The sequence below is a fragment of the Frigoribacterium endophyticum genome (genome assembly GCF_011759585.1).
In the GTDB taxonomy this organism is placed as follows: domain Bacteria; phylum Actinomycetota; class Actinomycetes; order Actinomycetales; family Microbacteriaceae; genus Frigoribacterium; species Frigoribacterium endophyticum.
In genome coordinates, this window is the sequence record NZ_JAAOYV010000001.1 from 740413 (window position 1) to 797405 (window position 56993).

A 56993-nucleotide genomic window follows, 5' to 3' on the forward strand; every position below is an offset into this window, starting at 1 on the left:
AGACCCTCGACGCCTTCGAGCCCTTCCACCCCGACCGCATGGCGAGCCGCATCCTCGACCTCGGCGACATCCTCTCGCTCATCGAGCAGGCGCAGGGCGCGTTCGACGAGGCCGAGGCCCGTGCCGTCGCGGAGAAGATCGCGACCGACAACTTCACGCTCGACGACTTCCTCAAGCAGATGCAGCAGCTGCGCAAGATGGGGTCGATCAAGGGCATGCTCGGCATGCTGCCGGGCGCCAAGGGCATGCGCGAGCAGCTCGAGAACTTCGACGAGCGCGAGATCGTCCGCACCGAGGCGATCATCCAGTCGATGACGCCGCAGGAGCGGGCCCTGCCCAAGCTCCTCAACGGGTCGCGCCGACTCCGCATCGCGCGGGGCTCGGGCATGACGGTCACCGACGTGAACCAGCTCGTCCAGCGCTTCGAGCAGGCCTCCAAGATGATGAAGACCGTGGCCAAGGGCGGCGTGCCCCAGGTGCCCGGCATGGGCCCGATCCCCGGGGCCTCCTACGGAGGCAAGCGCCCGGCCGCCAAGAAGAAGGGCTCGAAGGCCGGCAACCCCGCCAAGCGCGCGGCCCAGAACGCGGCCCTCGCCACCGGCGCCAAGCCGGGAGGCGCGGCGCCGGCCAGCGGGTCCGGCTTCGGTCTCGGCGGTGCCCCCGCCGGTGACGGCGCCCCCTCGGCAGAGGAGATGGCCTCGCTGCAGAAGTTCCTCGGCCGGGGCTGACCCGGTCGGGCCGTCCGTGACGGGTGACGACTCGGGGCCCGCGGTGCGACCGCGGGCCCCGAGCCGTCACCGGGCGCTCACCAGGTGCCCGGGTAGTGCAGCTCGAAGCGCGACACCTTGCCGGCCAGGCCGTTGCGGTAGCTCTGTTCCTGCACCGTGACGCCGGCGGGGCGCTCCCGGGCGTCCGTCCGGAGCAGGCCGGACGACGGCACGGTCGTCTCCCAGATGAAGAAGTCGTCGTCGCGAGAACCGTCTGGTGAGTCGAAGACGCTGATCTCCGTCCCGATCGGCATGTTCGTGAACGACACGTAGTAGGCGTCGTCGTTCTTGCACGAGTGGCCGTTCGACCTGAAGTCGACCGACTCGGCCACCTCTCCCCGGAACCCGGGTGTCTCGAGAGCACGGAAGCGGACGGTGCACATGTGCTTCGAGGCGCCCTCCCGGTAGTGGAAGTCCACCGTCGCGGGCTTCGAGGCCCCGACGTCGACGGTGAGGGACGCGATCGGCTCGAGGCAGTAGTCGCACGCGGCCGTCGACCCCTGCCGGGGGGAGTAGACCGTGACGGTCGAGGTGCCCTGCGCCACGACCGGGAGGTTGACGTGCCCCCGTTCCCTGTACGTCGGGCCCGTGCTCCAGGCGCCCAGAGCGGGGCCCGTGACCTCCACGACGGACGTCGAGAGGTCGATCGCACGCCCGGAGCGCCCGATGACCAGGTCCAGCGCCTGGGCGCCGCCTCGGCTGAGGACGTCGACCTGTGTCGTGAGGGGCGTCGTCGTGTCCGGGATCGCCAGGTCGTCCCCCATCCGGCTCACCCAGCTGATGTCCGCTCGACGGCTCGCGCCGAGGCTGAAGAAGGACAGGTCGTCGATCTCGGCGCGTCCGTGCAGCCTCACCGTCGTCGTGGCTGCCGTGAACTCCACGAACGTCGGCCGGCTCGTCCAGCCAGGGGGAGTCGGGGCTCGGTCCAGGGGCACCTGGTGCGTGGGGTCGTCGAGCCACATGGTCGAGCTCGAGCCCGAGGGCGCGTTCTTCGAGCGGAACGAGACACGGTAGCGGTGGCCCGGGGTGAGGCCCTCCTTCGTCCACGAGATCTCGCCGGCGCCGGCCGGGCGCACCGTCCCCGGTGTCGACGAGTGGCCCGTCCACCCCGAGAAGTCGCCGTCGTCGAAGTCGGAGTGCTGATCCGCCGGCTTCACGCCGATCTGCATGCCACGGCGCAGCTCGACGTCGTAGACCGACCTCCCGTCGCGCTGCTGGTCGCGGACGGCCGCGCTCGTGGCCTCGTCCATGGTGAGGAGGACCGCCCGCTCGTCGAGCAGGAGCGGAGCCCGGTTCGTCGGGGAGGTGAGGTCGGGGCTGCGGTACCAGCGATGCCCGTCGATCCGCTCGACGGCGAAGGCCCGGTCGATGGCCTCCCCGATCGTCAGCCGCGGGGTCGAGTCGTCCGCGTCGCGGAGGTCCGGTGCCACGACGTGGCGCTGGGCCGTGTCGATCCCGGCGTCCAGCACCAGGGTCGCCGTGGACTCGCGGATGCCGGTGAGCACGGGGCCCCACTGGCCGGCTGCCGGATCGAGCCGCCCCGAGACCACGCGGCCGAAGGTGCCGGACGTCTGGGGCGTGTCGAGCGACACCTCGCCGCTCCGACCCAGCTGCTCCAGCTCGTCCGCGGTCGCGGTGAGGTCGACGGTGCCGGCGTCGTTGATGGTCTCGACCGAGAGCGCCGCCGAGCCCCGGGCCGGGTAGCTCTCTCCGGCGCCCAGGGCGTCCGCCCGGAAGTTCGGGCCGGCTCGGAAGCTGGCCATGGTCTGCTGCCCCTCCAGCACCCAGCTGGTCGTCGGGTGCGCGTCGAAGACGGGTGCGCTGCCGGCGTTGTGGTAGCGGACGTTGCCGTTCAGCGAAGCGGCCTTCGACGCGCTCCGGGTGACGAGCTCCTGCCACGACGTCGAGGTGCCCTCCGTCACGCTGTGTGACCGGGTCTACGAGAAGTTGAACTCCTGTGACACCTTCGTCTCGCCGCTCAGGCCCTCCGGCCCGGCCGAGGCTCCGCTCTCGACGCCGACCTTGCCGCCGAGGGTCCTGCTCCACGAGTTCGTCGTCGAGAGGCTGCGCGTCCGGGTCGTCGAGTCGCTGGTCGTGTCGTTCAGCGTCACGACGAGCTTCTCGAGGTCGACGCCGACGGCGGGCGCGGCGGCCACGAGCGGGTCGCGGGCCTCGGTGCGAGTGCCGCCCGGCATCATGGCCGTCACCTTCTCGAGATCGGTGTAGGGGTCGCGGGCGGAGCGGCAGTGGTTCGGGTCGGAGAGGTACTTCGTGTGACCGCGAGCGGCGAGGTCGTCCCGCCAGGGGACGAGGGAGGAGTCGACGAGGGCGTAGCCGCCGCGCTCGAGGTCGTCGGGGACGAGGTCGTGGTCACGGTCGCCGGGCAGGGCGACGCCGCACGCCAGCCCCGCACGGGCACCGGGGCTCGAGACGACCGGGGTCGAGAGGTCGGCCTCGGCGACGGGCTGCCACAGCGATCCGGCGTCGCTCGACCAGCCCAGCGTGATCGCGGTCCCCTCGGGAGGAGCCTCGACCGAGAGGCGCACGGTCGTCGGACGGTCCGGGGTCGTCTCGACGGTCACGATCTCGTCGGCGGTCCGGTCGGGGGAGGCGACGTCGGGGCCCACGCCGTCGCGGAGGACCGCGAACGAGCGGGGGCCGGCCAGCTCGGTCGTGACCGCCGCGTCGAGGGTGATCGTCGTGGCGCCGGCGGAGACGCGGGCCGGCGACCGCCACGAGACGGAGACCGTCTCGGGGGAGTCGCCGCCCCCGAGCGCCGTGACGAGCGGCGCCGTCCCCGCGAACGGCTCGTCGGCGGGGACGCCGCTGTCACCGGCCGGCGGCGGCGGACCGTCGAGCGTCGAGGCCGACGCGGCCTGCGGGGGCGGGGTCAGGGCGTCGGCGACGAGCGCGACGCCCAGGACCGCCGCCACGAGCGGTGGGATGGACCGGAGGAATATCGGATGTCTCATCGGTGCATCGAATGTCAGCAGCGCCGGTCGTGCCCGACTGTTACTCCGTGTTACGTCGAGCCGCTGGCCCCTCCGTGCCGTCCTCGGCCCCTCGGGGCGACGTCACAGGTCCGCGGAGAGCCCCTCGTCGAACTCGCGGACCAGCGACGCGACGACCGGACGCAGGTCGCCGCCGTGGGCCGCGGCCACGGCCAGCTGGCGCTGGTAGCTGGCGCCCCGGTCCGTGATCGACGCGAGCGAGTGCAGCTCGTCGAGGCAGCCCAGGCGATCGGCCGCAGGCTCGAGGGTCGTGACCAGGTCTCGCAGGTCGTCGGTCACGAGGCGCTCGTCGCCCGCGGCGTTCTGGATCACGATCGCGTCCATGCCGTAGCGGGCCGCTCGCCACTTGTTCTCGCGGACGAACCAGGGCTGCATCGACGGCAGCGTCTCGCCGTGGTCCAGGCGGTCGGACATGTCGTCCACCAGGCACTGCACGAGCGCCGTCACGGCGGCGACCTCGTCGGTCGTCGCGATGCCGTCGAAGACCCGGCTCTCGAGCGTCCCCCACCTGGGCGAGGGGCGCAGGTCCCAGCGCAGTTCGCTGTGGTCGTCGATCACGCCCGTGTGGGTCAGGTCCGCGACCATGGCCTCGTACTCCGACCAGGTCTCGAACTGGGGCGGCAGGCCGGCCGTGGGCAGCTGCTGGAACATCAGGGCGCGGTTCGAGGCGTAGCCCGTCTCCTCGCCCACCCAGAACGGGCTGGAGGCGGTCAGGGCCTGGAAGTGCGGCAGGTAGGTGAGCATGCCGTTCATGATCGGCAGCACCTTGTCGCGCGAGTCGATCCCGACGTGGACGTGGACGCCCCAGATCATCATCTGGCGGCCCCACCAGCGGGTGCGGTCGATCAGGGTGGCGTACCGCTCCTTGTCGGGCGTGACCTCCTGGTCGACGTACCGGCTGTACGGGTGCGTGCCGGCGCAGATCAGGTCGGCGCCGAGTGCGGCCGCCGGGCCACGGACCTGGTCGATGGTGGCCCGGAGGTCGTCCACGGCCCCGGCGACCCGGTGGTGGACCCCGGTGACGACCTCGACGGTGTTGGTCAGGAGCTCGTTCGTCAGGCGGTCGCCGTCCTCGTTGAGGTGGGCCAGGTCGGCGAGGATCTGCGGAGCGCGAGGGGCCAGTTCGCCGCTCTCGTGGTCGACGAGGGCCAGCTCCCACTCGACGCCGAGGGTCGACCGCTCTGAGCTGGTGAAGTCGATCTGCATGGGTGCTGCCTCCCGCTCGGCGCGTGCGCGCCGACCCATCCTGACAGCCGGGGGAGTCGCGTGACCGTCCGTGTCGCCGCCCCCGCCCGACGACACGACGGCGGGTTCGCGAGAGATTGGTGGAACCGGTCGTTCGTCTGCAACAATGGTGGGTCGAGTCTCCGGTCGCCCGACCCTCTAATCAGGTGGCCGCCGAGACCTCATAGAGCTTCCGAGCCGAGTGTGCCCCCACGCTCACGGCTAGCAACTCGCCCACATCACATCAACAGGAGAATTGTGGCTGTCAAGATCCGTCTCAAGCGCATGGGCAAGATCCGTGCACCGTACTACCGCATCGTCGTCGCCGACGCGCGCACCAAGCGCGACGGTCGTGTCATCGAGGAGATCGGCAAGTACCACCCCACCGAGGAGCCCTCGTTCATCGAGGTCGAGTCGGAGCGTGCGCAGTACTGGCTCAGCGTCGGCGCGCAGCCGACCGAGCAGGTCGCCGCGCTGCTGAAGCTCACGGGCGACTGGGGCAAGTTCAAGGGCGACGCCGACGCCGTCAGCACCGTCAAGACCAAGGCCCCCAAGGAGGCCTTCGTCGCCGACGAGAAGAAGAAGCCGGTCCTCGTCCCCAAGTCGGAGAAGCCCGCCAAGGCCGAGCCCGCCGAGGCCCCCGCCGCCGACGACGCCGAGACCACCGAGGCGTAGTCAGTGCTCGCACCTGCACTCGAGCACCTCGTCCGGGGGATCGTCGATCACCCGGACGAGGTGCAGGTCGTGGAGAAGACCTCTCCTCGGGGCGACGTCCTCGAGGTGCACGTCCACGCTGACGACCTGGGCCGCGTCATCGGTCGCGCCGGTCGGACGGCGAAGGCACTCCGCACCCTGGTCACGGCCCTGGCCGACGGCAAGCGCGTGCGGGTCGACGTCGTCGACGGCGACCTCTAGGCCGTGAGCACGAACGACAAGACCCAGCTCCGGGTCGGGCGCCTGACCAAGGCGCACGGCCTGAAGGGCGCGCTCAAGCTCGAGCTCTTCACCGACACCCCCGAGCAGCGCTTCACCCCGGGCTCCTCCTTCACCCTGCAGGTGCCCGAGACCAGCGAGTGGCACGGCCGGAGCGTCACGCTCACCGAGCTCCGCTGGTACAACGGCCACCCCGTCGGCTTCTTCGAGGGCGTCGACGACCGCTCCGCCGCCGAGTCCCTGGTCAAGGCGATCCTCTGGGTCGACCAAGACCTGGACGAGCTCCCCGACGAAGACGACGCCTGGTACCACCACCAGCTCGTCGGCCTCCGGGTCGAGCGTGACGGCGTCGAGGTCGGCACCGTCTCCCGTGTCGACCACCTCCCCGCCCAGGACTTGCTCGCCGTCGCGACGCCGGCGGGCGAGGTGCTGGTGCCGTTCGTCACGGCGATCGTGCCGAGCGTCGACATCGAGGCGGGCGTGATCACCGTCACCCCGCCGGCGGGCCTCTTCGAGGAGCTCGTCGACGACAGCTCCGACGACGAGTCCGCCGCGACCGTCGACACCGGCGACGTCGAGGGTGAGAGCCCTGACGACGCCGTGGGCGAGGCCCCCGAGGCCGACCGCGCCGACGACGGCAGCTGACGATGCGCATCGACATCGTGTCGATCTTCCCGGAGTTCTTCGGGGTGCTCGACATCTCCCTGCTCGGCAAGGCCCGTCAGCAGGGCCTGCTCGACGTGGCCGTGCACGACCTGCGCGACTTCACCCACGACCGGCACCGCACCGTCGACGACACCCCGTACGGCGGCGGTGCCGGCATGGTGATGCGGCCCGAGCCCTGGGGCGAGGCCCTCGACCACGTGCTGGGCGACGAGGCGAGCCCCGAGACCACGACGCTGATCGTCCCCTCGCCGGCGGGCACGCCCTTCACGCAGGCCCTCGCCCGCGAGCTGGCCGTCGCCCCGCACCTCGTGTTCGCCTGCGGGCGCTACGAGGGCATCGACCAGCGCGTCGTCGAGCACGCCGCCGAGCGCGTGACCGTCCGCGAGATCAGCCTCGGCGACTACGTGCTCAACGGCGGCGAGGTCGCCGTGACGGCGATGGTCGAGGCGATCGGTCGCCTCGTGCCGGGCGTCGTGGGCAACCCCGAGAGCCTGACGGAGGAGAGCCACGAGGGCGGCCTCCTCGAGTACCCCAGCTACACGAAGCCCGCGAGTTGGCGGGGCCACGACGTGCCCCCGGTGCTCCTCAGCGGCAACCACGGCGCCATCGCGACCTGGCGCCACGAGCAGCAGGTCGCCCGCACCCGGCGCGTCCGCCCCGACCTGCTCGGCGAGTAGCGCTTCCCGCTGCGCCCCGGAGCAGCCTGCTCAGCCGCGGGCGGTCAGGACGAGCGGACCGTCGGCCGTCACGGCGACCGTGTGCTCCGCGTGCGCGGCCCGCGAGCCGTCAGCGCTCCGCAGCGTCCAGCCGTCGGCGTCGGTGACGATCTCGTCCGTGCCGAGCATCAGCCACGGCTCGATCGCGATCACGAGGCCCGGCCGGAGGGGCCAGCCCCGCCCGGCGCGGCCGTCGTTCGGCACGTGCGGGTCGCCGTGCATGGTGGTGCCGACGCCGTGGCCGCCGAACTGCAGGTTGACGGAGAACCCGGCACCGCGGGCGACGTCGCCGATCGCGGCCGAGACGTCGCCGAGCTTGCCGCCCGGCTGCGCGGCCGCGATCCCGGCCTCGAGCGCTCGCTCGCAGGTCTCGATGAGGCGGCGGTCGTCCGGGGTCGGCTCGGCGCCGACGACGAACGAGACCGCGGAGTCGGCGACCCAGCCGTCGACGGCGCAGGCGAAGTCGAGGCTGAGCAGGTCGCCCTCCCGCAGGCGGTACCGGTGGGGCAGGCCGTGCAGCGCGGCGTCGTTGACGGAGGTGCAGATCACCTTGCCGAAGGGGCTGGCGCCGAACGACGGGTGGTAGTCGAGGTAGCTGCTCTCGGCGCCGCGCTCGCGGATCATGTCGTGGGCGAGGGCGTCGAGGTCGAGCAGGTCGACGCCGGGCGCCGCGGCCGCACGGGTCGCCTCGAGGACGGACGCGACGAATGCTCCCGCCGGTCGCATGCGGTCGATCTCGTCGGGGGTGCGCAGCTCGATCATGCAGCCATTCTCCACCGTCGTTCCCTAGCCTCGACCGCATGGTGCTGCGTCGAGTCCTCTACCGCCTCCTCTGGCCCGCCGTCGTGGTGCTGCCCCTGTGGGTCCTGCTCGGCCGTGCGGCCTTCGGGGTGCCCCTCGGGGCGCAGGTGCTCGGCCAGATCGTCCTCGTGCCCCTCCTGTTCGTCGCGCAGGCGGCCGCCGTCGGCGTCGTGGTGGCGCGACGGAGCGTGCGCCGGGCGCGCGCGGTCTCCTGGCTCGACGCCGGCCTCCTGCTCCTGACCTGGCTGGCCCAGCTGGCCCTCGGCTTCTTCCTCGTCGACTCCGTGGCCGGGTCCCGGCCGGCCTCGGCGTTCACGCAGCTCGTCGGCGACGGCCGGGTCGACCTGTCGACGGCGCTGTTCGCCGTCTCCGCCGTCCTGACGATCCTGGGCGGGCTGGGCCTCGCGGTCGCCGCGGTGCGGCAGTTCGTGCGGGAGGCGCGGGGCCGGGTTTCCGCGTCGCTGGCCGACCTCGACCGTCTGGCGTCCGGCGCTGCGGGGCCGACGCCTCCTCGTGGGGGCCCGGCCTCCGACGACGCCCCGGTGATCACCATCACGCCGCGCTCCTGACGCGGTGGCGGCCCGGAGTCGACCTGTGGCACACTTGACGCTTGTGCCTGCGCACGACTCTGCCACAGGGGAGTCTGCTCTCGTCAGCGCACGACCTCTTTCATCACCTCGGGTGCCCCGCACCCACGAGCAGCAGTCGACCTGTGGCGGTTGCAGAGAGCGAACCACCATGCACATCCTCGACGCCGTCGACGCAGCCACGCTGCGCACCGACATCCCCGACTTCCGCGCCGGCGACACCGTCAAGGTGCACGTGAACATCATCGAAGGCACGCGCTCGCGCGTCCAGGTCTTCCAGGGTGTCGTCATCGGCAAGCAGAACGAGGGCGTCCGCGAGACGTTCACCGTCCGCAAGGTCAGCTTCCAGGTCGGCGTCGAGCGCACGTTCCCCGTGCACTCGCCCGTCATCGACCACATCGAGGTCGTCAGCCGCGGCGCCGTGCGTCGCGCGAAGCTCTACTACCTGCGCGAGCTGCGCGGCAAGAAGGCCAAGATCAAGGAGAAGCGCGACCACTGACCCGGTCCGCACGTCCTTCCCTGAGCTCCCCGCCCTATACGATGGCGGGGAGCTCAGGCGGTTAAATGACAGACGACACATCCTCGCGGCGCCTCCTGCGCCGCCCCGGTCGCGGTGACGACCAGAAGAAGCGCGGCACCCTGACGTTCCTCCGTGACGTCCTGGTCATCTTCCTGGCGGCGCTGCTGATCTCCTTCTTGATCAAGACGTTCCTGATCCGCTCGTTCTACATCCCCTCGGGGTCGATGGAGAACACGCTGCAGATCAACGACCGCATCATCGTTAACGAGCTCGTGCCCGACGTCGTCGACGTCAAGCGCGGCGACGTCGTGGTCTTCACCGACCCCGGCGGATGGCTGGAGGGCACGGCCCCCGTCACCACCGCCTCCGGCAACCCCCTCGGCGACGGTGTCTCGTGGTTCCTCACGCTGGTCGGGCTCGGTACGCAAGACAGCAACGACCACCTCATCAAGCGCGTCATCGGGCTGCCCGGCGACACGGTGTCGTGCTGCAACGACTTCGGCCAGATGTCCGTCAACGGCGTCCCGCTCGACGAGCCCTACGTCACCCTGCCCCCGGGCGTCGACCGCGTCTCGGGCGACGACTTCTCCGTCACGGTGCCCGCCGACTCGCTCTGGGTGATGGGCGACAACCGCTACAACTCGAAGGACAGCCGCTACAACGGCGACACCCCCAGCCAGGGCTTCGTGCCGATGAGCGACGTCGTCGGCCGCGCCTTCGTCATCAGCTGGCCCGCCGCCCGCTGGACGTGGCTCGACGACTACCCGGCCGTCTTCCGCGGCACGGAGCGCGAGGGCGAGTGATGGCGGTCGTCGACCCCACGCTCGACCTCGAGCGTGAGCTGCACGCGGCCGGCGCCACCTGGGTGATCGGCTGCGACGAGGTCGGTCGGGGCGCCATCGCCGGGCCCGTCGCCGTGGGCCTCGGCGCGGTGCACCTCGAGTGCGGCGAGATGCCCGTGGGGCTCCGCGACTCGAAGCTGCTGAGCGAGAAGCGCCGTGAGGCCCTCTACCCGACGGCGACGTCGTGGGTCCAGGCGCACGCCGTCGGCCTGGCCGATGCTCGTGAGGTCGACGAGATCGGCATCGTCGCGGCTCTCGGCCTCGCCGGCCGGCGGGCGCTCACGGCCCTGCACGAGGCCGGCGTCGGCATCATGAGCTCCGTCGTCGTGCTCGACGGCAACCACGACTACCTGACGCCGGCGCTCTCCACGCCGCCGCGCATCACCACCCGGATCAAGGCCGACCGCGACTGCGCCTCCGTCGCCGCGGCCTCGGTGATCGCCAAGGTGCACCGCGACCGGATGATGATCGCCGCCGACGACGAGCACCCCGGCTACGGCTGGGCGGGCAACAAGGGCTACGGGTCGACCGCGCACTACGCGGCGCTGACCGAACTCGGTCCGTCGCCGCTGCACCGCCTCACCTGGCTGCACTGAGCCGGCCGGTCGGCGTGCCCGGGCGCCAGCGGCGCCGTCACCGCGGCGTCGCCCGTCGGCGACGCCCCTCGCGCCGTCCGGGGCGTGCGGGAGGCGCGGGCGCGGCCGCGTAGGATGGTCCCTCGATGGACGAGGACGAGTTCGAAGACTACGACCGAGAGGTCGAGCTCGCGTTGTACCGCGAGTACCGCGACGTGGTGTCGCAGTTCCGCTACGTGGTCGAGACGGAGCGGCGCTTCTACCTCGCGAACGAGGTGGAGCTCGTCCGGCGCGACACGGAGCACGACTTCTACTTCGAGCTGACGATGAGCGACGTGTGGGTGTGGGACGTCTACCGCTCCGACCGTTTCGTGAAGTCCGTCCGTGTGCTCACCTTCAAGGACGTCAACGTCGAGGAGCTCACCACCCGCGACCTCGAGCTCCCGAAGGAACTCGCGCTCGACGAGTAGCGCGTCCCTCCCCAGCCCGGGCTGGGTGCTCGTCGTCCCCACGACGTGACCGGGCTCCGTGGGCTCGCCCCGCGCCTCCGCCAGTCTCCTCGCAGGAGGTCGACATGGCGGAGAAGGACGAACTGGGGCGGCGCGGCGAAGACGTGGCCGCCGAGTGGTGCGAGGCACAGGGGCTGCGGGTGGTCGACCGCAACTGGCGGTGCCGTGAGGGCGAGATCGACCTGGTCGCGCTCGACGGCGACGAGGTGGTCGTCGTGGAGGTCAAGACCCGCTCGGGCACGGGCTGGGGCACGGCCCTGGAGGCGGTGACGCCGCAGAAGCTCGCCCGGCTTCGACGTCTGGCGGGGGCGTGGTGCCAGGAGCACCCGGGGGTGGGCCACGGCGTCCGCATCGACGTCGTCGGCATCACGGTCGAGCGGTGCCGCGGGCACGAGCGCATCGAGCACGTGCGCGGGGCCGGCTCGTGAGCATGGGGCGCACCCGGGCGGTCTCCCTGCTCGGGCTCGACGGCGCGGTGGTCGAGGTCGAGGCCGACCTCGGCCAGGGGCTGCCGGCCTTCATGATCATCGGGCTGCCCGACGCGTCGCTGGGGGAGGCCCGCGACCGCGTGCGGGCGGCGGCCTCGAACGCCGGGTGCCCGCTGCCCTCCCGCAAGCTCACGGTCAACCTGTCGCCGGCTTCGCTGCCGAAGCACGGGTCGTCGTTCGACCTGGCGATCGCGGTGGCGGCCCTCGCGGCGGCCGACCTCGTCGAGGCCGAGTCGGTCGCCCGGGTCGTGCACGTCGGCGAGCTGGGGCTCGACGGCAGGCTGCGGCCCGTCGACGGGGTCCTGCCGGCCGTCGTCGCGGCACGCCGGGCGGGCGCCGAGATCGTCATGGTGCCGGCCGACAACGCCGACGAAGCGTCGCTCGTGCCCGACGTCCGCGTCGTCGCCGTCGTCGGGCTCCGCGACGCGGCGATCTGGCACGGCGCCGACCTCGCACCCGAGCCGGCCGAGCCGCTCCGCCGGTCGACGGTGGCGGCCCCCGCGGGGGCAGTCCCCGAGCTCGCCGACGTCATCGGCAACTCCGACGCCGTCCAGGCGCTGGTGACGGCGGCCGCCGGCGGGCACCACCTGCTGATGGTCGGCCCGCCGGGGGCCGGCAAGAGCATGCTCGCCGCGCGCCTGCCCGGCCTGCTGCCCGACCTCGACCTCGAAGCGGCCCTCGAGGTCAGCTCGATCCGGTCGCTCTCGGGGCTGCCGGTCGGCAGCGAGCTCGAGCGACGACCGCCGTTCGAGAGCCCGCACCACACCTGCAGCGCGGCCGCGCTCGTCGGCGGCGGCAGCGGGGTCCTGCGCCCCGGGGCGGCGTCGCGGGCCAGCCGCGGCGTGCTCTTCCTCGACGAGGCGCCCGAGTTCGCGCAGACCGTGCTCGACTGCCTCCGCCAGCCGCTGGAGTCGGGCGAGACCGTCGTGCACCGGTCACGGGCGGTCGCGCGCTTCCCGGCCCGGTTCCAGCTCGTGGCCGCCGCGAACCCCTGCCCGTGCGGCCAGTGGGGCTCGCGCGAGGGGGAGTGCACCTGCTCGCCCCACCAGCGCCGGCGCTACCTCGCCAAGCTCTCCGGCCCGCTGGTCGACCGCATCGACGTGCAGCTGCGCGTGGCACGGATCAGCTCGGCGCAGTTCCGCCTCGCCGAGACCACGGACGTGCTCACCACGGCCCAGGCGAAGGAGGTGGTCGAGGAGGCGCGGGCGAGGGCCCGGCACCGGCTGGCCGGCACGCCGTGGCGCCTGAGCTCGGAGGTGCCGGGCGCCTGGCTCCGGGGCGCCGGCCGCCGGCTGGCCGTCGCCGACTCGGCACCGATCGACCGGGCGCTCGAGACCGGGGCCCTGACCATGCGGGGCTACGACCGGGTGCTCCGCCTGGCCTGGACCCTCGCCGACCTCGACGGGGTCGGCCGGCCCGGCCGGGGCCAGGTCGCCCGGGCGCTCGGGCTGCGGCGGTCGCTGTGAGGGCGCTGCTCGACGCCTCCCGCGACGACCTCGCGCGGCTGGTCCGGCCCGCCCGGGCCTGGGTGCCCGGGGGCGACTCCGACGAGGCGGGCCTCGACGTCTTCGCCCGCGCCGCCTGGTCGGGCATCGCGGAGCCGGGCGACGTCGTCGCGGGCCTCGCCCGCCGGGGCCTCGGGCCCGCCGTCGCCCTGAGGCTCGCCGTCGAGTCCGTCGTGGAGCGGAGCGGCGGCGGGGCCGGGCGCGGTCTCGAGACCGCGCTCCGCGACTCCCCGGCGGGCGACGACCTCGGTCGGTTCTCGGTCGACGCGGCCCTGCGACGCTGGGCCCCGCGGCTCCAGCGGTGGCGCGCCGAGGCGTCGCTGCGCGCCGCGGAGGCCCTCGACATCCGCCTGCTCGTGCCGGGCGATCCCGGGTGGCCCGCCGAGCTCGACGAGCTTGGCGACCACGCCCCCGCGGTGCTGTGGCTGCGCGGCGCGGGAGACCTGCCCGCCCCGGCCGCGTCGGTCGCCGTGGTGGGGGCGCGGGCGGCGACGTCGTACGGCGAGACGGTCGCCGCCGACCTCGGCAGCGGCCTCTCCGACCGGGGGCTGACCGTCGTCTCCGGCGGGGCCTACGGCATCGACGGCTCGGCCCACCGTGCGGCCCTCGCGGCCGAGGCCCCGACCGTGGCGGTGATGGCCGGCGGGGCCGACCGCTTCTACCCCGCCGGGCACGACGAGCTCCTCCGCCGGGTCGTGCGGACGGGCCTCCTCGTCGCGGAGGCGCCCTGCGGCACGACGCCGTCCCGCTGGAGGTTCCTGCAGCGCAACAGGCTCATCGCCTGCCTCACGGCGGCGACCGTGGTCGTCGAGGCCGGCCGGCGCTCGGGCTCGCTCAACACCGCCGGCCACGCGCAGGTGCTCGGGCGCCCGGTCGGCGCCGTGCCCGGCCCCGTCTCGTCGCCGTCGTCGGCGGGCTGCCACGCGTTGATCCGCTCGGGGCTCGCCGCCTGCGTCACGGGCGTCGACGACGTCCTCGAGCTCGTGGGCCCGATCGGGCGTGGCGTGTCGACAGGTCACGGCGCGGGAGGCGCGGGTCCGGCCCCGCAGGTCGTCGACCCCCGCGTCGTCCGCGTCCAGGACGCCCTCAGCCCCCGCGTCGAGCGCACGACCGACGAGGTCGCGGCGGCCTCGGGGCTCGGCGCCGACACGGTACGGGGCCTCCTCGCCGAGATGGAGGTCGACGGCCTGGTCGTCGCCGGGCCCGCGGGGTGGCGGAGGAGGGGCCGCGCGCGTGGGTAGCCTGGCGCCGTGACGACGACGAGACGCGCGGCGGGCCCTGGCGGGGCGGGGCGCCCGTGACGGCCCTGCGCGTCGACGTCGACGCCTTCGTCGAGCACCTGCGGCACGCGCGGGGGCTGAGCGAGAACACCCTCCGCTCGTACCTCTCCGACCTCGCCGACCTGCTCGCGGTCGCCGGACAGCGGCTGGGCCGCGAACCTCAGACCGCCGACGTCGACCTCGAGCTGCTCCGCGACTGGCTCTGGCGCGGCACCGAGGCCGGCCTCGCGCGCACCACCCTCGCCCGTCGGTCGGCCAGCGCCCGGGCCCTGACGCGGTGGCTGGAGGAGACCGGGCGCACCGGGGTCGACGTCGGACTCCGGCTCCGCGCCCCCAAGGCGGAGAGCCACCTGCCCCGCGTGCTGACGACCGCGCAGACCGAGTCCGTGCTGACGTCGCTCGCCGTCCGGGCCGAGGCCGACGACGCCGTGGCGGGGCGCGACCTCGCGGTCGTCGAACTGCTCTACGGCTCGGCGCTGCGCGTCTCCGAGCTCGTCGGGGCCGACGTCGGCGACGTCGACCTGGACCGCCTCACCGTCCGCGTCACCGGCAAGGGCTCGCGTCAGAGGGTCGTCCCCTTCGGGGTCCCCGCGGCGGAGGCGCTGCACCGGTACCTCACGCGGTCCCGGCCCGTCCTCGCGGCCCGCGCCGTCGCCCGCGCCGGGGCCGGAGCAGGAGCGGGAGCCGGACCAGCCGCCAGCGCCGGGCCCGCGCGCGACGCCTTCTTCCTCGGCGCGACCGGTGGCCGGCTCGGCACCCGCGCGGTGCACCGCCTGGTGTCCGGCCTGCTGGCCGACCTGCCGGGCAGCGGCCCGTCGGGCCCCCACGCCCTCCGGCACACGGCGGCGACCCACCTGCTCGACGGGGGCGCCGACCTCCGTGCCGTGCAGGAGATGCTCGGCCACGCCAGCCTGGGCACCACGCAGATCTACACGCACGTCTCGACCGAGCGACTCCGCGAGAGCTACCGGACGGCCCACCCCCGCGCCTGACCGACCCGGCGGCCTCAGCCCGTCACCTCGTCGTGGCGGGTCGGCAGCAGGACGCTGGCCCGGCCGAGGCCCAGCATCATCAGCGGTGAGACGTACTCGCCGTCGATCCGCGCGCCCAGGTGGACGCACGAGGCGGCGCAGCCGTGGCCGGGCTCGAGCACCCCGACGGCCTGGCCCCGCTGCACGACGTCGCCGGCGCGCAGCTCCGTGCTCACGGGCTCCATGCTGCTCAGGGTGCCGTCTCCGTGCCGGAGCGACAGCACGGGGCGGTCGACGACCGTCCCGGCGAAGTGCACCACCCCGTCGTCCGGGGCCGACACCGCGCCTCCCTCGGGCATCGCGAGGTCGACGCCCCGGTGCCCGGGCGACCACCGGTGCTCGGGGGCGACGAACGGGCGGAGCACGAGGTGCGGCTCGGGCACCGGCCACGACCACGGGACGGCCGGGCCGGGCCGTGCCTCGGCTGCGACCGGCCCGACGGGACCGCCGTCGAGGAGGAGGACCGCCAGGACAGCGGCCGTGACGGCGACGCCCCGGCCGACTCGTGCCGCCCCCGGGTCAGGCGACAGGTGTCGGACGACGGAGGGACGAGGGGTGGCTGCGCCGGTCTGCATGCACAGATCGTGCACGACGTGCGCGGATTCACAGCGAGGCGTAGGGTCCCTCTGTGCACGAACACCCGGTGCACGACGATGTCGGGGGAGTGTGGTCACGAGCCCGCCCTCCGTGGATTTAAGGAGAACCGTGTCGAACTCGGCGCAATCGTCAGCAACAGAGAAGAAGCTGAACAGGCGGGTGACGGCTCTCGCGATCGCCGCGGCCGTGGGTGGCTTCCTCTTCGGATTCGACTCGTCCGTCATCAACGGCGCGGTCTCCAGCATCACCGACGAGTTCGGCCTGACGGAGTTCGCCTCCGGCTTCGCCGTCGCCTCGGCGCTGATCGGCTGTGCGATCGGCGCGTACGTCGCCGGCCGCCTCGCCGACAAGATGGGCCGCATCAAGGTGATGCTCATCGGCGCCGCGCTCTTCCTGATCAGCTCGCTCGGCGCCGCCTTCGCGTTCGCCGTCTGGGACCTCGTGCTCTGGCGCGTCATCGGCGGCCTCGGCATCGGCATCGCCTCCGTGATCGCCCCGGCCTACATCTCCGAGGTGTCGCCGAAGGCCATCCGCGGTCGTCTCGCCTCGTTCCAGCAGCTCGCCATCACGCTCGGCATCTTCGTCGCCCTGCTCTCCGACCAGCTCTTCGCGGTCACCGCGGGCGGCGCCTCCGAGCCCTCCCTCTTCGGCCTCGCCGCCTGGCGCTGGATGTTCCTCGTCGGCATCGTGCCCTCGGTCGTCTACGGCGTGCTCGCCCTCCGCTTGCCGGAGTCGCCCCGCTACCTGGCCGGTGAGGGCCGCGAGGACGAGGCCAAGACCGTCCTGAAGGGCATCGTCCCCGCGGAGACCGTCGACACGAGCCTCAAGGAGATCACCGACTCGATCAAGACCGAGGCGGAGCTGGAGAAGAAGTCGAGCATCCGCGGCGACCGCTTCGGCCTGCAGCCCATCGTCTGGGTCGGCATCATCCTCGCCGTGCTGCAGCAGTTCGTCGGCATCAACGTGATCTTCTACTACTCGACCACCCTGTGGCAGGCCGTCGGCTTCCAGGAGAGCGACTCCTTCACGATCTCGACGATCACCTCGATCGTCAACGTGGTCGTCACGTTCGTCGCCATCGGCCTCGTCGACAAGGTCGGCCGTCGACCGCTGCTGCTCATCGGCTCCGTGGGCATGTTCCTCAGCCTCGCCGTCACCGCCCTCGCCTTCAGCCAGTCCGTGCCCGGCGACGGCGGCGACCCGCAGCTGCCCGGCGCCTGGGGCCCCGTCGCGCTCGTGGCCGCCAACCTCTTCGTGGTCTCGTTCGGCGCCACCTGGGGCCCGCTCATGTGGGTCCTGCTCGGCGAGATGTTCCCCAACAGCATCCGCGCCACCGCGCTCGGCGTCGGCAGCGCCGCCAACTGGATCGCGAACTTCATCGTCACGGTCTCGTTCCCGTCGCTCGCCGCGGTCAGCCTCACGCTGTCGTACGGCATCTTCGCCGCCTTCGCCCTCATCTCGTTCTTCTTCGTGCTCGCGAAGATCCCCGAGACGAAGGGCCGCAGCCTGGAGGAGATGGGCATCTCCGCCGTCGAGGGCGGCACCGCGAAGGGCGCCTCGGGCGCTCGCCGCTGACGTCGCCGCACCCTCGTCGAGAACGCCCCGTCCGCTCGTCGGACGGGGCGTTCTCGCTCGGCGGGAGGGGGAGCGCCGGCGCTGGCCCGCGCCTCCGTCGGCACCTCCTGCCCGTCCTCCGTCGGTGCTACGATGAGCACGCAGTCTGCCTCGCAGACTGACTTCGCGTGCCCGTGCGTCCATGACGCACCGTCCCCGAGCAGCCTCCCTCACGGTCGGCCGCTCACGGACGACACCGGCCTCCACCCCCACTCGGTCCGTCACGCACCACCGGCACGTCAGTGCCACGGTGCCGACGGCGGGGGCGTGCCCGGGCACCAGGCAGGGGCGACCGACCGGTCGCCCGGACGAACCGACACCGGCACGCCTCCGCGCGTGCCACGAAAGAGGAGAACGACCATGGCCGTCGTCACCATCCGCCAGCTGCTCGACAGCGGCGTCCACTTCGGACACCAGACCCGCCGCTGGAACCCGAAGGTGAAGCGATTCATCCTCGCCGAGCGCTCCGGCATCCACATCATCGACCTCCAGCAGTCGCTCGGCTACATCGACAAGGCGTACGACTTCGTCAAGGAGACGGTCGCCCACGGCGGCACCATCCTCTTCGTCGGCACGAAGAAGCAGGCTCAGGGCTCCATCGCCGAGCAGGCGAACCGCGTCGGCCAGCCCTTCGTGAACCAGCGCTGGCTCGGTGGCCTCCTGACCAACTTCCAGACGGTCTCGAAGCGCCTCGCCCGCATGAAGGAGCTCGAGGACATCGACTTCGACGACACCACGCAGGGCTTCACCAAGAAGGAACTGCTGATCAAGAAGCGCGAGCTCGACAAGCTGCACAAGACGCTCGGCGGGATCCGCAACCTGACGAAGACGCCGTCGGCCCTCTGGGTCGTCGACACCAAGAAGGAGCACCTCGCGATCGACGAGGCCAAGAAGCTGGGCATCCCGGTCATCGGCATCCTCGACACGAACTGCGACCCCGACGAGATCAACTTCCCGATCCCCGGCAACGACGACGCCATCCGCTCCGTCGGCCTGCTGACCCGCATCGTCGCCGACGCCGCCGCCGAGGGCCTGGTGCAGCGTCACCAGAAGCCCGAGGACGCCGACGCTCCCGTCGAGCCCCTCGCCGAGTGGGAGGCCGAGCTGCTCGCGCAGGGCGAGGCCAAGGCCGCCGACGCCGCCGCCGAGGCCCCCGCGGCCGAGTCGCTCCCCGTCGCGGAGAACGACGCCGACGCTCAGGTCGCCGAGAAGCCCCTGGGCGAGCCGGTCGTCGAGCCCGTCGCCGAGGCCACCGAGGCCACGGCTGCCGAGCCGGCCGACGCCGACGCCAAGTAGTCCTCCCCCCTTCCGACTCCACGAAAGGAAGCCAGCCAATGGCCAACTTCACCGCAGCTGACGTCAAGACCCTCCGTGACCGCCTGGGCGCGGGCATGATGGACAGCAAGAACGCCCTCGTCGAGGCGGACGGCGACCTCGAGAAGGCCGTCGAGATCCTCCGCGTCAAGGGGCTCAAGGGCGTCGCCAAGCGCGAGGGTCGCCAGACCACCGCCGGGCTCGTCGCCGCCAAGGCCTCCTCGGGCTACGCCACGATCATCGAGCTCGCCAGCGAGACCGACTTCGTCGCGAAGAACGAGAAGTTCATCGCCCTCGCCGACTCCGTGCTCGAGGCCGTCTCGGCCGCCGGCGCGAAGGACGCCGCCGAGGGCAACGCCGCGGCGATCGGCGGCCAGACCGTCGAGGCCTTCGTCAACGACGAGGCCGCGCTGATGGGCGAGAAGGTCGAACTGCGCACCGTCTCGCACATCGAGGGCGACGAGTTCGCGATCTACCTGCACAAGACCTCGAAGGACCTGCCCCCGCAGGTCGGCGTGGTCGTGGGCTACACGGGCTCCGACGCCGAGACGGCCCGCTCGGTCGCCCAGCACATCGCCTTCGCCGCGCCGACGTACCTGTCGCGCGACGAGGTCCCCGCCGACCAGGTCGCCAAGGAGCGCGCCATCGTCGAGGAGACCGCGAAGAACGAGGGCAAGCCCGAGGCCGCCCTGCCGAAGATCATCGAGGGTCGCCTCACCGGCTTCTTCAAGGAGATCGCCCTACTCGACCAGGCCTACGCGAAGGACAACAAGCTGTCCGTCGCCAAGGTCGTGGAGCAGGCCGGCATCGAGATCAAGGGCTTCGCCCGGGTCAAGGTCGGCGCCTAGCAACACCCTGACGGGGCCTGAGACGAACGCGTCTCAGGCCCCGTCGCCGTGTCCGCGGCCCCTCACGGCGGGGGAGGCGCGGCCGGCCGACGCGGTCCGGCACGCCCGCCGCGACTCGCTACCCTGGCTACGGCCACGACACGAGGGAGAACTCGCATGACGACAGGAACAACCAGACGACGCCGCGTCCTCCTCAAGCTCTCGGGCGAGGCGTTCGGCGGGGGCCAGCTCGGCGTGAACCCCGACGTGGTCGGCGGCATCGCCCGCGAGATCGCCGAGGCGGCGGCCGACGTCGAGATCGCCGTCGTGGTCGGCGGCGGCAACTTCTTCCGCGGCGCGGAGCTCAGCCAGCGGGGCATGGACCGCGGCCGTGCCGACTACATGGGCATGCTCGGCACGGTCATGAACGCGCTCGCCCTGCAGGACTTCATCGAGAAGGCCGGGGCCGCCACGCGCGTCCAGTCGGCCATCGCCATGACCCAGGTCGCGGAGCCCTACATCCCGCGCCGTGCGGAGCGGCACCTCGAGAAGGGCCGCGTCGTCATCTTCGGCGCCGGCGCCGGCCTGCCCTACTTCTCCACCGACACCGTGTCGGCCCAGCGTGCGCTCGAGATCGGCGCCGACGAGGTCCTCGTCGCGAAGAACGGCGTCGACGGCGTCTACTCCGCCGACCCGCGCACCGACCCCGACGCCGTGAAGCTCGAGACGCTGACCTACCAGGAGGCCCTCGTCCAGGGCCTCAAGGTGGTCGACTCGACCGCCTTCAGCCTCTGCATGGACAACGGCATGCCGATGCACGTCTTCGGCATGGAGGGCTCCGGCAACATCGCCCGGGCCATCCGGGGCGAGCGCATCGGAACTCTCGTCAGCAACTGACGACTAAGCTCGACGACGAACCAAGGGAGCATTGTGGCGATCACTGACGTACTGACCGAGACGCGCGAGAAGATGGAGCGGGCCCTGGAGTCCGCCAAGACCGACTTCGGTCAGGTCCGCACCGGGCGCATCAACCCGGCGCTCTTCCAGAAGATCCCCGTCGACTACTACGGCACCCCGACGCCGCTGGCCCAGCTGGCCTCGCTGCAGGTGCCCGAGGCGCGCACGATGATCGTGACGCCCTACGACAAGTCGGCCCTGAAGGAGATCGAGAAGGCCATCGCGACCTTCCCGAACCTCGGTGCCAGCCCCACCAACGACGGCACGCTCGTCCGCGTCACCATCCCCGAGCTGACGCAGGAGCGCCGCAAGGAGTTCGTGAAGATCGTCCGCGGCAAGGGCGAGGACGCCAAGGTGCAGATCCGCAACATCCGTCGCACCTCGAAGACCGACCTCGACGCGCTGAAGACCGAGGTCGGCGACGACGAGGTCGCGCGGGCCGAGAAGGAGCTCGAGTCCGTCACCAAGGGCTACATCGACTCGATCGACGACGCGCTGAAGAAGAAGGAAGCCGAGCTGCTCGAGGTCTAGATGAGCGACGCTCCCGACGGCCCCCGCCCCGACGAGTCGGCGCCGAACCCCAAGACCACCCTCGGCAGCCGTCGCGCCGACTTCGACGCCCGGGCCCAGGCCGCTCGTCACGACATCGAGAACCAGCTCCGTGCGCGACGCGCGCAGCTCGGTGCCCGCAACGAGGTCCTGACCGCGAAGACGGGGCGCAACCTGCCGGCGGCGATCGGGGTCGGGGTCGGTCTCGGCGGGGCCGTCCTGGTGAGCCTGATCTTCCAGCCCGCGTTCTTCATGATCGTGGCGGGGGCGCTCATCGCGTCGCTCTGCTTCGAGCTGACCAGTGCGCTGAGGTTCGCGGGGCGCGACGTCCCGCGTCTGCCGAGCGTGCTGTCGGGCCTCGCCATCGTCCCTGCCGCCTTCTACGGCGGCGCCTCCGGGCAGTGGCTGGCGCTCCTCGCGGGCGTCGCGGTCATCTCGCTCTGGCGGCTCGTCGAGCTCGCGCGGCCCTCGCACCGGAAGCCCGCCTCCGTCGTCCTCCGCGACATCGGGGCCGGGGCGTTCGTGCAGATCTACTGCGCCTTCCTCGGCAGCTTCATGGTCCTGCTCGCTGCCCAGCCGAACGGGGCGAACTGGACCCTCTCGGCCCTGATCATCGTGATCGCGGTCGACACGGGCGCCTACGCCACGGGGCTCAACTTCGGCAAGCACCCGATGGCGCCGCGCATCAGCCCGAAGAAGACCTGGGAGGGCTTCGCTGGCTCGGTGGCGGCCAGCCTGATCGCCGCCGTGCTGACCTCGTGGCTCCTGCTCGACATGCCCTGGTACTTCGGCTTCCTCCTCGGCGGCCTCATCATCGCCACGGCCACGGTCGGCGACCTCTCCGAGTCGCTCATCAAGCGCGACCTCGGCATCAAGGACATCTCGACCTGGCTGCCGGGCCACGGCGGCTTCCTCGACCGGCTCGACAGCACGCTGCCGTCGGCCGTGGTCGCCTACGCGCTGTACCTGATCTTCGTCTGACGCCGTGCCGTCGCCCGGCCCGGCCTTCCCGGGTCGAGCGGGGGCGATGCGGCATGATGGGGCGCGTGAGCACAACCTTCCCCCTCGCGCCCAAGGGCCAGCGGGGCTACGACGAGTCCGAGGTCGACGCCTTCCTGGCGGAGGCACGTGCCGCGTACGCTGCGGCGCCGGGGGAGGGCGACGTCGACTCGGCACGCATCCGGCGCACCGCGTTCGCGATGACCAAGGGCGGCTACTCGACCGCTCACGTCGACGCTGCCCTGGAGCGGCTCGAGGACGCCTTCGCCTCGCGGGAGCGCGAGCGGGCCAGGACGACGCGCGGCGACGACTCCTGGCTCGGTGACGCCCGGTCGACGGCGGAGGAGATCGTCGCCCGCCTCGACCGACCGCAGGGGCACCGCTTCGACCGGGTCAGCATCTTCACCCCCGGATACCACCGCGGCGACGTCGACCGGCTCGCGCGCCGACTGCAGGGGTACTTCAGCGACGGGCGGGCGCTGAGCATCGACGACGTGCGCGGGGCGGTGTTCCGGCCGCAGCGGGGCGGGTACCGCGAGGCGCAGGTCGACCTCGTGCTCGACGCGGTGGTCGACGTCATGCTGGCCGTCCGCTGACGCACTGACGGCCTGACGGTCGCGAGCTCCGACGCCGTGGCGTCGCCGCGAGCCGGCGACACGCGCCGAGGCCCTAGCCGTGCCGTGATCGATCCGTTACCCTGGACGGACTCATGGGCAGGCACTCAGCGACTCCGACCCCCGGCACGACTCCTCGAGATCACCCGGTCGTGGTCTTCCGACCCCGCACGGTGCACCGCAGGCTCCCCGCCTCGGTCGTCCCGGCCTCGATCGCCCGGGCCCAGGCCGGGGCCTCGACGTCCGTGGCCGCCCGTCCGGCGCCCCGCCGCCACGTGGTCCTGCCGATGATCGGCTTCTGCGCGACGGCCGCCTTCATCGGCGCCTCGCTCGTGAACCCGCTCGCCGGGGCCGAGGCCGCGACGACGACCCCCGCGGCCGCCGCGGCGCTGACCGCGCCTGGGCAGACCGTCACGGTGGCCAGCGGCGTCGTCACGACCGCCGACCGCGACTCCTACGGGGTCACCGTCCCGCCGCCGCCCCCGCCGCCCGAGCCGGAGCCCGTCGCCGAGGCGACGGCCGACGCGTCGGCCGCGTCGTCCGGCACGGGTGCCGCCGCCGCGGCGAAGAAGCCCAGCACCGGTTCGGCCCCCGTCGCCGGCACTCCCGACCCGGGCAGCGCCAAGGCGGTCGCCGCCGACCTCGTGGCCTCCCGCGGGTGGGGCAGCGACCAGTACGACTGCCTCGTCTCCCTCTGGAACAAGGAGTCCGGCTGGAACGTCTACGCGGCCAACCGCTCCAGCGGCGCCTACGGCATCCCCCAGGCTCTCCCCGGCAGCAAGATGGCCTCGGTCGGCGCCGACTGGCAGACCAACCCCGCCACCCAGATCACATGGGGCCTGAACTACATCCAGGGGCGCTACGGCAACCCCTGCGGTGCCTGGGGCCACTCGCAGTCGGTCAACTGGTATTGAGCCCGGGCACGACGGCAGCCTGACGCCACGACGGCGCTCCCGCGACAGCGGGGGCGCCGTCGTCGTCGTGGGGCGCCGGACCGAGCAGGCCGCGACCCGGACGCGGGCAGGCCGCTGCGCCGCCGGTACGCTGGTCGACATGCCCCGCAGCAACCGACCGCGCCGTCCCCGCGACCGGACCCCGGGCACCGACAGCGACTCCCACGACATCAGCCGCGCCCTCTTCGGTGGGCCGCGGGTCGAGACCCGGCACGGTCGCGACTACACGGTGCAGGCCATCTCGGCCGCCGCTGCGGTCAAGGAGTACACCTGCCCCGGCTGCTCGCTGGTCATCGCCCCCGCCACCCCGCACGTCGTCGCCTGGCGGGCCGACGGCATCTTCGGCGAGGCGAACGACCTCGCCGGCCGCCGACACTGGCACACGCACTGCTGGAGGATCTCGTGAGCACCCCCGACCCCGCCCCCGTCGAGATCCGCGGAGGCGTCGAGCTCCCCGCGCGTCGCCACGACGTCGAGCTCACGACCGACGACGGGCTGACCCTCGTCGGCGAGCTGGCCCTGCCGCTCGACCGTGAGCCGGTGGCCACGATCGTCGCCCTGCACCCGCTGCCGACGGCGGGGGGCTTCATGGACTCGCACGTGCTCCGCAAGGCCGCGGGGCGCCTCCCCGCCCTCGCCGACGTGGCCGTGCTCCGCTTCAACTTCCGAGGCGTCTCGTCGCCGCGGGGCCGCTCCGAGGGCGAGTTCGGCGAGGGCGTCGCCGAGGCGGCCGACCTCCGCGCCGCCGTCCGCTTCGTCGCCGAGCAGGGCCTGCCCACCCCGTGGCTGGTCGGCTGGTCGTTCGGCACGGAGGTGGCGCTCATGCACGGCACCGAGGTCGACGTGGCGGGCCTGCTGCTGCTGTCACCGCCCCTCCACCGGGCCACGGTCGACCACCTGCGCGCCTGGAACGCGTCCGAGGTGCCGATCGTCGCGGTCGTGCCCGAGCTCGACGACTACCTCCGCCCCGAGGAGGCGCGGAGCCGGTTCGCGGTCGTGCCGCGCCTCGAGGTGGTCGCGGTCGAGGGGGGCAAGCACCTCTGGGTCGGCGAGAAGCAGACCACCCGCGTGCTGACCGAGATCGTCGCGCGCGTGGCGCCCGCGGCCCTGCCGCTGCCGACGACCTGGCCCGCGGGCTGACCCGCGGGCGACCCGGTCGCTAGAGGGCGTCCTGGCGGGGCACGACGACCTCGCGGATGATGAGCAGGACGGACGCGGCGACCGGGATGGCGATGAGCGCGCCGAGCACGCCGAGGAGCGTGCCGCCGGTCAGGGCCGCGATGACCACGATGACGCCGGGCACGTGCACGGCGCGCCGCATGATGCGGGGGCTGAGCACATAGGCCTCGACCTGCATGTAGACGATGTACCAGATCGCCGCGGTGATCCAGGTCGAGGGCGACTGCGGGAGCAGGGCGATCTGCGCGAGCACGATGATCGCCGAGCCGCTGATCGTGCCGACCAGCGGGATGATCGAGCCGAGGAAGGCGATGAAGGCGAAGACCGCCGGCTGCTGGGCCCCGATGACGCTGAGGAAGACGAAGCTCACGATGCCGTTGATGGCGGCGAGCGTGAACTGCCCGATGACGTAGCGCCCCACGGAGGTGCTGATCTGCTCCGCGATGTCGGCGAACTTCGGACGCTTCGACGCGGGCACGAGCCTGTAGAGGCCCCGCTTGAAGGTGTTGATCGACGACGTGAAGTAGAGCGTCAGGATGAGCACGACGACGGTGGCGAACACTCCGTTGCCGATCGCCACCCCGACGGCGAGCACGCCGCCGCCGATGGTCAGGACGTTGTCGGGGTTGGTGAGGAAGTCGACGAGGGCGTCGAGGCCGTCCTGCACGTCGATGACGTTCTGCGGCACGAGCGACTGGAGGTTGTCGACGAACTGCTGGGTCGTGACGCTCTGCAGGTACGTGACCAGGCTCGTTATCAGGGCGGTCGCCTGGCTGACGATGACCGGCACGATGGCGAACACGACGCCGACGAAGGCGCCGAGCACGGCCAGGAAGACGATGACGATCGCCAGCGACCGCGGCACGCGGCGGTTCTCGAGCCAGGAGACGATGGGGTCGAGCCCCAGCGCGATGAAGATGGCCGCGCCGACGTAGGTCAGCACCGTCGACAGCTCGCTGACCGCCCCGCCGATCACGAGCGCGACCAGGACGCCCAGGCCCGCCAGGAGTCCGAGGCGGAACGGGTTGTGGATCTTCACGGGGGTGCTCCTGTCGACGACGGTGGCACCGCTCACCGCGGTGCCGCCGACTGCCTACTCTGTCGTACCGGAGTCGTCACCGCCCGACGCCGTCCCGGCGAGGGCGCGGCGCAGGCCCTCGAGGTAGCTGGCCACCTCGTCGCGCTCGTCGCGCAGGGCCTCGAGCCGCGACTCCGCGTCGGTGACGAGGCCGCGCGACCGCTCCTCGGCGTCGGCGACGAGCCGCTCGGCCCGGGCCTCGGCCTCGCTGAGCGTCTCGTGGGCGGCGGCGTCGGCCTCGGAGCGCACGGTGCGCGAGTGCTCGGCGCTCGTGCGCTCGAGCTCGTCGGCCTCGCGGCGCGCCTCGACGGCTCGCTGCCGGGCCTCCTCGAGCTGCGCACCGGCCTCGTCGAGGTAGCCCTGGGTCTCGGCGACGGCGGCGTGGTGACGCTGCACGAGCTCTCGGTCGGTCTCGTCGCGCCGGGTGCGGAGCTCGACCTCGGCCGCGCTGCGCCGGGCCTCGAGCTCGCGCTCCAGCTCCGCCACGGCGTCGTCGCGCTCGGCCTCGAGCCGGGCGCGCACGGTCCGGGCCTCGTGGGCGAGGCGGACGCGCTGCGACTCCTCGTCGTCGACGAGACGGGCCTGGCTCTCGGCGACCTCGGCGTCGAGGTCGGCACGCGCGTTGGCGACCTCGACCTCGACCTGGGCGCGCAGCTCGGCCTCCTCCCGCTCGAGGCGCTCGCGCTGCTGCTCGACGTCGCGGGCCAGGCGGTCGCGCGTCTCGGTCGTGGTCCGCTCGATCTCCTCCCGGGCGGTGGCCGTGGCCAGGTCGACCTCGGCGGTGCGGGCGGCGAGCTCGACCGCGAGGGCCTCGCGCGCCTCCGCCACCTCGCGCTCGAGGCGCGCCCGGTCGGCGGCGACGTCGGCGAGGGCCTGCGCCCTGGCCGTCGCCACCTCGTGGGCGACGTCGGCGCGCGCGGCCTCGACCTCGCGCTCGAGCTCGGCGCGGCCGGTCGTCAGCTCGAGCTCGAGCTCGGCGCGGACGCGCGCGACGTCGGCGGCCAGGGCCGCCCGGGTCTCGGCCACGTCGCGGGCGAGGTCGGTGCGCGTGTTCTCGACGTCGTCGTCGAGCTCGGCACGGGCCGCGTCGATCTCTCGGGCGAGGTCGTCGCGCCGGGTCGTCACCTCGAGCTCGAGGTCGGCCCGGGTGGTCTCGTCGAGCCGGGCGAGCTCGGCCCGGACGGCTGCGCCCTCCCGGTCGAGGTCCGCCCGCTGGCGCTCGCTGTCGGCGACGAACTGCTCCCGGGCCTGCGCGGTGGTCCGGGCGAGCTCGGCGGCGCCGTCGCGGGCCGCGGCGACCTCCTGCTCGACGAGGGCCCGCAGCTCGGCGGCCTCGCGCTCGGCGGCGGAGAGCACGGCGGCGGCCTCGTGGCGCGCGGTCGAGACGTTCTCGGCGGCCTCGGTCGCCGCGGCGCCGCGCATGGCCGAGGAGTCGCGCTGGGCCTCCTGCAGGAGGGAGCGGGCCTCGCCCCGGGCGCGTGACACGAGGCGATCGCCCTCGGCCGTCGACTCGGCGACCTGCGCGGCGGCGCGGCCGCGGGCGTCGTCGAGGAGGGCCGTGCTGCGCTCCCGCGCGTCGTCGAGCACCCGGCGAGCCTCGTCGGAGGACGAGCGGCGCAGCTCCTCCGCGTCGATGTCGGCCTGGCTGACGAGGGCCGTGGCCTGCTCCTCGGCGAGGCGCAGCGTGCGCTCGAGCTTGCTGCCGAGGCCCGAGTAGGTGGGCGTGCCCGCCTCCTCCAGCTCGCGCTGCATCTCGTCGAGGCGCCCCTGCAGCTCCTTGAGGCGCCCGGCGGTGTCGGCGCGGTCGGTGTTCGCCTTGATCAGCTCGCGGCGGAGCTCGCCGAGCGCCTTGTCGACGTCGTCCTTCCGGTACCCCCGGAGCTCGGTGCCGAAGTCGGCGTCGTCAGCGGCCACTGTGTCTCCTCGCGTCGGTGCCGAGCACGACCCGTCGCGTCTCGGCGGGACGATTTTAGGGCACGCCGCCTGCACGGAGCCGCGTCGGCGCGGCGCCCCGGTGCGGGCGGGGGAGTCGCGGCGCGGGCCCCCGAGACGGCTGCCGGGCCCCGGGCGTGCGGCTCACAGGCTGGTCGGATACGCTGAGCCGTCTTAAATTCTGCTGCCGCGCCCGGCCTCCTCGGCCAGGCCCGCACGAGGCCGCGTCGTACTGGCGCGTGCTCGGACCCGACCGGGATGGTGGCACGGAGGGAGAGGTAACGTGCGCTTCATCATCGCAGTCGTGGTCGTCGTGCTCGCGGCGGTCATGGTCGGCCTGGGCTTCGCCCAGAGGACGGTCTTCGCGCCGCCGGAGAGCGTGTCGTCCACGGTCTCGACCGAGTCCTCCGACGCCGTCGTGACGGTGGTGCCCGCCGAGGCGCTGCACGGCCACGACGGTCGCCAGACGATCTCGGTGGCCGGCGGCGGCACGGTCTTCGCCGCCTACGGCCGTACCTCCGACGTGCTCGGCTGGGTCGGCGACACGACCTACAACAGCGTCTCGTGGGACGACGCGACCGGCGAGCTCGAGACCCAGGTCGTGCAGGGCTCCGAGCCCACGGCGCCCGCCCCGGCCGACAGCGACCTCTGGTACGAGCAGTACGAGGGCACCTCGCTGACCTTCTCGCTCGACGCCCCCGACGACATCTCGCTCGTCGTCCTCTCCGACGGCACCGAGCCCGCCCCGTCGCAGCTGCGCGTCACGTGGCCGCTGTCGGCCTCGACGCCGATGGCCGGCCCCCTGATCGTCGGCGGGCTGGTCGTGCTCGTCATCGGCGTGCTCCTCTACGTGTGGGCCATCGCCCACCACCGCCGCACCCGCGGCCCGCGCCGCACGTCGAGCGACGGCAAGCGCCCCAAGCTGCCGCGCCCGCCGCGACGCTCGGCGATCCGCGCCGGCGCGACGCCCGCGATCGGCGCCTCGAAGCGCGGCGCCCGACGACGGCTGGTCGCGGTCGTGCCGGTCGTGCTGGTGTCGTCGCTGGCCCTCGCCGGCTGCACGGCCGACTACTGGCCGAGCGCCGTGGGCGGCGCCGGCGACGGCAGCACGCCCACCCCGACCGCCACGGCGACGCCGGGCGCCGAGGGCGACGACGAGGGCACCGAGCTCCAGCCTCCCGTGGTCACCGAGGCCCAGGCCGAGCGCATCGTCGCTCGCGTGGCCGCGACGGCCTCCGCCGCCGACGCCGCGCTCGACGCGACCGCGGCGGCCGAGCGCTTCGTCGGCCCGGCCCTCGAGCAGCGCGAGGCCAACTACCAGATCCGCGCGAAGGACGCCGCGGCCGCCGGGCCGATCGGCGTCCCCTCCGGCGAGCTGACGCTCACCCTGCCGCAGCAGGCCGACACCTGGCCGCGCACGCTCTTCACCGTCGTGCAGGACGCCGACGCCTCGAAGGCGCCGATCGCCCTGACCCTGGTGCAGGAGTCCGCGCGCGACCCCTACAAGGTCGAGTACCTGCAGGCGCTGGAGGCGCAGGCGACGCTCCCGACGGTGGCGCCGGCCTCGCTCGGCGCGGCGCGTCTCGCGCCCGACGTCAAGCTGTTGACGCTGCGCCCCGACCAGCTCGCCGAGGCCTACGGCGACATCCTCCGGAACGGCGACGAGAGCCAGTACGCGCCGCAGTTCCAGGCCGAGGGCGACACGCTCCGCGACAAGATCGGCAAGGCCTACAAGGACGCCAAGCGGGCGAGCCTGCCCACGACGGCGTCGATCGACTACACCTCGACGCCCGACGCCGAGACCCCGGTGGCGTTCGCCTCGAACGACGCCGGCGCGATCGTGTCGGTCGGCCTCGACGAGGTCGAGACCGTCAAGCCGACCGCCGCCGGCGCCGAGGTCAACCCCGCGGGCGTCGTCAAGACGCTCGTCGGCCTCGACAAGTCGACGAAGGGCATCGAGGCGACCTACGGCGTCCAGCTGCTCTTCTCCGTCCCTCCCGTGGGCAGCGACGACAAGATCGTCCTGCTCGGATTCAGCCAGGCCCTCACGGCCGCGAAGGAGTTGCCATGACCACCCTGCCCCCCGTGCCCTCCGGGCTCCGCGGAGCCGTCGACCTCTCGTCGCTCGTCAACCGGCCGCCGGCTCCGGCGCCCGGGGCGCCTGCCGCCGGGTCGCCCGGCGCCCCGACGCCGCCCGACGGGGGAGCGCCCGCCGCCTCCGTCGCGGTGCCGGCGCTCGTGCTCGACGCGACGGACGAGACGTTCACGCAGTTCCTCGAGCTGAGCAACACCGTGCCCGTGATCGTCGACCTCTGGGCCGAGTGGTGCGGCCCGTGCAAGCAGCTCTCGCCGGTGCTCGACAAGCTCGTCGCCGAGTACGGCGGCCGCTTCGTGCTCGCCAAGGTCGACGTCGACGCGAACCCGCAGCTGACGCAGGCCTTCCAGGCGCAGTCCATCCCGGCCGTGGCGGCCGTGATCGGCGGGCGCCCGGTGCAGCTCTTCGTCGGTGCCCTGCCCGAGGCGCAGGTGCGCGACGTGTTCGAGCAGGTGCTCGAGCTCGCCGCGCAGAACGGGGTCACCGGCACCGCGGTCGTCGACGGCGCCCCGGCGGGGGCGGGCGAGACGCCCGAGCCCGAGCCCGAGCCGCTGCCCCCGCACCACCAGGACGCCTACGACGCCATCGACCGCGGCGACTACGACGCCGCCATCGCGGCGTACACGACGGCCATCGCGCAGGATCCTCGCGACCAGCTGGCCGTCGCGGGGCTCGCCCAGGTCTCGCTGATCTCGCGACTGCAGGGCGCCTCCCTGGCCGACGTCCGCGCCGAGGCCGCCGCGGCGCCCACCGACGTCGACGCCCAGCTGGCGGTGGCCGACCTCGACGTGAGCGGAGGCCACGTCGACGACGCGTTCGACCGGGTGCTGACGGTCTTCCCCTCCCTCGACCAGGAGGGGAAGGACGCGGCCCGCAAGCGCCTCCTCGAGTACTTCGAGATCGTCGGCCTCGACGACCCGCGCGTCGCGGCCGCCCGTCGACGCCTCACGATGCTGCTCTACTGAGCCGCCCCGCCCCGCCCCGCCCCGAGCACGACGGAGCCCCCCTCGACCAGGTCGAGGGGGGCTCCGTCGTGTGGGGCGTGCGCTCAGCGGCGCAGCTTCAGCCAGACCACGCCGAGCGGCGGCAGGACGACGTCGGCCGAGGCCGGGCGGCCCGCCCAGGGGGCGTCCGTGGCCGTGACGGCCCCGAAGTTGCCGACGCCCGAGCCGCCGTAGACCGTCGCGTCGGTGTTGAGGATCTCGTCCCAGGTGCCGGCCTCCGGCAGGCCCAGGCGCATCGTCTGCGGCACGCCCGAGAAGTTCGCGAGCACCGCGACCGACTCGCCCTGCCCCGACTTGCGGAGGAAGGCCACGACGCTCTGCTGCGCCGCGCCGCCGTCGATCCACTCGAAGCCCTCGACGTCGAAGTCGTGGGCCCAGAGGGCGCTCTCGCGGCGGTAGACGGCGTTGAGCTCGCTGACGAGGTCGAACACCTGCTGGTGCTCGGGGCGCTCGAGCACCGACCAGTCGAGGCCGTTCTCCTGGCTCCACTCGGTGGGCTGCCCGTACTCGGAGCCCATGAAGAGCAGCTGCTTGCCGGGGTGGCCCCACATGTAGGCGAGGTAGGCGCGGAGGTTCGCGCGCTTCTGCCACTCGTCGCCGGGCATCTTCTCGAAGAGCGAGCCCTTGCCGTAGACGACCTCGTCGTGCGAGATCGGCAGCATGAAGTTCTCGCTCCACGCGTAGTGGAACGAGAAGGTGATCTCGCCGTGGTGGTACGAGCGGTAGGCCGGGTCCTTCTCGACGTAGTCGAGGGTGTCGTGCATCCAGCCCATGTTCCACTTCAGGCCGAAGCCGAGGCCGCCCTCGCTCGTCGGGCGCGAGACGCCGGGCCAGCTGGTCGACTCCTCCGCGATCATGACGATGCCGGGGTGGCGCTTGTAGGCCGTCGCGTTCGCCTCCTGGAGGAAGGAGATGGCCTCGGTGGCCTCGCGGCCGCCGTGCTCGTTCGGCAGCCACTCGCCGTCGTTGCGGCTGTAGTCGAGGTAGAGCATCGAGGCGACCGCGTCGACGCGGAGGCCGTCGATGTGGAACTCCTCGAGCCAGTAGAGGGCGTTCGCGACCAGGAAGTTGCGCACCTGCGAGTCGCCGAAGTTGAAGACCAGCGTGCCCCAGTCGGGCTGCTCGCCGCGCCGCGGGTCGGAGTGCTCGTAGACGCTGCGGCCGTCGAAGTTGCCGAGCGCCCACTCGTCCTTCGGGAAGTGCCCGGGCACCCAGTCCATGATCACGCCGACGCCCGCCTGGTGCAGGCGGTCGATCAGGTAGCGCAGGTCGTCGGGGGAGCCGTAGGTGCTCTGCGGGGCGTAGTAGCCGGTGACCTGGTAGCCCCACGAGCCGCCGAACGGGTGCTGCGCGAGCGGCATGAACTCGACGTGCGTGAAGCCGAGCGCGGTGACGTAGTCGACCAGCGGGTCGGCCAGCTCGCGGTAGCTCAGGCCGGGGCGCCACGAGCCGACGTGCAGCTCGTAGACGCTCATCGGGCCCTGGTGCTGGTCGGTCGCGGCGCGCTGCGTCATCCAGTCGTCGTCGGACCAGGCGTGCGCGGCCTTCGTGATGACGGAGGCGGTGGCCGGGGGCACCTCGGAGCGGCGGGCCATCGGGTCGGCACGGTCGACCCAGGCGCCGTCGGGCGTGAGGATCTCGTACTTGTAGGCACCGTCGACCACGCCGGGCACGAAGAGCTCCCAGATGCCGTTGCCGTCGAGCTTGCGCATCGCGTGGCGGGCGGCGTCCCAGCCGTTCAGGTCGCCCTTGACGCGGACGGCGTTCGCGTGCGGCGCCCAGACCGCGAAGGAGGTGCCGCGCACGCCCTCGTGCTCGCGCACGTGGCTGCCCAGCATCTTCCAGAGCTGCTCGTGGCGGCCCTCGCCGAAGAGGTAGAGGTCGAACTCGGTGACCGTGGGGGAGAAGCGGTAGGGGTCGTCGGCGACCCAGGGAGAGCCGCCCTCGTAGGTGGCGGTGACCTCGTAGCCCCCGAGCGGCGCGCGGGCGGCGCCCTGCCAGAGACCGTGCACGAGGTGCTCGAGGGCGACGACCTCGCCGGAGGCGCCGGTGACGGTGACGGTCTCGGCGAGGGGCCGCACGACGCGGACGACGGTGACCCCGTCGCGCACGTGCTCGCCGAGGATGGCGTGCGGGTGGCCGTGGCGGCCCTCGACGGCGGCGAGGACCTCGTTCTCGTCGAGGACGGGGAGGGCGGCGGCCGGGGCCGGGGCCGGGGCCGACTCGTCGACGCGGACGTCGGGCGGGGTCGGGTCCTCGGGGGCGGCGGTGGCGGGCTCGGGCTCCGGCTCCGGCTCGACCGCGAGGGCGGGCTCGGGATCGGCCGCCAGGGCGGGCTCGGGCTCGGGTGCGACGACGATCGGCTCGGGCTCGACGACCGGCTCGGGCTCGGGCTCGGGCGCGACGACGACCGGCTCAGGCTCGACGACGGACTCCGGCTCGGGCTCGACGGCGGCGGGCTCGGCCGCGGCGGGCTCGGCCGCCGGGGCCGTCCCCGGCGCGATGATCTCGTCGAACGACGGGCGGGCCGTCTCGGGCTCCGGGGCGGCGGGCTGCGCGGCGGCGCCGCGCCCGGGCTCCTCGGGCTGGGGCTTCGGGTGGCGGAAGATGCTCATCGGGGTGCTCCTCAGGGGGCGCGGTTCAGGTCGACCGACAGCACGTGCACGGGCTCCGTGAAGGCGTCGAGTCGGACGTAGTTGTCGTCGGACCAGGTCCACTGCTGGCCGGTGATCAGGTCGCGCACCGTGTACGTGCCGCCCGGGCGCAGCCCGAACTTCGTCACGTCGAGGTGCACGGTCGTCTCGCGGGCCGAGTGGGGGTCGACGTTGGCGACGACGATGACGGCGTCGGCGCGGCCGCTGCGGGTGTGCGCGCGGCTGAGGTACTTCGAGTACACGAGGATCGCGTCGTCGTCGCTCGAGTGGACGTCGAGGTTGCGGAGTTGACGCAGGGCCGGGTGCGACGACCGGATCCGGTTCAGCTGCGTGAGGTACGGAGCGAGGCTGGCCCCCGCCTCCTCGGCAGCCTGCCAGTCACGCGGCTTGTACTCGTACTTCTCGTTGTCGATGTTCTCCTCGCTGCCCGGGCGGGCGACGTCCTCGAACAGCTCGTAGCCCGAGTAGACGCCCCAGGTCGGCGACGCCGTGGCGGCGATCGCGGCGCGCACCTTGTAGGCCGCGCGGCCGCCGTACTGGAGGTACGGCGTGAGGATGTCGTGGGTGTTCACGAAGAGGTTCGGGCGCAGCCAGCCGCTCGTCTCCTTCGACAGCTCGGTGAGGTACTCCTCGAGCTCCCACTTCTCGTTGCGCCAGGTGAAGTACGTGTACGACTGGTGGAAGCCGACCTGGGCGAGGGCCTGCATCATGGCGGGCTTGGTGAACGCCTCCGACAGGAAGACGACCTCGGGGTTCGTCTCGCGGATCTCGTGCAGCAGCCACTCCCAGAAGCGCACCGGCTTCGTGTGGGGGTTGTCGACGCGGAAGATCGTGACGCCGAGCTCGATCCACCACCGCACGATTCGGAGGATCTCGCGGCTGATGCCCTCGTAGTCGTCGTCGAAGTTCAGGGGGTAGATGTCCTGGTACTTCTTCGGCGGGTTCTCGGCGTAGGCGATGGTGCCGTCGGGCAGCTGCGTGAACCACTCCGGGTGCTCGGTGACCCAGGGGTGGTCGGGCGAGCACTGCAGCGCCAGGTCGAGCGCGAGCTCGAGGCCGGTGTTGCGCGCGGTCTCGACGAACCAGCGGAAGTCGGCGACGGTGCCGAGGTCGGGGTGGATCGCGTCGTGCCCGCCGTCGGCCGAGCCGATGGCGTAGGGCGACCCGGGGTCGTTCGGGCCCGCGGTCAGGGTGTTGTTCGGGCCCTTGCGGAAGGTCGTGCCGATCGGGTGCACCGGCGGGATGTAGACGACGTCGAAGCCCATCCGCGAGATCGCGGGGAGGCGCCGGGCCGCGGTGCGGAAGGTGCCGCTCTTCCAGGTGCCGTCGGCCTGCTTCTTCGCGCCCTCGCTGCGGGGGAAGAACTCGTACCAGCTGCCCAGGCCGGCGCGGCTGCGCTCGACGCGGAGGGCCTCGGGCTCGCTGCGGGTGCGCAGGCTGCCGAGCGGGCGGGCCGCGAAGACGGCGGCGAGCCTCGGGTCGGTGGCCACGCGGAGGCGCGCGCCGGGGGTGAGGGACGTGTTGCCGAGCGCCTTGGCCGCGTCGGCGACGAGCGGGGTGTCGGGGTAGTCGCCCGCGGCGGCGGCCAGGAGGCGGCTGCCGAGTGTGAAGGTCACCTCGACGTCCAGCTCGGCCGGCACCTTGATCTCGGCGGTGTGCAGCCAGGTGGCCCAGTCGTCGGTGTAGCCCTCGACCTGCCAGGTCCAGTCGCCCTCGACCTCGAGCTGCACCTCCGTCGTCCACCGGTCGGTGCCGGGGAGGCCCGCGACCATCGGGTGCCGGGTCTCGACGCCCTCCGGGTCGGTGAGCACGAGGTCGGCGCCGACGACGTCGTGCCCCTCGCGGAAGACGGTCGCGCCGAAGGGCACGACCTCGCCGCTGAAGGCCTTGGTCGGGAAGACCCGGTCGGGGGTGGTCGGGGAGAGCGCCGTGACGGGGATCCGCCCGACTCTGGGTTCGTAAGCAGCCACGGAGGCGACGCTACCCGGTATCGGGGGCAGCCGCTCCGGTGCGTCCCGCCGCGTGCGCGCCGCGGACGACGAGGAGGCGCGGTCGGCGCCCCGGAGCGGGCACGGGCGCCGAGGTGCACCGGTCCGTCCCCCGAACTGGGTCCATGCGCGTGCATCGGAAATGCTTGTCCGCACTTAGGGGGACCAGTAGTGTCGGGTCCGTCGAGAAGGCCAGCCCGCCTCGGAGCCTGAACCCTCCTGAGAGCCCGGCGCCCTCGACGCCTCGCACCACGAGGTGAACCGCACACGCGTCGTCCACCCGGCCCCCGGTCAGCAGTGCCCGGGGCGGGCGGCGCCGTGCCGACGCGCGACGGAGCGTGCCCGGACCTAGCCCGAGCTGGTCCGGTCCGCACCGTCGACCGCCGGAGGGGAGCCCGATCCCTTCCGGCGGGACGCGTGCGTCGGCCTCAGCGTGCGTCGGCCTCAGCGTGCGGCGGGCTCGGCGTGCGGCGGCGTCAGCCGCCCGGTGTCAGCACCAGGGCCACCACGACGCCCACGACGGCCACGTTCAGCACGACGGTCAGCACGAACGAGCGGCGGAACGACGCCTTGCGCGTCTTGTGCCGCAGCGTGCGCTGCGCGACGAGCGCCCCGGGCCAGCCGCCGACGAGGCCGAGGGCCAGCAGCGTCTGCTCCGGCACCCGCCGGGTGCGTCGCCGGGCCGCGCGCTTGTCGAGCGCGTAGACGACGACGGTCACCGCGTTCAGCACGAGCAGCGCCGCCCCGAGGGCGAGCAGCACGGCGGTGCCGATCGACGCGTCGGCGAGCAGCGGGGCCACGCTCAGTCCCGCGCGACGGGCAGCAGCTGGGCGCCGGTGGCGCGCACGAGGTCGGCGGGGGCGATCTCGATGTCGAACCCGCGCCTCCCCCCGCTGACGAAGACGGTCTCGAAGGAGGCGGCGCTCGCGTCGACGACGGTCGCCAGCGCCGTGCGCTGGCCCACCGGGCTGATGCCGCCCACCACGTAGCCCGTGCGCCGCTCGGCGACGGCGGGGTCGGCCAGCGACGCCTTCCGGGCGCCGACGGCGGCCGCGAGGGCCTTGAGGTCGAGGCGCCGGGAGACGGGCACGACGGCGACGACGAGGGTGCCCTGCGCGTCGGCGACGAGCGTCTTGAAGACGCGCTCCTCCGAGAGGCCGAGCTCGGCCGCGGCCTCCTCGCCGAAGTTCGTCGCCGTGTCGTGGTGCTCGTAGGTGTGGGCCGTGAACGGCACTCCCGCGGCCAGGAGCGCGACGGTGGCGGGCGTGCCCGGCCCGCCCGCGCCTCCGGTGGGCTTCCTGGTCACGCGCCCGCCTCCGCCGTCGCAGGGCGGGCGCGGTAGATGATCACGGTCGGGCCGGAGACGAGCACCTCGTCGCCGGGCGCGACCGGGTGGAGGTCGGCGGAGTCGTCGCTCGTCCAGAGCGGGTCGTAGCCCTCGACGCCCTCGTGCCGGGCCACCGTCACCGCGGTGCTCGTCTCGGCGCCGTGCACGAGCACCAGCACCGCGTTGGGCGCCTCGTGCTCGGGCGTGGAGCGCGCGAAGTACTGCAGCGTGCGGACGTGCGGGTCGTTCCACTCGTCGGGGTGCATCTCGGCGCCCGAGGCCGAGAACCAGTCGATCTCGTTGGCGCTGAGGGTGCAGGCGCCCTCGAGGCCGAAGCGGGTCGGTCGCAGCGCCGGGTTCTCGGCACGGATGCGGGTGAGGGCCACCACGTCGTCGGTGATGCCCTGCTGCCAGGGCTGCGTCGCCCAGTCGACCCAGGTCAGCTCGCTGTCGGTGCAGTAGCCGTTGTTGTTGCCGCGCTGCGTGCGGCCGCGCTCGTCGCCGGCGGTGAGCATCGGCACGCCCGACGAGACGAAGAGGGTCGCGAGCAGGTTGCGCATCGAGCGGCGCCTCGCGTCGCTGATCCACGGGTTGTCGCTGTGGCCCTCGACGCCGTGGTTGAACGAGCGGTTGTCGTCGGTGCCGTCGCGGTTCTGCTCGCCGTTGCTGAGGTTGTGCTTGGCGTCGTACGAGACGAGGTCGAGCAGCGTGAAGCCGTCGTGCGCCGTGACGAAGTTGAGCCCGGCCAGTGGGCCGCGGTCGTGCGCGAACACGTTGCTCGACCCGCTCAGCTTCGAGGCGACGCTGCCGAGGCCGGTGGGCGGGGTGCCCTGGGCGCGGGCGGCGGCGACGTCGGTCAGCCAGAAGTCGCGGGCGCGGTTGCGGAATCGGTCGTTCCACTCGATCCAGCCCGCGGGGAAGGCCCCCGTCTGCCAGCCGCCGAGGCCGACGTCCCAGGGCTCGGCGACCATCTTGACGCCGGCGAGGGCAGGGTCGGTGACGATCTCGTGCAGCAGGGGGTGCTCGGGGTCGAAGGCGTGGTCGGAGCCGCGCCCGAGGGTGGCGGCGAGGTCGAAGCGGAAGCCGTCGATCTGCATCTCGGTGGCCCAGTAGCGCAGGCTGTCCATCACGAGCCGGTGCGCGGCCGGGTGGCTGGTGTCGAGCGAGTTGCCGCAGCCGGTCACGTCGACCGGGCGGCCCTCGGCGTCGTGCCGGTAGTAGGCGGAGCCGTCGAGCCCGCGGAGGCTCGTCACCGGGCCGCCCTCCTCGCCCTCCTCGGCCGTGTGGTTGTAGACGACGTCGAGCCAGACCTCGATGCCCGCCTCGTGCAGCAGGCGGACCATGCCCTTGAACTCGCGGACCACGGCGGAGGCGCCCGCCAGCTGGGCGTCGCGGCTCGCGTACGCCGCGTGGGGCGCGAAGAACGAGAGCGTGTTGTAGCCCCAGTAGTTCTCGATGCCCTGCGCCACGAGGCGCTGCTCGTCGACGTGCTGGTGCACGGGCAGCAGCTGCACGGCCGTCACGCCGAGCTGCTTGAGGTGCGCGATCGTGGTGTCGGCCGCGAGGCCGGCGTAGGTGCCGCGCAGCTCGTCGGGCACGAAGGGAGCGAGCCGCGTGAGGCCCCGCACGTGCGCCTCGTAGACGACGACGCGGTCGAGCGGGGTGCGCGGCTTCTCGACGCCGCCCCAGTCGAAGGACTCGTCGACGACGGTGGCCCGCCACTCGCCGCGGCCGGTGCGGCCGAGGCCGCGCGCCCACGGGTCGAGCAGGGGGAGTTCGGGGTCGAAGACGGCGCCGCCCCGGGTCTCGCCGTCGGCGCGCAGCCAGTAGCGGCGGCCGGGGGTGAGGGCGTGGTCGGTGGCGCTCCAGACGTCGTGCTCGTCGCGGGTCATCGGCACGACGCGGTCGTGGGGCGCGTCGTCGACGACGAGCTCCAGCCGCGTCGCCGCGGCGGACCACACGCGGAGGGTCGGGCCCTCGGGGCCCACGCGCACGCCGAGGTCGGAGAGGGGATCGGCGTCAGGCACGGGACTTACAGTAGATCAGCGGCGGAGCGCCCCCCGAGAGGCGGGAGCGCCGATCCGGGCGTCGCCCGACCGGGCGTCGCACCGAGAACCGTCGCGCCGAGAGCAGGAGGAGCCGGGCATGAGCGTCTACCTCGACCACGCCGCCACCACGCCGCTGCACCCGGCCGCGCTCGCGGCCTACACGGCGGCGCTCGGCACCGTCGGCAACCCGTCGTCCATCCACTCCGCCGGCCAGGGCGCGAAGCGGCTGCTCGAGGAGTCCCGGGAGCGCGTCGCGGCGACCCTGGGCTGCGACCCGATCGAGGTGGTCTTCACCTCCGGGGGCACCGAGTCCGTCAACCTCGGGGTGAAGGGGCTCTGGTGGGCGCGGCAGTCCGACCGGCCGCGCCCGCGACTCCTCGTCCCCGGAGGGGAGCACCACGCCACCGTCGACACCGTCGAGTGGCTCGAGCGCTACGAAGGAGCCGTCGTCACGACGATCCCGCTCGACGAGCTCGGCCGTGTGCGGCTCGACGCGCTCGCCGCGGCCCTCGACGAGCACGACGACGTCGCGCTGGTCACGCTGCTCTGGGCGAACAACGAGGTCGGCACGATGCAGCCGGTCGACGAGGTCGTCGCGCTCGCCGCGGCCCACGGCGTGCCGGTGCACTGCGACGCGGTGGCGGCCTACGGCCAGGTGCCGATCGACTTCCGGTCGACGGGCCTCGCCGCGCTGAGCGTCAGCGCCCACAAGATCGGCGGTCCGATCGGCATCGGCGCGCTCGTGCTGGCGCGCTCGGCGACCGTCGTGCCGCTCATCCACGGCGGGGGGCAGCAGCGCCAGGTGCGGTCGGGCACGCAGGACGCCCCGGCCGCCGCCGCGTTCGCTGTCGCAGCTGAGCAGCCTCACCAGCCGTACGAGCCGCTGCGCGACCGGCTCGTCGAGGGCGTGCTGCGTGCCGTGCCGGGCGCGGTGCTGCGGGGCGACCCGGTCGACCGGCTGCCCGGCAACGCGCACTTCACCTTCCCCGGGTGCGAGGGCGACTCGCTGCTCTTCCTGCTCGACGCGGCCGGGGTCGCGGTGTCGACCGGGTCGGCGTGCCAGGCGGGCATCCCGGAGCCGTCCCACGTGCTGCTCTCGATGGGGCTCACGGCCGAGGAGGCGCGGGGCGCGCTCCGCATGACCGTCGGGCACACGAGCACCGACGCCGACGTCGACGCGCTGCTCGCGGCGCTGCCGGAGGCCGTCGCCCGCGCGACCCGCGCCGGCTACGCCGACCGCGCCCCCGCCCTCGGCGCCCGCTAGCGACCTCACCCACCTCCCTCGGCGTCGTCAGTTGCCGTTTTGGGGGGCTAAGACGGCGCTGCAGCCCCTCAAATCGGCAACTGACGAGGGAGGCGCGCCCAGAGGGGCGTCCTCCACAGAGGGGAGGCGGGTCGGTGGTCCACGGACGGGTGATGGTCGGGAGCGGGGGCCAGCGCTGAGCGAGAAGGTCGGACATGCCTCGGTCCGCCCTCCCCGCTCCGCTGTCGACCCGCCCGTTCTCGCGACGCGAGGCCGTGCGCCTCGGCGTCACGCTCGACCGGCTGCGGGGCGACGGGCTTTTCGTCCCCTACTGGGGCGTGCGGTCTCCTCGTCCACCGGCGTCGACCGTGGAGCGAGCCCGGTGCCTCCTGCCCCTGCTCCGTGACGACGAGTTCTTCAGCCACGTGACCGCCCTCCAGCTCTGGGGGCTGCCCCTGCCTCGTCGACGAGAGCTCGAGTCGCTCCACGTGGCCGCGACGGTGAGTCGGCAGCGGCGACGAGCCGGAGTCGCGGGGCACCGCGCGCAGGAGGGCACGCCCCGCAGCCGGGTCGAGGGCTGCCCGGTGGCCGCACCGGTGGAGGCGTGGGTCCAGGCAGCCACGATCCTCGGCCTGGACGAGCTGGTCCAGGTCGGGGACGCCCTCGCGGGCTCCTGGAGCCCGCACCCCGAGGCACGAGAGCTGCCGATCGAGACCCTCTCCGCGGCGGTGGCCGTCGCACGGCAGCGGACACGCCCGGGTCGCGCCCTGCTCTCGGGGGCACTGTCGCTCATCAGACCGGGAGTGGTGTCGCCGAGGGAGACGTCGCTGCGGCTGCTCATCGTGCGGCACGGGCTGCCCGAACCCGAGATCAACGTCGCCCGCCGGACTCGTGACGGACGGTGGCTCGGGACACCCGACCTGAGCTACGGGCGGGAGAAGATCGCCGTCGAGTACGAGGGCGACCACCACCGTTCCGACCGCGGCCAGTGGCGGCGCGACATCGAGCGGTCCGCCCGTTTCCTCGACGACGGGTGGGCCTACCATCGCGTCACCGACGACCATCTCGCAGCGCCGCAGGCGGGCGCCTTCCTCGCGCGCCTCGCCCGGGATCTCCGTGACCGGGGGTGACGCTCCCGGGGCCGACGGCCCGCGAGCGGTCGGCGCGGACACACTGGGGGCATGCAGATCTACTCGTCGTCGCCCGTGGTCCGTGCCCGGCAGGTGGCGGGCGACCTCGTCGCCGTGGGGCTCGTCGTCGTCTTCGTCGTGGTGGGCGTCGCCATCGCGCAGTTCATCGCCGGGTTCGCCGACCTCGGCCGCCAGCTCGAGGAGGCGGGGGCCGGCTTCCAGGGAGCCATGCAGGACGCCTCGCGCACCCTGGGCGACCTGCCGCTCGTCGGGGGCGCGGCCAGCGCGCCCTTCGACGGGGCGAGCGGGGCGGGCGGCTCCCTCGCCGACGCCGGCCGCCAGCAGCAGGAGGGCGTGGCCCGCGCCTCCCTCGTGGCCGGCCTCGTCGTCGCGGGGGTGCCGAGCGTCGTCGTGCTGTGGGTGTGGCTGCGCGGGCGCGTCGGGTTCGTGCGCCGCGCCTCCTCGACCCGGTCGCTGCTCGCGACGCCCGGCGGCGAGGAGCTGCTCGCGCTGCGCGCCCTCACCGGCCGCGACGCCCGCGCGGCGCTCGCCGTGTCGCCCGACCCGGTCGCCGACTGGCGCGCGGGGGAGCCCGCCGTGGTGCGGGCGCTCGCCGACGTCGCCCTCCGCGAGGCGGGCGTGGCCCGCACCCGTCGCTGAGTCGTGGCCCGGCGAGCCCGGCAGGCCCAGCGGGCCCGGCAGGCCCCGCACGCCCCTCGCGCCCCGGGCCGGTAAGCTCGGGCACCATGATCGCACTGGACTTCTCTGAGCAGATTGCCGCCCTCCGGGCCACGTTCGAGGACATCCGTGCGGTGATCGGCCAGGACCGCCTCGTCGCGGAGATCGCCCAGCTCAGCGAGCAGGCCTCGGCCCCCGACCTGTGGGACGACACGGAGAACGCGCAGAAGGTCACCAGCGCCCTCAGCCACCGCCAGTCGGAGCTCGAGAAGCTCGAGACCACCGAGCAGCGGCTCGACGACCTCGAGGTGCTCGTCGAGATGGCCAACGACGGCGACGACCAGGAGAGCGCCGACGAGGCGCAGGTCGAGCTGAAGGCGCTCCAGAAGATGATGGACACCCTCGAGGTGCAGACCCTCCTCGACGGCGAGTACGACCCGCGCCCCGCCGTCATCACCATCCGCGCCGGCGCCGGCGGCGTCGACGCCGCCGACTTCGCCGAGATGCTGCTGCGCATGTACCTCCGCTACGCCGAGAAGCACGGCATGTCGGCCACCGTGATGGACACCAGCTACGCCGAGGAGGCGGGCATCAAGAGCGCGACCTTCGAGATCGACGCTCCCTACGCCTTCGGCACGCTCAGCGTCGAGGCCGGCACGCACCGCCTCGTGCGCATGAGCCCCTTCGGCGCCGCGGGCAAGCGCCAGACCAGCTTCGCCGCGGTCGAGGTGATCCCGCTCATGGAGGAGACCGAGTCGATCGACATCCCCGAGAACGAGATCCGCGTCGACGTGTTCCGCTCGTCGGGCCCCGGCGGCCAGAGCGTCAACACGACCGACTCCGCCGTGCGCCTGACCCACATCCCCACCGGCACGGTCGTCTCGATGCAGAACGAGAAGAGCCAGATCCAGAACCGCGCCGCCGCCATGCGCGTGCTGCAGTCGCGCCTCCTCCTGCTCCAGAAGGAGGCGGAGAACGCGAAGAAGAAGGAGCTGGCGGGCACCATCACGGCCAGCTGGGGCGACCAGATCCGCAGCTACGTCCTCGCGCCGTACCAGATGGTGAAGGACCTCCGGAGCGAGCACGAGGTGAACAACCCGTCCAACGTCTTCGACGGCGACCTCGACGGCTTCATCTCGGCCGGCATCCGCTGGCGCAAGCGCGACGACAGCTGAGCGCCCGCGACCGTTGAGCCCGGGCGACAGCTGAGCGCCCGCGACAGCTGAGCCGGGCGGCGACGTCCGGGTCTGCGCGACAGGCGTCGCGCGGGCGGGCCGACCCGCGACTCCTGCCTGTCAGCGGATCCATAGCCGCCGCGGGCGGGGCGGCGCAGCGAGTCGCTGCCTCGATGGGCGCGGCCTCGGCTTAGGGTGATCCCCGTCATGATCCGATTCGATGAAGTCACCAAGGTCTATTCCGGCAACCCCCGGCCTGCGCTGAACTCGGTCACCCTCGAGATCCTCAAGGGCGAGTTCGTCTTCCTCGTCGGGGCGAGCGGCTCCGGCAAGTCCAGCTTCCTGCGCCTCGTGCTGAAGGAGGAGAAGCCGAGCACCGGCCAGATCCACGTGCTCGGCCAGAAGCTCAGCACGCTGTCGAGCCGCAAGGTGCCGTACTTCCGCCGCAACCTCGGCGTCGTCTTCCAGGACTTCCGCCTGCTGCCGCAGAAGAGCGTGTTCGACAACGTCGCGTTCAGCCTGCAGGTGATCGGCAAGAGCAAGGGCTTCATCCAGGAGGCGGTGCCCGACGTGCTCAAGATGGTGGGCCTCGTGGGCAAGCAGCAGCGCCTGCCGCACGAGCTCTCGGGCGGTGAGCAGCAGCGCGTCGCGATCGCGCGCGCCATCGTCAACAAGCCGTCGATCCTGCTGGCCGACGAGCCGACGGGAAACCTCGACCCCTCGACCAGCGCGGGCATCATGACCCTCCTCGAGCGCATCAACGCCGGCGGCACGACCGTGATCATGGCCACGCACGACGCCGGCATCGTCGACCAGATGCAGCGCCGCGTGATCGAGCTGTCGGGCGGCAACATCCTCCGCGACGAGCGCCAGGGCGGCTACCAGACCCAGGCGGTGCCCATCCAGGCGATCGGGGTCGAGGACCTCAGCACGAGGGGAGCGGACGCATGAGGCTCGGACTCGTCCTCAGCGAGGTCGGCAGCGGCCTGCGCCGCAACGCCTCGATGGTCATCTCGGTCGTGCTCGTCACGTTCATCTCGCTGACCTTCGTCGGCACCGCCGCCCTGCTGCAGCTGCAGATCAACCAGATGAAGGGGTACTGGTACGACAAGGCCCAGGTGGCCGTCTACCTCTGCACCGACACCGACACGACCGGCAACTGCACGGGCGCCAAGGCGACGCAGGACCAGATCGACGGCGTCGAGGCGCAGCTCTCCAGCGACGTGCTGGCGCCCTTCGTCGACCGCTCGTACTTCGAGACGCAGCAGGAGGCCTACGACCGCTTCATGACGCAGTTCGCCGACAGCCCGGCGACCGAGTTCGTGCAGCCCTCGTACCTCAACGAGACGTTCTGGGTGAACCTCAAGGACCCGACCCAGTCGGACGTCCTCACCGAGAGCCTGTCCAGCCTCGCCGGCGTGCAGAGCGTCGTCGACCAGCGCGGCTACCTCGACCCGATCTTCTCGGTGCTGAACGCCGCGAGCTACACCGCCATCGGCATCGCGGTGCTGATGTTGATCGCTGCTGTGCTGCTGATCGCCACGACCATCCGCCTCAGCGCGTTCAGCCGACGGCGGGAGCTCGGCATCATGCGGCTGGTGGGGGCGTCGAACCGGTTCATCCAGACGCCGTTCATCCTCGAGGGCGTGATCGCCGCCCTGCTCGGGTCGGTGCTCGCCGGCGGGGCCCTGATCGCGATCGTCAACTTCTTCGTCAAGGGCTACCTCGTCGAGAACTTCGCGTCGACGCCGTTCATCGGCCTGCAAGAGACCGCGATCGTCGTGCCGCTGGTGGTCGTGATCGGCATCCTGCTCGCGGCGCTGTCGGCCAACGTCGCCATCCGTCGGTACCTGAAGGTCTAGGGCGCGGGGGCCTGGGGGAGGCGCGGGGGGGGGGGGCCCCCCCCCCCCCCCCCCCCCCGCGCGGGGGGGGGGGGGGGGCCCCGCCCCGCCCCCCCCGCGCCCCCCCCAGCACGTGCCGGGCCCCGGGCGGGGGCGGCGCGGGGCGGCCCCCCCCCCGCGGGGGGGGGGGGCGGGGGCGGGGGGGGGGGGGGGGGGGGGGGGGGGGGGGGGGGTCTGCCCCCCCCCCCCGCCTCCGCCAGGTCTGAGCCTGTATGCTGACAGGCTGCCTGCACCAGGCAGCACCACCCATGACGACCAGGAGACAGCGTGGCGAAAGAGCGCGGTGAGAAGGTCGTGGCCACCAACCGCCGGGCGCGCCACGACTACACGATCGACGACACCTACGAGGCCGGCATCGTGCTGAGCGGCACCGAGGTGAAGTCGCTGCGGCAGGGGCGGGCGTCGCTCGTCGACGGCTACGCCTTCGTCGAGGGCGGGGAGGCCTGGCTCGACGCCGTGCACATCCCCGAGTACACCGAGGGCACGTGGAACAACCACGCGCCGCGGCGCAAGCGCAAGCTGCTGCTGCACAAGCAGCAGATCGTCAAGATCGGGCAGAAGACGAAGGAGGGCGGGTTCACCGTCATCCCGCTCAAGATCTACTTCAGCGACGGCCGGGCCAAGGTCGAGATCGCGGTCGCGAAGGGCAAGCGCGAGTACGACAAGCGGCAGACCCTGCGCGAGCGCACGGCCACCCGCGAGGCGGAGTCGGCGATGTCGGCCCGCAAGCACCTCGGCGAGTAGCCGAACGGGCCCTCAGGGCCTACACTGGAAGGCCGCGCGGGAACGCGCGGAACGGTTCTCCTGACAACAGCACAGAGTGTGACAACGGCCCCTCACGGGGATGATCGGTTTCGACATCGCCTGTGTGCGAACGAGAAGCGGGCCGAGGATCCAGGGTTATCTCGTAAACGATCTCTGGAAAACAATAAGTGCCAATAACAAGCGCACTGACTTCGCTCTCGCTGCGTAAGCAGTAGAGCCACATGAAGTCCGTCAGTCTGGTGACCGCCTTCTAACCAGTCCCTGACGTCATCTAGAGGGCTCGCTGCGTGACTACGCCTGGGGGTCACGCGGGACTTCAACTCGGGCTGGGCCCGTCGACCTAGAAGCCAGTAGCAAAGGTCGGGGCCGAGCAGAACGTCTCATCTGGCTACGCCCGTAGAATGCGTGCAATCTCAGCGATGGACGGGGGTTCAATTCCCCCCATCTCCACCACCGGTCGCTGTCACACTCCGTGCTCGTCCCGCCCCGTGCCTCAGCACCGGCGGGCGGGTGGCCTGCCGAAGCCCCCTCGACCTCCCCGGTCGAGGGGGCTTCGTCGTGCGGGCAGCCGCAGCCCGTCGGTGCTCGCGCACCACGTTCTCGCCCGCGCACCACGCCGCGGCCTGGTTCCGGTGCGACGACGTGGTGCGTCGTCGAGGGCCGCGGTGCCCGGGGGAGTCGCGGGCGGGGCTGGGTGCCGACCCGCGCCTCCCCGGGGGCTGGGGGCGGCACGCCGAAGCCCCCTCCGCTGCTGGGGCGGAGGGGGCTCGGGTGGTGCGGTGTGGCGGGTGCTGCTAGTCCTGCTGCGCGTCGACGGTGCTCAGCTGAGCACGGCGACGACGGGCCGCGAGGACGAGGCCGGCTCCGGCCAGCGTGAGGGCGGCGCCGAGGCCGATCACGAGGCTGGAGTCGTCAGAACCGGTGAACGCCAGGCTGCCGGCGGCACGCACGGGCGTGGCCGAGGTGCCGGCGGGGACGATCGGCGTGGCGGCGGCGACGCGGAACTCGACCACGTTGGAGAGGTCGGAGACCAGCGGGTTGCCGTCGGCGTCGACCGTGGGCTCGCCGTTCGCGTCAGCGAAGAACGAGAGGGCGACGACGGAGTACTCGCCCGGCTTGACCATGCGGACGGTCGAGCTCCAGGTGCCGTCGGCGGCCACGACGATGACCGAGTCGGTGATGGCGTCCTCGAGGGGGCCGGACGACTGCGGTGCCTCGTCGGTCGGGTACAGCAGGAAGGCGATGTTGGCGCCGGGGGTGCCGGTGCCGCTGATCGTGACGTCCTGGCCGACGACGACCTGGGCGGGGACGGGCGAGGTGATGACGGGCGTCGCGGGGGCGACGGCCTCGGGGGTCACCGCGGCGGCCGGCAGGTTGAAGCTGCGCTCGACGGTGTTGTCGAAGCCGCTGGCGCCGACGAAGCCGCTGACCGTGACGGTCTGGGCGACGGGGGCGGTCTCGGAGTAGGTGACCGAGATCGAGTAGGTCGAGCCGCTGCCGAGGTTCTGGCGACCGAGCTCACCGGCGGGGCCGGTCACGACGACGGTCGAGCCGACGGGGGCGGTGCCGCTGAAGGTGACGAGGCGGCTCGTGGCGGTGGAGCCGGCGACGGGGCTGTCGAGCGTGACGGTCTTCGCCGGAGCGGCGACGGCGGGCAGCACGATGTCGCGCGTGACCGGGTCGATGCCGCTGCCGCCGAGGAGGCCGTTGACGGAGAGCGTCTGGTTGATCGCGTCGGCGTCGGTGAAGACGACGGGGATCGAGAACGCACCCGAGGCGTCGAGGCTCTGGCGACCGAGCTCACGGTCGGCACCGCGGACGATGACGATCGAGTTCGGGGTCGCGGTGCCCGTGACGGTGAAGCTGCGGCTCGCGACGGGGCCCGCGGCGGGGCTGTCGATGGTGATGAACTTCACCGGAGCGGCGGCGGGGAGGGTGAAGTCGACGCGCTTGGGGTCGCTGAACCCGCTGCCGCCGTAGATGCCGGTGACGTAGATGCTCTGCGCGACGGGTGCGTCGACCGCGTACGTCAGCGTGGTGCTGAAGGTGGTCGCGTTGCCCGTGTTGATGCGGGTCTCGCGGGTGCCGCTGGCGTCGACGCCCTTGTAGATGTCGACGATGGCGCCGGCGAGGACGGTGCCCGACACGGTGACCGTGCGCGAGTCGACCGTCGAGCCCGCGGTCGGCGAGGTCACGACGAGGTTGGCCGGCGCAGCCTGGGCGGCGGTGGAGGTGAGCAGTGCCCCGCTGAGGGCGAGCGTCAGCGCGGCCGGAACGGCGAGCGCGCGGCGCCAGGAGAAGAAGTTCTTCACGTGGTGTTGGTGCTTTCTGATCGGTGTTCGAGCTTCATCGCTCGTCGCCCTGGCCCAGCACCCGGATGACTTGCAGAGGGGCAGTCGGTGATCGCCCCTCTCGCGACACTATGTGACAGCTGTGGCGTTGCCTAGCGGCTGTGCGCCACGTGGCCAGGTGGTTCGTGGGAGGCGGTGGTCACCCTCCGGGTGGAAGCCCGCCCGGACCGGGTGGTTCGGCCCGTGATCAGGCCCGATGTCCGCAGGCTCCGCTAGCGCGGGGAGTCGGCTGAGGCGGACGAGGGGCCTTCAGGGTCGTAAGGTGCTCCCGCGCCCAGTGCGGGCAGCGTGATGGCCACGGTGTCGGCGTCGAGCAGTTCCCCGCCGTCGGTGCTGTCGATGTACAGGCCTTGCCGCGTCGCGGCACCGTCGCCGTAGGCGATCTCGGCGGAGAAGTGCCCGTCGACGACATCGGCTGTCCCGAGCAAGATGGCGTTCGAGTTGTCGTCGTAGATGCGGACGGTCGAGCCCTCGGGCGCGGTGCCTCTGACGGTGACGGCTCGGGACGCGGGGCTGGACCCGTCGGTCGGCGTCTCGATGACGAGGCGAGCATCGGAGGCGGCGGGCAGGAAGGTCAGCGCGGCTCCGCCTGCAGCGAGTACGCCGACGACGGCGATCGCCAGGATCGGGCGCCAGGGGAAGGATGTCGTCACGCGCGTCAGCTCTCTCGGAGGTCGCAGGATCATGCTCCTCAAGCGCATCAGCGACAAGAGGGTCGCGGCGTCGGTGAAACGGCGCTTCGATACTCAAGAGTATCGATAATGGACCGGTCTGTTCGCGTTCTGTCCTCCAGGCGAACTGGGCTGCACCCCCAGAAGAGGGGGTGAGGCCCGTCGGGTCAGACGGGCCAGGTGGCGGCGACGGCCAGGCCGTTGAAGACGACGTGGGCGACGATCGCCCCGCCGATGCGCCCCGTCCGCGCCGCGAGCGTCCCGACGAGCAGGCCGAAGACCGTGGTGCTCACCAGGGTGACGAGCAGGCCGGCGGGGGAGAAGCTGCCGACGAGCGCGTGCATCAGCGCGAAGACGAGCGACGTCGTGATGACGGCCATCACCGCGGCGCCCCGGGCGTCGAGACGCGTCGGCGTCGACAGCAGCCTCGCCGTCGAGCGCTGCAGCAGCCCCCGGAAGAAGACCTCCTCCACGACGGGCGCGAGCAGCACCCGCGCGAGCACGGTCACGACCAGCACGCCCACGGCGGGCCCGCCGTCGATGGTCGGGACGGGCTCGAGGCCGGTGCTGCCGACGACGCCGAGGTTGACCAGGGCGTCGAGCACGCGGGCGATCAGGCCGATTCCGAGGCCCCACAGCAGGTCGAGGGGGCGGAGGCGCAGGCCCAGTCGTCGGAGCGCGCCCGCCCGCCCGAGGCCGACGGTCGCGAAGACGACCGCGGCGAGCAGCGGCACCCAGATGACGAGGTACGAGACGACGACCGAGACGAGCGGCGGCACCCCGGGGGAGCGCAGCAGCAGGTCGCCGACGACGCTCGACGCGATGACGACCGCCGCGAGGGCCAGGGCGGCGTAGAGGACGTCCCACGCGGCGGACCGCTCGCGGACGTGCTCGGCGGGGTCGAGGTCGCGACGTGTCATGAGGTCAACTTACGGTGCGGCGAACGGTCGGTGCCCTGCCGAGCGAGGCTCATGTGGCACGATTGCTCCGATGTGACCGTCTCTGGCGTCACGTCTTGATCAAGGGGAACCAAAGCCGTGGAACTGCGCGACTACATCACCGTCCTACGCAAGGGGTGGGTCTTCATCGTGGCGATGATGCTCGTGGGGGTCGGGCTCGCCTCGGCCTACTCGGTCGTCAAGACGCCCGACTACAGCGCCTCGGCGCAGGTCTTCGTGTCGACCCAGACCAGCGGCAGCGTCTCCGACCTGGCGCAGGGCAACACCTTCACGCAGCAGCGAGTCAAGACGTACGCCAGCCTCGTCACGACGCCCATCGTGCTGCTGCCAGTGATCTCCAGCCTCGGCCTGAACACCACGGCCGAGCAGCTCGCGCAGTCGATCACCGCCAGCGCGCCCCTCGACACGACCCTGATCCAGGTCGACGTCGTCTCGGAGGACCCGGTGATGGCCGCCGACATCGCGAACGCGACGTCGCAGAGCCTCACCAACGTCGTCGAGCAGATCGAGGCCACGAGCGAGGACGCCGACAGCGAGGCCGGCTCGCAGGTGAAGCTGACCCGGGTGCAGGAGGCGCAGGTGCCGAGTGCGCCGACCAGCCCGAACGTGCCGCTCAACCTGGCCCTGGGCCTCCTCCTCGGCCTCGCGGTCGGCGTGGGTGTCGCCGTGCTCCGTCACACCCTCGACAACCGCGTCCGCAACGAGGCCGACGTCGAGAAGATCAGCGACGCTCCCATCGTCGGCGGCATCGCCTTCGACCCCAAGGCCGACGAGCGCCCCCTCATCGTCCAGGCCGACCCGCGCAGCCCGCGCGCCGAGTCGTTCCGTACCCTGCGCACCAACCTGCAGTTCCTCGACCTGGGCACGAAGTCGCGCACCTTCGTCATGACGTCGTCCGTGCAGTCCGAGGGCAAGAGCACGACCGTGGCCAACCTCGCGATCGCGCTCGACAGCGCCGGCGCCCGCGTCATCCTCATCGACGCCGACCTCCGTCGTCCGCGCGTCGGCCAGTACATGGGCCTCGAGGACGCCGCTGGCCTCACCGACCTGCTCATCGGCCGTGCCGACCTCGCCGACGTCGTCCAGCCGTGGGGCCGCGGGCAGCTGCACGTGCTCCCCGCCGGCCAGATCCCGCCGAACCCGAGCGAGCTCCTGGGCTCCCGGGCGATGCAGGAGCTCATCGGCCAGCTCGAGCAGCAGTTCGACTACGTCCTCTTCGACGCCCCGCCCCTCCTTCCCGTCACCGACGCGGCGATCCTCTCGAAGAGCGCCAGCGGCGCCATCGTCGTCGTGGCCGCGGGCAAGACCCACAAGGGCCAGCTCAGCGGTGCCGTCGCCGCCCTCGAGAGCGTCGGCGCCCCGATCGCCGGCTTCGTCATGACGATGATGCCCACCAAGGGCCCGGACGCCTACGGCTACGGCCGCTACGGCGGGGCCTACGGCTACGGCATCGAGGACGACAAGGAGACGAAGGCAGCTAAGAAGGAGAGGACGCGCATCGGCGCCGAGGCCCGTAAGGCAGCTCGATGACCGCGGAGCGCCCCTTCAGCATCCTCGTGGTCTGCACGGGCAACATCTGCCGGTCGCCCCTCGCCGAGCAGCTGCTCACCGCCCGCCTCGCCGGTTCGTCGACACCGTTCGTCGTGATGAGTGCCGGCACGATGGCGCAGGACGGCGCAGCCATGGACGCCACGGCGGCGGACATGTCGCGAGCCTACGGAGGCGCGCCTGAGGCCCACCAGGCCACCTACCTCACCGAGATGCTGGCCGAGAGCGCCGACCTGGTGCTGACGGCCGCCCGCGAGCACCGCGCCGCGGTCGTGCGCCTCTCGCCCCGCGCCTCGCGCCGATCGTTCACCCTCGAGCAGTTCGCTCGCCTGGCCGAGGCCTCCGACCCGGCAGAGCTCGCCGCGGCTGACGGCCCCGCCGGCGTCGTCCGTCTCGTGGCGAGCATGCGGGGCATGGTGCCGCCGCTCGACGACCCCGAGGCAGAGGACATCGTCGACCCGTACCGCCGTGGCCTCGACGTCCACGAGCGGGCAGCGGCGGACGTCGACCGAGCCGTCGACGCGATCGTGACGGCGCTCCGGGCGCCCGACAGGTCGGCTGCGGCGTGAGTCGCTCGGGGGGAGCGACGACACGCACGTGGTGGTTCGTCGTGCTGGCGGTGCTCGTCGTCGCCGACGTCGCCCTGATCGCGGCGGCCGTCGCGTCGACCCGACCCGGCGAGCAGCGCGAGGCAGGGCCGATCCCGACGTTCTCCTCCGGTCCGCCCCCGGAAGAACAACAGACGTCGACTCCCACCCCCACACCGACGACGTCGCCCACGTCGACCGAGCCTTCCGGTTTCCTGTCGGTCGTCAGCGCCACCGAGGCGTGGCGCGCCACCCCGGGCTCGTGCACCGACGTCGCGGCCCGCGTTGAGCGCAGCGTCGATGGCGGCGCGACCTGGTCAGCCGTCGAGGTCTTTTTCGACGTCCGCACCGTCGTCGCCCTCGACGCTGGACCTGAGCGCGTTTCTGTACTCGGGGGAGTCGGTGCCGCCTGCGATCGTCAGTTCTGGGCCAGCTTCACCGGGGGCGAGTTCTGGAAGGAATACCCAGCTGAAGCCGGAAGTCTCGGATTCAGCGATGTCGACGGCTCGACCGTGACCCTCCGCTCTGGAACGGTACCGTCGCCGTGCGCCTCGCCGATGCGGGTCGTCTCGTCCGACGGGGGGGATGCCGTGGCTTGTGAAGGCCTCGTGACCTTCCGCGATGCGGCTGGGACGTGGACACCCCTGGACGTGCCGGGCATCATCGACGTGACCGTGAGCGACGACCGGTACCTCATCGCTCGTTCCGGGGCTGACGACTGCGCAGGCTTGGCCGTGCAGTCTGTGTCGATCCCCGTGACGTCCCGTAGCTTCGCTTCTCCGCTCGGTTGCATTCCTGACATCGATCCCGCAGGCGATGTGTCGCTCAGCTCCTCCGGCCAGGTCGTCTGGGTTGATACAGGCTTGCAAACACTCGTTTCGACAGATGGTGGGGCGACCTGGTGAGCATCACGAAGAACCCCGATCTCGTGGTCCCGTTCGATTGGAGCCGGACTTACTCGAGGCGGATCGCCTTCACCGACCTCCTCGTCCTGTACTGGGTCGTGTTCGGGGTCCAGATCGCTTACTTCGGCTTCGACTCCAGCAACGTCGCCGTCGCCGGCCAACTCACAGAGCTGCGTGTCAGCTACTACGCCTTCTCGATCGCCTTGATCGTCGCGTGGATGGTCATGCTCCAGCTCTACAGCACCCGTGATTACCGCGTGCTCGGCGGCGGCACTCAGGAGTACAAGAACATCGCGGACAGCACCGCGAGGTTGTTCGGCCTCGTGGCCGTCGTCTCGTATCTCTTCAAGCTCGACGTGGCTCGCGGGTACATCCTGATCGCGCTGCCCCTCGGCATCATCGTCTTGATGTTCTCGCGCTGGATGTGGCGGCAGTGGCTCTCGATCAAGCGACGTAGCGGAGAGTACTCCGCACGGGTGGTGCTGGTGGGCTCGCAGGCCACTGCCTTGCACATCGCTCGTGAGCTGGCGAGGCACCCCGAGGAGGGATACCACGTGGTAGGTGCCTGCGTGACGACCGGTGCTGCCGGTGAGACGCTCCCGGGCACCTCGATCCGCATCCTCGGCGGCGTCGACGACTCCCTCCGCGCTCTCGACGAGGCATCTGCAGACACGCTCGTCGTGACAGGTGCTGAAGAGCTCGGCCCGCAGCAGATCAAGAAGCTGAGCTGGGGGCTGGAGGCCGGGCAGCGGCACCTCATCGTGGCGCCGAGCCTGACGGACATCGGCGGACCGCGCATCCACACACGACCTGTAGCCGGCCTGCCTCTGATCCACGTCGAGACACCGCGCTACGCTGGCAGCAAGCTCTTCACGAAGCGGCTGTTCGACATCCTCGGTTCGGGTTCACTGATCACAGCACTCTCTCCGGTTCTGATCGTGCTCGCGATCATGGTGAAGGTGACGAGCCCCGGTCCGGTTCTCTACAAGCAGGAGCGGGTCGGTCTGAACGGTGACCACTTCCACATGCTGAAGTTCCGGTCCATGAGGGTCAACGCCGATGCCGAGCTGCAGTCCTTGCTCGCGGCCCAGGGGTCGAGCGACAAGCCACTCTTCAAGGTACAGAACGACCCGCGTGTCACGTCCATCGGCCGCCTGCTCCGCAAGCACTCCCTCGACGAGTTTCCTCAGCTGTTCAACGTGTTCCTCGGTTCCATGAGCTTGGTCGGCCCCCGACCTCAACGCGATGGAGAGGTCGCTCTGTACGACGACGCCGCACGTCGGCGACTGCTGCTCAAGCCCGGCATGTCTGGACTCTGGCAGGTTGGAGGCCGTTCGTCGCTTGGGTGGGAAGACGCGATTCGGCTCGATCTCTATTACGTCGAAAACTGGTCGATTACAGGCGACATCGTTATCTTGTGGCGAACCATTCGAGCGGTGCTCGCGCCGGGCAACGACGCTCACTAGAGCGGGACAGACAAAAACGGTATAGGAGGCGGGGTCTCAGCCCAGAGTCTCAGCTACCCAAAAGCGCATCCTGTCGCGGAAGAGACTTGCGTCGTATGTCAGGGCTGCGTTCTGGCAATCCGCCGTCGAAACGGAAGCTGCTTCTTCCACGGCGCGGACGACGTCGCCTGAACTGAAGTCGGAGACAGTCGCGCCGGTAATGCCGTGCTGCACCGTTTCTGCTGCCCCTCCGCGGTCGAGAGCAACGACTCCCGTCCCAGTCGCCATGGCCTCGACAGGCATGATTCCGAAATCTTCTAGGGCCGGAAAAATGAAGACAGTGGCGCGCTGGTACAAACGCCTCAAGAGTGCTGTTGATGGTGCGTCGACGAAGTGGACAGGAACTCTGCTGGCCTCAGCCATCGCTCGGAGGACGGGGAGGTGAGGTCCTGCGCCGGCAAGGACGACAGGAAGATCAACGGCTGCGCCGGACGAGATGACGTCTTCGAGGCGCTTGTAAGGAATGAACCTGGACGCCCCCAAGACGAAGTCACTGGGGAGAGCCTCCAGGATGGATTGCTCAGCTGGTGTGAGCGCAGTTGGAGACTCGAGCTCCCTGATGATGGCCTGTGATTCAACGGGCGGGTAGATGACACCCGCGTCCAGGCCCCAGTACTTCTCGACGCGCTTAGCGACGTAATTGCTGATGGCTACGATGCTGTCGGCATCCTGAGCTCGCGCACGATCTATGCCCTTGAAAAGGGAGGAGGCGAGTCGAACTCCGGGGCCAGTTCCTCGCGAATCAAGTTCGGGGGACCAAATGTATCGAGCGGGCGTGTAGAGATAGACGAGACGCTTTGCCTGTCGTGCTGCACCCGAGAATCTCGCGTGATGGGAGAATAGATGACTGGACGAGAGTATCCATTTAGCATCAGAACGACCTAAGAACCGCCAAGTTGCTGGCATAGCAGGCAAAGCAAGCGCCTTGGAACGTCTCAGGGGTGTTCTCGCGAGGACAGTCTCTCTTGCTGTCGGGAACCTATCCGGGGCGTCGTTCCAGGCTGCCGTCAAGCGAGCTTCTGGAAGAGCTAGCAACAGCTCGTCGACGACGTTCTCCGAACCGCCGATCGGCGCGAGCCACTCATGGACGATCTCGCCACTCGGTAGTGGACTCCAGCTAGTTTGCTCGCTCGTGGACTGCATCATATTTATAGTTCCAAATCACAAGCGGCAGATGAGAGCGTGGGTAGGAGTGCCAATCTGGATCTCAGAATCCAACTCTCGTTAGGAGGGTATCGAAGCGAGTAGTGACGTCGGACACAAGGAGCGCCGGGCACATTGGCTGACTCTAGGTTGAGGCGTCGAGACTCGCAACGAAGGAATGGGCGCGGCGACAAAATGCGGCCGATTCTTGTGCGATAGTCGAATTAGCGAGGAGCAAGGTCTCGACGCGCAGCTTTGGCGGTGTCTAGACGTCACCAAGGGAGAACTGCCGAAAGGCATCAGGGGGGCGGCGACGGGACTCCTCGCCGAGAGCAAGTCGGTCGTAAAAGCAGGCTCGGATCAATCTTGGGGATTAGGTAAACGCATGCTCTACGTCGACAACCGTTGGCGAGGCCACCACGGTATCGCTCGCTTTGGTAAGGAAGTCGTCGATCGAATCGATCTGCCGTTCACGGCGCTCAGAGGGGGGCCAAAGCCAACCTCTCCCCTAGACGTGCTCAACCCAAGCCGACTTGCCCTCGGGAGTCAGGCCGCCATCTACTCGCCAGGGTATAACGCCGGCCTTACGATCGCGAGACAGTTTCTGACTGTGCACGACCTCATTCACTTGCAAGTTGATGAGGAGTCATCCTCCCTAAAGAAGCTGTATTACGAGCGAGTAGTGAAACCGGCAATCCTGCGCGCGGGTGTCGTTATGACTGTTTCTAAGACGTCACGTCACCACCTCGTTGAGTGGCTGCAGACAGATGTCGTGGACGTGATCGATGTGGGTAACGGGTGCTCAGCAACTTTCAACCCCGCGGGACCGATCTATTCAGCGGCGGATCCATATTTGATGTACGTAGGTAACATCAAGGCACACAAGAACGCCGAAGTTCTCTTTGAGGCACTCTCGCTCACCCCGGATGCGCGTCTCATCGTGGTTGCGTCCGAGACCGCCCAAGTAGAAGGTCTTGCACGCAAGTGGGGAGTTTCCGAGCGGGTCATGGCGACAACGGGTGTATCCGACGATGAACTCGCGGCGATGTACAGAGGTTCTTCGGGCCTCGTGTACCCATCCCGCCTCGAGGGTTTCGGGCTGCCAGCGGCCGAAAGCCTAGCCTGCGGTCGTCCTGTCGCCTACTGGGCGGGCTGCGGCTCGATAGCGGAGATCGTCGGTAAGAACGGACTTGTCGTCACTGAGCTGTCGAGCTCGGAAGCGTGGGCCGACGCTATGAGAACTATGCT

Annotated in this window: 54 protein-coding genes and 1 other RNA gene (2 of these 55 only partly in view); 39 read left to right on the forward strand and 16 right to left on the reverse strand. The window is 71.8% G+C overall.

The genetic code is table 11. The features are described 5' to 3' along the window. Nucleotides 1-728 carry the 3' portion of a signal recognition particle protein gene (gene ffh, locus FHR77_RS03450; protein ID WP_167258843.1) on the forward strand. It extends 841 nt beyond the left edge of the window, so only the last 728 of its 1569 coding nucleotides appear in the window; its start codon lies off the left edge, out of view; the stop codon is at nucleotides 726-728. A 77-nt stretch (nucleotides 729-805) separates the two neighbouring features. On the opposite strand, the gene FHR77_RS03455 is transcribed toward ffh, so the two are convergent. From FHR77_RS03455 to FHR77_RS03465, 3 genes are all read right to left on the reverse strand, one after another. Further along, nucleotides 806-2689 carry a hypothetical protein gene (locus FHR77_RS03455; RefSeq protein WP_167258844.1) on the reverse strand — a complete coding sequence of 628 codons (1884 nt, stop codon included), beginning with the start codon at nucleotides 2687-2689 and terminating at the stop codon, nucleotides 806-808. 15 nt (nucleotides 2690-2704) lie between these two features. After that, a complete protein-coding gene (locus FHR77_RS03460; protein ID WP_167258845.1) occupies nucleotides 2705-3739 on the reverse strand; it encodes a binary toxin-like calcium binding domain-containing protein in 1035 nt (344 codons plus the stop codon). 102 nt (nucleotides 3740-3841) lie between these two features. After that, nucleotides 3842-4984, reverse strand: coding sequence for a glutamate--cysteine ligase (locus tag FHR77_RS03465; protein WP_167258846.1), 1143 nt, complete (start codon nucleotides 4982-4984; stop codon nucleotides 3842-3844). 276 nt (nucleotides 4985-5260) lie between these two features. Between FHR77_RS03465 and rpsP the strand changes: the two genes are divergently transcribed. The 4 genes from rpsP to trmD are packed head-to-tail and all read left to right on the forward strand — an operon-like array spanning nucleotide 5261 to nucleotide 7278. Beyond that, entirely contained in the window at nucleotides 5261-5677 is a 417-nt protein-coding gene (rpsP, locus tag FHR77_RS03470; protein ID WP_056053584.1) for a 30S ribosomal protein S16, read from the forward strand. Between the two features lie 3 nt (nucleotides 5678-5680). Then, nucleotides 5681-5917 carry an RNA-binding protein gene (locus FHR77_RS03475; RefSeq protein WP_056053586.1) on the forward strand — a complete coding sequence of 79 codons (237 nt, stop codon included), beginning with the start codon at nucleotides 5681-5683 and terminating at the stop codon, nucleotides 5915-5917. A 3-nt stretch (nucleotides 5918-5920) separates the two neighbouring features. After that, nucleotides 5921-6580 carry a ribosome maturation factor RimM gene (gene rimM / locus FHR77_RS03480; protein ID WP_167258847.1) on the forward strand — a complete coding sequence of 220 codons (660 nt, stop codon included), beginning with the start codon at nucleotides 5921-5923 and terminating at the stop codon, nucleotides 6578-6580. 2 nt (nucleotides 6581-6582) lie between these two features. Continuing rightward, nucleotides 6583-7278, forward strand: a complete 696-nt coding sequence (gene trmD, locus FHR77_RS03485) for a tRNA (guanosine(37)-N1)-methyltransferase TrmD (RefSeq protein ID WP_167258848.1) — start codon at nucleotides 6583-6585, stop codon at nucleotides 7276-7278. Nucleotides 7279-7308: 30 nt separating this feature from the next. Here trmD and map read toward each other — a convergent pair whose 3' ends face one another. Then, the gene (map, locus tag FHR77_RS03490; RefSeq protein ID WP_167258849.1) at nucleotides 7309-8079 is read right to left on the reverse strand and encodes a type I methionyl aminopeptidase; all 771 of its coding nucleotides are present in this window, start codon (nucleotides 8077-8079) and stop codon (nucleotides 7309-7311) included. Nucleotides 8080-8117: 38 nt separating this feature from the next. Between map and FHR77_RS03495 the strand changes: the two genes are divergently transcribed. The 9 genes from FHR77_RS03495 (at nucleotide 8118) to FHR77_RS03535 (ending at nucleotide 15416) form a co-directional block, all read left to right on the forward strand. After that, entirely contained in the window at nucleotides 8118-8687 is a 570-nt protein-coding gene (locus FHR77_RS03495) for a hypothetical protein (RefSeq protein ID WP_167258850.1), read from the forward strand. Between the two features lie 169 nt (nucleotides 8688-8856). Next, nucleotides 8857-9204: a 50S ribosomal protein L19 gene (gene rplS / locus FHR77_RS03500; RefSeq protein ID WP_056053596.1), complete on the forward strand. Its 348-nt coding sequence runs from the start codon at nucleotides 8857-8859 to the stop codon at nucleotides 9202-9204. Nucleotides 9205-9269: 65 nt separating this feature from the next. Beyond that, nucleotides 9270-10028: a signal peptidase I gene (gene lepB / locus FHR77_RS03505; RefSeq protein ID WP_167258851.1), complete on the forward strand. Its 759-nt coding sequence runs from the start codon at nucleotides 9270-9272 to the stop codon at nucleotides 10026-10028. Continuing rightward, on the forward strand, nucleotides 10028-10663 hold the full coding sequence (locus FHR77_RS03510; protein ID WP_167258852.1) for a ribonuclease HII: 636 nt from the start codon (nucleotides 10028-10030) through the stop codon (nucleotides 10661-10663). The genes lepB and FHR77_RS03510 overlap by 1 nt, the downstream gene beginning before the upstream one ends. A 125-nt stretch (nucleotides 10664-10788) precedes the next feature. After that, a complete protein-coding gene (locus FHR77_RS03515) occupies nucleotides 10789-11112 on the forward strand; it encodes a DUF2469 domain-containing protein (protein WP_056053603.1) in 324 nt (107 codons plus the stop codon). Between the two features lie 104 nt (nucleotides 11113-11216). Further along, entirely contained in the window at nucleotides 11217-11579 is a 363-nt protein-coding gene (locus FHR77_RS03520) for a YraN family protein (protein WP_056053606.1), read from the forward strand. After that, on the forward strand, nucleotides 11576-13105 hold the full coding sequence (locus FHR77_RS03525) for a YifB family Mg chelatase-like AAA ATPase (protein ID WP_167258853.1): 1530 nt from the start codon (nucleotides 11576-11578) through the stop codon (nucleotides 13103-13105). Before FHR77_RS03520 ends, FHR77_RS03525 begins: the two co-directional genes overlap by 4 nt. Beyond that, the gene (gene dprA, locus FHR77_RS03530; protein ID WP_341777204.1) at nucleotides 13102-14385 is read left to right on the forward strand and encodes a DNA-processing protein DprA; all 1284 of its coding nucleotides are present in this window, start codon (nucleotides 13102-13104) and stop codon (nucleotides 14383-14385) included. The genes FHR77_RS03525 and dprA overlap by 4 nt, the downstream gene beginning before the upstream one ends. 56 nt (nucleotides 14386-14441) lie before the next feature. Then, nucleotides 14442-15416 carry a tyrosine recombinase XerC gene (locus FHR77_RS03535; RefSeq protein WP_424955525.1) on the forward strand — a complete coding sequence of 325 codons (975 nt, stop codon included), beginning with the start codon at nucleotides 14442-14444 and terminating at the stop codon, nucleotides 15414-15416. Between the two features lie 14 nt (nucleotides 15417-15430). Here the strand turns inward: FHR77_RS03535 and FHR77_RS03540 are convergent, their stop codons facing one another. Further along, a complete protein-coding gene (locus tag FHR77_RS03540; RefSeq protein ID WP_167258854.1) occupies nucleotides 15431-16030 on the reverse strand; it encodes a M23 family metallopeptidase in 600 nt (199 codons plus the stop codon). Nucleotides 16031-16160: 130 nt separating this feature from the next. On the opposite strand from FHR77_RS03540, the gene FHR77_RS03545 reads away from it, so the two are divergent. From FHR77_RS03545 to FHR77_RS03590, 10 genes are all read left to right on the forward strand, one after another. Next, nucleotides 16161-17627: a sugar porter family MFS transporter gene (locus tag FHR77_RS03545; protein ID WP_056053617.1), complete on the forward strand. Its 1467-nt coding sequence runs from the start codon at nucleotides 16161-16163 to the stop codon at nucleotides 17625-17627. Nucleotides 17628-18026: 399 nt separating this feature from the next. Continuing rightward, the gene (rpsB, locus tag FHR77_RS03550) at nucleotides 18027-18962 is read left to right on the forward strand and encodes a 30S ribosomal protein S2 (RefSeq protein ID WP_056053623.1); all 936 of its coding nucleotides are present in this window, start codon (nucleotides 18027-18029) and stop codon (nucleotides 18960-18962) included. A 38-nt stretch (nucleotides 18963-19000) separates the two neighbouring features. Beyond that, a complete protein-coding gene (tsf, locus tag FHR77_RS03555) occupies nucleotides 19001-19828 on the forward strand; it encodes a translation elongation factor Ts (RefSeq protein WP_167258855.1) in 828 nt (275 codons plus the stop codon). Nucleotides 19829-19984: 156 nt separating this feature from the next. Then, nucleotides 19985-20704, forward strand: coding sequence for a UMP kinase (pyrH, locus tag FHR77_RS03560; protein WP_167258856.1), 720 nt, complete (start codon nucleotides 19985-19987; stop codon nucleotides 20702-20704). A 72-nt stretch (nucleotides 20705-20776) separates the two neighbouring features. Continuing rightward, entirely contained in the window at nucleotides 20777-21295 is a 519-nt protein-coding gene (gene frr, locus FHR77_RS03565; protein WP_208380565.1) for a ribosome recycling factor, read from the forward strand. Beyond that, nucleotides 21296-22294, forward strand: a complete 999-nt coding sequence (locus tag FHR77_RS03570) for a phosphatidate cytidylyltransferase (protein ID WP_167258858.1) — start codon at nucleotides 21296-21298, stop codon at nucleotides 22292-22294. It begins immediately after the preceding gene. 56 nt (nucleotides 22295-22350) lie between these two features. Beyond that, on the forward strand, nucleotides 22351-22908 hold the full coding sequence (locus FHR77_RS03575) for a DivIVA domain-containing protein (RefSeq protein ID WP_167259438.1): 558 nt from the start codon (nucleotides 22351-22353) through the stop codon (nucleotides 22906-22908). A gap of 170 nt (nucleotides 22909-23078) precedes the next feature. After that, entirely contained in the window at nucleotides 23079-23840 is a 762-nt protein-coding gene (locus tag FHR77_RS15875; protein ID WP_341777205.1) for an aggregation-promoting factor C-terminal-like domain-containing protein, read from the forward strand. Between the two features lie 139 nt (nucleotides 23841-23979). Next, the gene (locus tag FHR77_RS03585) at nucleotides 23980-24285 is read left to right on the forward strand and encodes a hypothetical protein (protein WP_167258859.1); all 306 of its coding nucleotides are present in this window, start codon (nucleotides 23980-23982) and stop codon (nucleotides 24283-24285) included. Then, on the forward strand, nucleotides 24282-25019 hold the full coding sequence (locus FHR77_RS03590) for an alpha/beta hydrolase (RefSeq protein ID WP_341777206.1): 738 nt from the start codon (nucleotides 24282-24284) through the stop codon (nucleotides 25017-25019). Before FHR77_RS03585 ends, FHR77_RS03590 begins: the two co-directional genes overlap by 4 nt. Before the next feature lie 19 nt (nucleotides 25020-25038). Here the strand turns inward: FHR77_RS03590 and FHR77_RS03595 are convergent, their stop codons facing one another. Then, entirely contained in the window at nucleotides 25039-26097 is a 1059-nt protein-coding gene (locus FHR77_RS03595; RefSeq protein WP_167258860.1) for an AI-2E family transporter, read from the reverse strand. A 54-nt stretch (nucleotides 26098-26151) separates the two neighbouring features. After that, the gene (locus FHR77_RS03600; RefSeq protein ID WP_167258861.1) at nucleotides 26152-28050 is read right to left on the reverse strand and encodes a coiled-coil domain-containing protein; all 1899 of its coding nucleotides are present in this window, start codon (nucleotides 28048-28050) and stop codon (nucleotides 26152-26154) included. A gap of 301 nt (nucleotides 28051-28351) precedes the next feature. Between FHR77_RS03600 and FHR77_RS03605 the strand changes: the two genes are divergently transcribed. Together FHR77_RS03605 and FHR77_RS03610 are read left to right on the forward strand one after the other, a co-directional pair. After that, nucleotides 28352-30139, forward strand: a complete 1788-nt coding sequence (locus FHR77_RS03605; RefSeq protein ID WP_167258862.1) for a DUF8094 domain-containing protein — start codon at nucleotides 28352-28354, stop codon at nucleotides 30137-30139. Continuing rightward, on the forward strand, nucleotides 30136-31128 hold the full coding sequence (locus FHR77_RS03610) for a tetratricopeptide repeat protein (protein ID WP_167258863.1): 993 nt from the start codon (nucleotides 30136-30138) through the stop codon (nucleotides 31126-31128). Before FHR77_RS03605 ends, FHR77_RS03610 begins: the two co-directional genes overlap by 4 nt. An 83-nt stretch (nucleotides 31129-31211) precedes the next feature. On the opposite strand, the gene glgB is transcribed toward FHR77_RS03610, so the two are convergent. The 5 genes from glgB to glgX form a co-directional block, all read right to left on the reverse strand. Continuing rightward, nucleotides 31212-33782 (reverse strand): 1,4-alpha-glucan branching protein GlgB, encoded by a 2571-nt coding sequence (gene glgB / locus FHR77_RS03615; RefSeq protein WP_167258864.1) that lies wholly within the window; start codon nucleotides 33780-33782, stop codon nucleotides 31212-31214. Nucleotides 33783-33793: 11 nt separating this feature from the next. Further along, a complete protein-coding gene (locus FHR77_RS03620) occupies nucleotides 33794-35791 on the reverse strand; it encodes an alpha-1,4-glucan--maltose-1-phosphate maltosyltransferase (RefSeq protein ID WP_167258865.1) in 1998 nt (665 codons plus the stop codon). 494 nt (nucleotides 35792-36285) lie between these two features. Continuing rightward, complete coding sequence (locus tag FHR77_RS03625) at nucleotides 36286-36609, reverse strand: DUF1294 domain-containing protein (RefSeq protein WP_341777207.1); 324 nt, start codon at nucleotides 36607-36609, stop codon at nucleotides 36286-36288. Between the two features lie 2 nt (nucleotides 36610-36611). Next, nucleotides 36612-37115 carry a Cys-tRNA(Pro) deacylase gene (gene ybaK / locus FHR77_RS03630; RefSeq protein ID WP_167258866.1) on the reverse strand — a complete coding sequence of 168 codons (504 nt, stop codon included), beginning with the start codon at nucleotides 37113-37115 and terminating at the stop codon, nucleotides 36612-36614. Next, nucleotides 37112-39163, reverse strand: coding sequence for a glycogen debranching protein GlgX (gene glgX, locus FHR77_RS03635; protein ID WP_167258867.1), 2052 nt, complete (start codon nucleotides 39161-39163; stop codon nucleotides 37112-37114). The genes ybaK and glgX overlap by 4 nt, the downstream gene beginning before the upstream one ends. A gap of 118 nt (nucleotides 39164-39281) precedes the next feature. Between glgX and FHR77_RS03640 the strand changes: the two genes are divergently transcribed. From FHR77_RS03640 to ssrA, 8 genes are all read left to right on the forward strand, one after another. Further along, nucleotides 39282-40448 (forward strand): cysteine desulfurase family protein, encoded by a 1167-nt coding sequence (locus FHR77_RS03640; protein ID WP_167258868.1) that lies wholly within the window; start codon nucleotides 39282-39284, stop codon nucleotides 40446-40448. A gap of 194 nt (nucleotides 40449-40642) precedes the next feature. Then, on the forward strand, nucleotides 40643-41557 hold the full coding sequence (locus FHR77_RS03645; protein ID WP_167258869.1) for a hypothetical protein: 915 nt from the start codon (nucleotides 40643-40645) through the stop codon (nucleotides 41555-41557). A gap of 51 nt (nucleotides 41558-41608) precedes the next feature. Beyond that, nucleotides 41609-42217: a hypothetical protein gene (locus FHR77_RS03650; protein ID WP_167258870.1), complete on the forward strand. Its 609-nt coding sequence runs from the start codon at nucleotides 41609-41611 to the stop codon at nucleotides 42215-42217. A gap of 86 nt (nucleotides 42218-42303) precedes the next feature. Further along, the gene (gene prfB, locus FHR77_RS03655) at nucleotides 42304-43410 is read left to right on the forward strand and encodes a peptide chain release factor 2 (protein ID WP_056053657.1); all 1107 of its coding nucleotides are present in this window, start codon (nucleotides 42304-42306) and stop codon (nucleotides 43408-43410) included. A gap of 207 nt (nucleotides 43411-43617) precedes the next feature. Further along, nucleotides 43618-44361, forward strand: coding sequence for a cell division ATP-binding protein FtsE (gene ftsE, locus FHR77_RS03660; protein ID WP_056055785.1), 744 nt, complete (start codon nucleotides 43618-43620; stop codon nucleotides 44359-44361). Beyond that, nucleotides 44358-45272 carry a permease-like cell division protein FtsX gene (ftsX, locus tag FHR77_RS03665; RefSeq protein ID WP_167258871.1) on the forward strand — a complete coding sequence of 305 codons (915 nt, stop codon included), beginning with the start codon at nucleotides 44358-44360 and terminating at the stop codon, nucleotides 45270-45272. The genes ftsE and ftsX overlap by 4 nt, the downstream gene beginning before the upstream one ends. 306 nt (nucleotides 45273-45578) lie before the next feature. Further along, a complete protein-coding gene (gene smpB / locus FHR77_RS03670; protein WP_056053663.1) occupies nucleotides 45579-46055 on the forward strand; it encodes an SsrA-binding protein SmpB in 477 nt (158 codons plus the stop codon). Nucleotides 46056-46151: 96 nt separating this feature from the next. Beyond that, nucleotides 46152-46529: a transfer-messenger RNA gene (gene ssrA / locus FHR77_RS03675) on the forward strand. Nucleotides 46530-46870: 341 nt separating this feature from the next. On the opposite strand, the gene FHR77_RS03680 is transcribed toward ssrA, so the two are convergent. The 3 genes from FHR77_RS03680 to FHR77_RS03690 form a co-directional block, all read right to left on the reverse strand. Further along, nucleotides 46871-48388, reverse strand: coding sequence for a hypothetical protein (locus FHR77_RS03680; RefSeq protein ID WP_167258872.1), 1518 nt, complete (start codon nucleotides 48386-48388; stop codon nucleotides 46871-46873). Nucleotides 48389-48639: 251 nt separating this feature from the next. Beyond that, nucleotides 48640-49080, reverse strand: a complete 441-nt coding sequence (locus FHR77_RS03685; RefSeq protein WP_167258873.1) for a hypothetical protein — start codon at nucleotides 49078-49080, stop codon at nucleotides 48640-48642. Nucleotides 49081-49265: 185 nt separating this feature from the next. Continuing rightward, entirely contained in the window at nucleotides 49266-50018 is a 753-nt protein-coding gene (locus FHR77_RS03690; RefSeq protein WP_167258874.1) for a CPBP family intramembrane glutamic endopeptidase, read from the reverse strand. A 117-nt stretch (nucleotides 50019-50135) separates the two neighbouring features. On the opposite strand from FHR77_RS03690, the gene FHR77_RS03695 reads away from it, so the two are divergent. From FHR77_RS03695 to FHR77_RS03710, 4 genes are read left to right on the forward strand one after another with little or no spacing between them, the layout of a single operon-like run. Further along, on the forward strand, nucleotides 50136-51587 hold the full coding sequence (locus tag FHR77_RS03695) for a tyrosine-protein kinase domain-containing protein (protein WP_056053685.1): 1452 nt from the start codon (nucleotides 50136-50138) through the stop codon (nucleotides 51585-51587). Then, nucleotides 51584-52174, forward strand: coding sequence for an arsenate reductase/protein-tyrosine-phosphatase family protein (locus FHR77_RS03700; protein ID WP_167258875.1), 591 nt, complete (start codon nucleotides 51584-51586; stop codon nucleotides 52172-52174). Before FHR77_RS03695 ends, FHR77_RS03700 begins: the two co-directional genes overlap by 4 nt. 41 nt (nucleotides 52175-52215) lie before the next feature. Further along, nucleotides 52216-53097, forward strand: a complete 882-nt coding sequence (locus FHR77_RS03705) for a hypothetical protein (RefSeq protein WP_167258876.1) — start codon at nucleotides 52216-52218, stop codon at nucleotides 53095-53097. Next, the gene (locus FHR77_RS03710) at nucleotides 53094-54563 is read left to right on the forward strand and encodes a sugar transferase (RefSeq protein WP_341777208.1); all 1470 of its coding nucleotides are present in this window, start codon (nucleotides 53094-53096) and stop codon (nucleotides 54561-54563) included. The genes FHR77_RS03705 and FHR77_RS03710 overlap by 4 nt, the downstream gene beginning before the upstream one ends. 36 nt (nucleotides 54564-54599) lie before the next feature. Here FHR77_RS03710 and FHR77_RS03715 read toward each other — a convergent pair whose 3' ends face one another. Beyond that, nucleotides 54600-55745 carry a glycosyltransferase gene (locus tag FHR77_RS03715; RefSeq protein ID WP_167258877.1) on the reverse strand — a complete coding sequence of 382 codons (1146 nt, stop codon included), beginning with the start codon at nucleotides 55743-55745 and terminating at the stop codon, nucleotides 54600-54602. A gap of 385 nt (nucleotides 55746-56130) precedes the next feature. Here FHR77_RS03715 and FHR77_RS03720 point away from each other — a divergent pair, with 385 nt between their 5' ends. Further along, nucleotides 56131-56993: the 5' portion of a glycosyltransferase family 4 protein gene (locus tag FHR77_RS03720; protein WP_167258878.1), read on the forward strand. It continues 100 nt past the right edge of the window; 863 of the gene's 963 nt are visible here — the first part of the coding sequence; the start codon lies at nucleotides 56131-56133; the stop codon falls past the right edge of the window.

Bases quoted from the DNA above. Each gene is read 5' to 3' on its own strand.
- FHR77_RS03460 (WP_167258845.1), bottom strand. From the start codon at position 3,739: ATGAGACATCCGATATTCCTCCGGTCCATCCCACCGCTCGTGGCGGCG.
- FHR77_RS03465 (WP_167258846.1), bottom strand. From the start codon at position 4,984: ATGCAGATCGACTTCACCAGCTCAGAGCGGTCGACCCTCGGCGTCGAG.
- trmD (WP_167258848.1), top strand. From the start codon at position 6,583: ATGCGCATCGACATCGTGTCGATCTTCCCGGAGTTCTTCGGGGTGCTC.
- map (WP_167258849.1), bottom strand. From the start codon at position 8,079: ATGATCGAGCTGCGCACCCCCGACGAGATCGACCGCATGCGACCGGCG.
- FHR77_RS03495 (WP_167258850.1), top strand. From the start codon at position 8,118: ATGGTGCTGCGTCGAGTCCTCTACCGCCTCCTCTGGCCCGCCGTCGTG.
- rplS (WP_056053596.1), top strand. From the start codon at position 8,857: ATGCACATCCTCGACGCCGTCGACGCAGCCACGCTGCGCACCGACATC.
- lepB (WP_167258851.1), top strand. From the start codon at position 9,270: ATGACAGACGACACATCCTCGCGGCGCCTCCTGCGCCGCCCCGGTCGC.
- FHR77_RS03510 (WP_167258852.1), top strand. From the start codon at position 10,028: ATGGCGGTCGTCGACCCCACGCTCGACCTCGAGCGTGAGCTGCACGCG.
- FHR77_RS03515 (WP_056053603.1), top strand. From the start codon at position 10,789: ATGGACGAGGACGAGTTCGAAGACTACGACCGAGAGGTCGAGCTCGCG.
- FHR77_RS03520 (WP_056053606.1), top strand. From the start codon at position 11,217: ATGGCGGAGAAGGACGAACTGGGGCGGCGCGGCGAAGACGTGGCCGCC.
- FHR77_RS03540 (WP_167258854.1), bottom strand. From the start codon at position 16,030: ATGCAGACCGGCGCAGCCACCCCTCGTCCCTCCGTCGTCCGACACCTG.
- rpsB (WP_056053623.1), top strand. From the start codon at position 18,027: ATGGCCGTCGTCACCATCCGCCAGCTGCTCGACAGCGGCGTCCACTTC.
- tsf (WP_167258855.1), top strand. From the start codon at position 19,001: ATGGCCAACTTCACCGCAGCTGACGTCAAGACCCTCCGTGACCGCCTG.
- pyrH (WP_167258856.1), top strand. From the start codon at position 19,985: ATGACGACAGGAACAACCAGACGACGCCGCGTCCTCCTCAAGCTCTCG.
- frr (WP_208380565.1), top strand. From the start codon at position 20,777: ATGGAGCGGGCCCTGGAGTCCGCCAAGACCGACTTCGGTCAGGTCCGC.
- FHR77_RS03570 (WP_167258858.1), top strand. From the start codon at position 21,296: ATGAGCGACGCTCCCGACGGCCCCCGCCCCGACGAGTCGGCGCCGAAC.
- FHR77_RS03575 (WP_167259438.1), top strand. From the start codon at position 22,351: ATGGGGCGCGTGAGCACAACCTTCCCCCTCGCGCCCAAGGGCCAGCGG.
- FHR77_RS03585 (WP_167258859.1), top strand. From the start codon at position 23,980: ATGCCCCGCAGCAACCGACCGCGCCGTCCCCGCGACCGGACCCCGGGC.
- FHR77_RS03610 (WP_167258863.1), top strand. From the start codon at position 30,136: ATGACCACCCTGCCCCCCGTGCCCTCCGGGCTCCGCGGAGCCGTCGAC.
- glgB (WP_167258864.1), bottom strand. From the start codon at position 33,782: ATGAGCATCTTCCGCCACCCGAAGCCCCAGCCCGAGGAGCCCGGGCGC.
- FHR77_RS03640 (WP_167258868.1), top strand. From the start codon at position 39,282: ATGAGCGTCTACCTCGACCACGCCGCCACCACGCCGCTGCACCCGGCC.
- FHR77_RS03645 (WP_167258869.1), top strand. From the start codon at position 40,643: ATGCCTCGGTCCGCCCTCCCCGCTCCGCTGTCGACCCGCCCGTTCTCG.
- FHR77_RS03650 (WP_167258870.1), top strand. From the start codon at position 41,609: ATGCAGATCTACTCGTCGTCGCCCGTGGTCCGTGCCCGGCAGGTGGCG.
- prfB (WP_056053657.1), top strand. From the start codon at position 42,304: ATGATCGCACTGGACTTCTCTGAGCAGATTGCCGCCCTCCGGGCCACG.
- ftsE (WP_056055785.1), top strand. From the start codon at position 43,618: ATGATCCGATTCGATGAAGTCACCAAGGTCTATTCCGGCAACCCCCGG.
- ftsX (WP_167258871.1), top strand. From the start codon at position 44,358: ATGAGGCTCGGACTCGTCCTCAGCGAGGTCGGCAGCGGCCTGCGCCGC.
- FHR77_RS03690 (WP_167258874.1), bottom strand. From the start codon at position 50,018: ATGACACGTCGCGACCTCGACCCCGCCGAGCACGTCCGCGAGCGGTCC.
- FHR77_RS03700 (WP_167258875.1), top strand. From the start codon at position 51,584: ATGACCGCGGAGCGCCCCTTCAGCATCCTCGTGGTCTGCACGGGCAAC.
- FHR77_RS03715 (WP_167258877.1), bottom strand. From the start codon at position 55,745: ATGCAGTCCACGAGCGAGCAAACTAGCTGGAGTCCACTACCGAGTGGC.